This is a genomic window from Antrihabitans stalagmiti (assembly GCF_016482825.1).
Classification (GTDB): Bacteria; Actinomycetota; Actinomycetes; order Mycobacteriales; family Mycobacteriaceae; genus Antrihabitans; species Antrihabitans stalagmiti.
Genome location: NZ_JAEMNV010000003.1, coordinates 453,070 through 506,827 on the forward strand (window position 1 = coordinate 453,070; position 53,758 = coordinate 506,827).

The window sequence follows — 53,758 nt, forward strand, 5'->3', positions numbered from 1 at the left end:
TGACCTTGACACTGTGACAAGGTTTTCAATAGTCGACGAAGGAGGTGGTTGTCGTGAACACAACCAACCACGGCGGGCACACTGCCCGCCTCGTCCAAGCATTGGTCGCCGCCGACCCATCGGTCCGGCTGCGAGCAGCACTCGCTGCGGGTACCCACCCCGATCCGCAGCTCGTCGACACCCTGGTGGATCGGTGTGCCGTGGAACCGGACTTCTTCGTCCGCGACATGCTGACCTGGGCGCTATGCCGCCTGCCAGCGGAGATCGCGGTGCCGACGCTGATGGACGAGCTCGGGTCCGGCGTGGTCCAGGCACGCAGTCAGTCGTTGCACACGCTGTCCAAAATCGGCGATCGGCAGGCTTGGTCTGCGGTGACAGCCCTGGTGCACGACGCGCATGACGAAGTCGCTCGAAGCGCATGGCGAGCGGCTGTGGTGCTCGTACCTGCCGGTGAGGAGGCTGCGCTCGCAGCCGAGCTGGCGACCGAACTCGGCCGTGGTGACCGCGAGGTGCAGCTGAGTCTCAGCCGTGCGCTGGTGGGTCTGGACGAAGCGGTGTTGCCTGTCCTCGACTCGGCGACGAGGAGTTCGAGCCCTCGCGTGCGTGCCCACGCGGATGCGACGAAACGCCTCTGGGACGACCCGGAAGGTGGATTCGTTCTCTCGCTCGAGGTGGCGAAACGCGCGAGCGTCGGCGTTTCGGACGACTGAAGTTTCGGACGAGTGAGGGAGGGAGACGGCATGTTGATCGGCGAGGTCTCGCGGCGTTGCGGCGTCAGCACCCGGATGTTGCGGCACTACGACACTCTTGGGCTGGTGCAGCCGACGGGCCGTACGTCGGGAGGCTATCGCGAGTATTCCGCCGACGACATCCGTCGCCTCTTTCACGTCGAGAGCCTGAGGACCTTGGGGCTTTCGTTGCACGAGGCCAAACGAGCCATGGACGAGCCCGATTTTGCACCGGCTGAACTGGTGGGTGACCTTATGCGACACACCCGCCGGCGGATCGCTGCCGAACAGGAGTTGCTGACGACCCTCGAGCGCATCGACGCTACCTCACCAGCGGAGTGGGACGATGTCCTGCGCATCGTCACGCTCTTGCGCGGGCTGGAGTCGGAGTCCGCAGGGCGCAGGCAACAGGCGATCCTCTCGCAGGACGGGAATGCGGCGCTGCCTGTCGAGGCGCTGGTCGATGCGCTCCTTGCAGAGGACAACCTGAACGTGGCAGGTGCGTTGCAGTGGTCGCTGTCGCGGGCTGACGGTATCGGGCTCGGGCGCCTTGCCGACGGTCTCGCTTCGCCCGACGTCGACGTCCGGCGTAGGGCGACCGTGGCAATAGCGGAAGTCCATACGGCCGAGGCGTCGACGCATTTGTTGCGAGCCCTCGACGACTCGGACACGACGGTCCGGGCGCGCGCGGCCCTGGCTCTCGGCTCACGTGGAGATACAACGTCGACGTCCGCCCTGCTCGGCATGATCATCGATGGGCAGCGCGACGTCGAGGCCGCCGAGGTACTCGGCATTCTGGCGGTGCAAGCGTCGGCAGCCGACGGGATTGTCGAGGCCATGACGCGCGAGCTCGCTGTGTCCGTCGACGCACCGGCTCGGCTGCGAATCACGCAGGCGCTCGCTGAGATTCCGGGTCCGGCTGCACAGCGCGCTCTCGTCGACCTGACCGCTGACGATGATCGAACGATCGCGGCTACGGCGGCAGCGATCCTGAACTTTGCGGACCGCAGGCGACGTCAACGTCGATTGTCGGACGGATAGTTCGCACTCCGCACGAACGTCACTTCGTCGATATCGCGTGGCCGGTCGTCTTCGTCGATGAAGCCGACGCGGACCGAGCGGTGGTCGTCGATGGTTTCGCGATCGATCGTCGCTCCTGTGGGCGGCGGGCAGTAGCCGTCGCCCCACTGCTGAAGTGCTGCGAGCACAATCTTCAGCTGGAACCCGGCTGGCGTTGGGTGATAGCTGTTGCGGGGTCGCGCGCCGGCTTCCCTGTACTGGCGCTTCTCCAGAATTCCGCCTTCGACCAGGGTGTTCAGCCGGTCGGCGAGGATGTTGGGAGCGATGCCCAAGGCCCGTTCGAAGTCTGCGTACTTCTCGACGCCGCCGAGCAGGGCCTCTCGCAGGATGAGAAAGCGCCACCGGTCACCGACCAGGTCGACGGTCCGCGCTATCGAGCAGTACGCGTTGTCGATCCGTTGCCGCGGGGGTTCGGTGCTGCTCACCTACGCAATCCTACGCTGTCTAGCGAATCAGTAGCCAGGGTCGTGAAGTCGATGTACTCTAGCTATCGAATCGCAAGTCAGACTCCGAGAGAAGGCAGCACAATGAGCACATCGATCAAGGGCGCGGTAGTCGCCATCACGGGAGCCAATGGCGGCCTGGGACAGGAATTTGTGGCGCAGGCGCTCGAACGTGGAGCGACCAAGGTGTACGCGACGGCTCGGTCACCACGTGAATGGGACGATCCGCGTGTGGTGGCGTTGCCGCTCGACGTCACCGATCAACAGTCGATCGATGCCGTGGCACTCGCCGCCGCCGACGCGACGCTGGTCATAAACAATGCGGGCATCGGCTTGGCAAACAACTCACTGACGACGGGGTCGAGCGCCGATATTCGGCAGATGTTCGACACCAACTTCTTCGGCGCGATCGAGGTCGCGCGCGCGTTCGCGCCCATCCTCGGCGCCAATGGTGGGGGAGCGCTCATCGATGTGCACTCCGTGCTGAGTTGGGTCGGCGTCGGCGGTAGTTACAGCGCCGCGAAAGCAGCGTTCTGGTCGGCGACCAACTCGTTCCGGATCGAGTTGGCACCGCAGGGCACCCACGTCCTCGGGCTGCACATGGGATGGGTCGACACCCCGATGGCCGCAGCTGTCGATGTGCCCAAACTGGATCCCGCAGACGTTGTGCGAGCCGGATACGACGGTCTCGAATCCGGTGTCTACGAGGTAGTAGTCGACGACTTCACCGCGCAGGTCAAGCAGCTGCTGTCCGGCTCGATCGAAGACCTGTACACGGACTTGCCCCGCCGCTGACCCGGCTTCACTCCCTGACCTGGGGTTTCGCCCGCCGAGGTCCTGGGAACCCTCGTCACGTGATGTGGTCGGCGTCACTTTCCGCGTGACGTTCGAAGGCAGGGCATTTGACCGAACGAGGTCCAGTAGTAGACGAGCAGACCGTCGATCCAGGCGGCCTGCTCGCGGACATCGCGTCGGGCAGGAAAGACTCGTTTGCCCAGTTCTACGACCTCACCGCGGACCGTGTGTACGGGACCGCCCTGAAAGTTCTGCGTGACCCGGGGTTCGCGCAAGACACCACGCAAGAAGTGTTTCTGCAGGTGTGGCGCGACGCGCACCGATACGACCCGGCACAGGGCAGTGCGTGGAGTTGGGTCGCGATGCTTGCCCACAGGCGAGCGGTCGATCGGGTTCGCACGGAAAGTTCGGCGTCGCAACGTGATCGCCTGCATGCCGCGCGCGGTCACACGGGCGTCTTCGATCACGTCAGCGAGGACGCACTCGACCGCATCGAGAGGGACGAGGTCCGCGACAAGATGGCCCGGCTCAGCGGTCCGCAGCGTGAGGCGATCGAATTGGCCTACTTCGGCGGCTGCACCTATCGCGAAGTGTCCGAAGCCCTCGGAGTGGCGCTCCCGACCGTCAAGTCTCGCATTCGGGAAGGGCTGATCCGCATGCGCGGTCAGCGGGTCTGAGCGTCACGGACGTCCTCGGCCACACGTTCCAGCCGGTCGCGGTAGTCGGGCCACCACGTCTCGTCGGCGCCGGGTAGGTTGTCGTTGCCCAACATGAAACCTGCTGTGCCGTCTATCAATTCACGGACGATGTCCGCATGCCCGATGTGCCGATTCGTCTCGGCCAGCATATGGACCAGAATGCGATGCAGGGTGACGTCACGGTGCTCGGGTAGCCAATGTTCGACACAGCCTGCGGTATCGACCGTCGACGCCTCGATCGTCGCATCGGAATGCGCGCAGACCTGTCGGTAGAGGTCGATGATCTCCGATCGCGATTCGTCAGCGGTCGCCCAGAAGTCGACGTTGGGTTCCTCGGAGGTGAGCCAGCCCGGCAACGGTTCGAACGGTCGGCCGAAAGTGTCGCCGAAGTAACCGAGCTCGCACCCGATCAGATGCTTGACGAGACCGAGCAGATTGGTCCCGGTAGGGGTAAGAGGGCGCCGAATGTCGTACTCGGACAAACCGTTCAGAACACCTCCACGAACGGGCACTCAGTGCTCATTTTTTGGCGAAACTGAGCACTGTGAGCCCGTTCGCGTCAGCTGATCGGTTGCGGATCCTCGCACATCGACGACTGCCGATGTCGGCGGTACCGTTGTCCTTCGGAGTTACCGTGACGAGTCCGGCAACCCTTCTCGCTGCGTCGTCGATCGCAACCAACGTTTTGTGACCTGGAGTCGCGAGTGCGGGCGCGGGTCCGGTGCCAGGGGTGACCCGTAGTTCCCGGGAATGCTCGGGTTCGTTCATCACATTGCCCTGTGGCCACCCGAGCCACCGCTGAGCTTCGGGATCGCTGGCTGCCCCGGCCGCGGCGAATTGTTCGCGCATCGTGGGTGTTCGAACAAAGAAGTGCTCGGTCTTGAGCGCGTGGCCGCCGCCGTCGCACACTTGCTTGGTGGCGAGGCGTCCTCTCGCGTGAGCCGCCTGACGTCCATTGTCCCCGTTCGTAGGTGTGCGCCTACTTTAGATGATCGGTCAGCACACCCTGCTCGCCGAAGAGTTCGGTGCGCCACGAGTCGAGGAGTGCGGTGGCATCGACGTCGTCGGGGTGAAAGCCGTTGTGGTTGTAGGCGCGTAGGTGTTCGACGACGACGCGTGCGAGGAACGGCGAATGTCGCAGTGCCGCAATGCTTCGCACCAAGCGTCTCGGGTTGTAGGTCGCGCGATCGCCGAGGAGCGAAATCGCCGTGAAGATGATGACGATGGGGAAGAACAGCGCGTTGACGAGGTACATCGTGAAGATCCGCAGACGTTCGCTTCCGCCCGTGTGCCGGTACACGTCGAAGGCGACCGACTTGTGCTCGGACTCCTCGAGCGCGTGCCACAGCAGCATCGAACGAACCTCGGTCTCGCCGAGCAGTTCCTGCGCCTCCGGACTGGTCAGCAGCCGTTCGGCGACGGTGGCCGTGTAGTGCTCCAGCGCGGCTGTGACTGCAAGCTGGAAGCGCTTCGGCACGATGCGATCGGTGCGGATCAGCAGATTGTGCGCGAATCGATCGACAAGCCTTGTCGGGTAACCCATTTCACGAAGACGATCGTTGAGCGCTCGATGTTCGCGACCGTGCGTCACCTCCTGCCCGATGAAGCCGCGTACCTGCTTCTTCAGTTCTGGATCGGTGATCTTGTCCTGGTAGTGCTTCACGGACCGAATGAAGAAATCTTCACCCTCGGGGAACATGGCCGACAGCACGGCAACGGCGTGACTCATCACCAGGTCGCCCTGGACGTAGTGCCGATCGAGTCCGCCCGTTGGATACGAGAAGGCGATTCGACGTGTCTTCACGGCGCGCTGAGGTATGGGCTGAGCACTCATTGTGATCTCCTGTTATCGGGCGGATGGAAAAAGGAACTGAGCAGGGACGATCCCTGCGCGCCTGCAATCGCAAATTTGATGAGTTCGCGCACGGCGGACTGCCGACCGCGAGCATCCCCGTCGATGATCGAGTGCACGCGTAGGCCCGTGTAGAGGGCTTCGACGCCGCTGATGATGTCGTCGATGAACGGCATGTTTGCCAGGTCGGGGAAGTATTCCGTGACGACGGAGCGGGTCATGTCGTTGAGCTGCTTGGGGATTGCTGCTACTTCCTCGCGCAGCTCGTCGTCCGTGCGTGCCGCCACGGTCAACTCCAGCAACGCAGCGAAATTGCGGTCGTCGTACAGCGACCACAGCACGTCCAATGCTTCGGGTGCGGTCCGCCTCGACGGTGGCAGCGCTCCGAAACGGCGGCGAAACTCCTCGGCCCGCTGGCCGATCAGGTGCTCGGCCAAGGCTGCCACCAGATCGGACTTTGTCGGAAAGTGATGCGCCAGAGCACCCCTCGACACTTCGGCCTGGCGCACCACGTCGTTGGTCGACAGCCCCGCGTACCCGGATTCGCACAGGCAGTCGACCGCCGCGTCGAGCAGCCGGTTTCGCATTGCGTCGACGCGTTGTTTCTGAGTCATCCGGATCGGAGAGCGCACAGCCCGACGCTATAGCGAAACGTACCTACAGGCAAGACTGCCGGTAGTAACAGTTAGTTTTCCTTTGGCGTCAGCGATCGAACGCGATATCCAGCTCGTCGGTTTCGGGGATCGATTGGCAGGCAAGGCGTACGCCTCGGTCGAGTTCGTACTGGTCCAGCGTGTCGTTCACGAGCATCGTCACCACACCCGAACGCAAGGAGTAGGCGCAGCCGCCGCAGTTCCCTTCACGACAGACGTAGGGCGCGTCCAGGTCGTTGTCGAGCAGAACATCGAGCAGTACCTGATCTCGCGGCCAGTTCAGTGTGTGTACCTCGCCCTCGAGGTCGACGGTGACCACGGCTCCGGAATTCGACGGCGCAGTCGGTGTGGCGGTGCGTGTCGCGAACGCGTCGGTGTTCAGCGAGACGAAAACTTCCTTGTGAATCATGTCCGGGGAAGCGCCGGCGGACGACAGTGCCTGTCCCGCAACCTCCATAAACGGCGCTGGTCCACAGATGAACGCTCGTTGCCCCGCAACGTCGCCGAAGAGTTTGCGCAGCGACTCGTCGGTGGGAAGTCCCGAGGTTGATTCGAGCCAGTGCTGGACCGACAGGCGTGTTGGATGTGCTGTGGTGAGCGCTCGCAGTTGGTCGGCGAAGATGACCGATTCCTCGTCGCGGTTGGCGTAGACCAAGTGAATTGTGTTGGTGTGCTCCGCAAGTGCGGTCTGCAGGATCGACATGATCGGCGTTATGCCACTTCCGGCGGCGACGAGGACGAAGTCGTCTGCCCAGTCGGTCGGAGTGAACATCCCGCCGGGACGGAGTGAGTCCAGACGCATTCCAGAAGTTGCGTTGTCGCACAACCAGTTCGAACCGCGTCCACCGTCGACACGCTTGACCGTGACCTGCAACTGGCGACCGGCGGACGGCGTGCTCGACAGCGAGTAGCAGCGCGACACCGAATCGTCGCCATGGGGGATGCGCAGGGTCAGGAACTGACCGGGGGTGTAGGCGAACGCCTCTTCGCTGCCGCTTGGGACATCGAAGACGATGGAGACTGCGTCGGACGTCTCCTCGATCACTTTGACTATTTCGAGCGAGTGCGCTGACGAGCGGGCGTCGTTGGCCTTCGTTGCGGTCATGGTCAAAGTGTGGCTGATAAATGAGCCATTGACAAATGGCACATACATGGGTGACCCTGTTAAGCATGACGAACGCAGGGTCAACGACGACCCAAATTCGGCCGGTACCGGTATCGGCTTCAATCCCGTCCAGGCTCGCGGCGATGGTGACATCCGTGACGCTACGGCCGCTGACCAGCGCATTGCCGCTCAACGCGCGCGGCGTGTGGGCATCACGGCAGCTGATCGCAGGGTTTATGTCCACCCTCGGACCGCCGCTGCGGGGGACGAAAGTAGTCCAGGTTCGATCCGGCGCGGTCCGTGGCGAATGGGTCGCAGCACCTGGCGTCGAATTCGGTGACAGAGCGGTCTACTACATCCACGGCAGCGGCTACGTAATCTGCTCGGCCCGCACCCACCGCGGGCTCGCGTCCAGACTCTCGCGCGCCACCGGATTGCCCGTCTTCCTCACCGACTACCGCCTCGCGCCCGAACATCCGTTTCCCGCGGCTGCCGACGACATCGAAGCCGGCTACCGCTGGTTGCTCGAACGTGGCTTCCTGGCAAGCGATCTCGTTGTCGCAGGCGATTCCGCAGGCGGACATCTCGCACTCGACTTGATGATCGAGAACGTACGGACCGCGACCCCGCAACCTGCTGCGTGCGTTATGTTCTCGCCGCTCGTCGACCTTTCATTCCGCTTGTCGGCGGATCAGGAACGCGTCCGCCCCGATCCGATGATCACAGCGCAGGGCGCACGTGAACTTGTCGCCCTCTACACCGCCGGACACGATGCCGAACACACCCGCTTGACGCTGAAACTACCTGCTGGAAGCAATCTTCCGCCGATCCTCGTACAGGCAGGTGAGGTGGAGATGTTGAGTGCCGACGCCAGGTACCTGCAGCAGACCGTGCGGGCGGCCGGCGGTAGTTGCGACCTCGAAATCTGGCCGGGCCAGATGCACGTCTTCCAAGCGCTGTCGCTCCTCGTTCCGGAAGCCAACCACGCCGTCGCACGGGCAGCGCACTTCATCACCACGTCGCTCGAACAGACGGCGACACTGACAGAAAGGCGGGTCAGCTGATGCTGGGACTCGACACCATGCTTGCCCCGTTCACTCGTAACGGTCGCTCGCACAAGGCGAAAGCCGTCGTCACCGGTGCAGGAAGCGGCATCGGCCGTGCCTTCGCGCTCGAACTCGCAGCTCGTGGCGGCGAAGTCATCTGCGCCGACATAGACAAGGAGCGCGCTGAGGAAACCGTTCGCATCATCGAACGGGTCTACGGCACAACGGCGCACGCGTTCTTCTGCGACGTCGGCCGCCGTGAGGACGTGGAAAGCCTTGCGTTGCATGCGGAACTGATCTTCAAAGGACCGCCGAGCCTGGTGATCAACAACGCCGGTGTCGGCATCGGTGGAAAGCCGGTCGGCAGTATCGGTCTCGACGATTGGAAGTGGGCACTCGACATCAACCTCTGGGGTGTCGTGTACGGCTGCGAGTTGTTCACACCCCAACTTCGTGCCGCCGGTCGAGGCGGAATCATCAACGTCGCCTCCGCCGCCGGATTTGCCGCAGCACCATCGATGGCCGCATACAACGTGTCCAAGGCGGCAGTGATGTCGCTGTCGGAAACGATGGCCGCCGAGCTCAGCGGGACCGGCGTCAACGTCACCGTGTTGTGCCCGACGTTCGTCAAGACGAACGTCGCGAAGGACGGCCGCATCACCGCCAAGTCGTCGCAACTCGCGGACACGCTGATGCGACTGACCGGCTTCTCGCCCGAGAGCGTCGCCAAGACAACTCTCGACGCCCATGACAAAGGCAAGCTCTACGTACTCCCGCAGCTCGACGCCAACCTCGTCTGGCATCTCAAGCGGCATTTCCCCGCGCAGTACGCGTATGGCATCGGAATGCTCAATCGCATTCTCCCCCAAGAAGACACGGCGGCCGCACCGGCGCCGAGCTCCACTCAGAAGACAGGAGTCTGACCATGGCTATGGACCTCGAAAAAATGCTGCAGATGATCAAAGACAAGCAGTGGGCACTTGCCGACATCGACTGGGACGGACCAGGGGCGGACACCATCAGCCCCGAAATGCACGCGAAGTTGAAGCCGTTCATGGCGGATCTGATGTGGATCGAAAACGTCGGTGCGCGTGGCTTCGCGGCAATGGCAAAGAAGGCGCCGAACGACACCCTCAAGAGCATCTACGAGCACTTCCACGCTGAAGAGCAGAAGCATGCCAATGCGGAACTCGCCCTGATGCGGCGCTGGGGCATGCTCGACGGCGACAAGATTCCCGAGCCGAACATCAACGTCAAGATCGTCATCGACTGGCTCGATCGTTATGCCGACGGAATGTCGCTCTCGTTCCTCGGCACGGTCATCCCGATGCTCGAGGTGGCCCTCGATGGCGCACTGATCAAGTTCATCACCGACGAAGTTCCCGACCCCGTCGCGCAGCAGGTGTTCAAGCGGATCAACAACGACGAATCACGCCATTTGGCAGTCGGTTTCGAGGTAATGGATCTGCTTGGTCATGCCACGGCTCGCAAACTTGCCATCGACCTGGTCGGCGGCTGGCTCAACCCGTCGCTGATCATCGGCGCGCTGAGCTATGTCCCGCTGTTGAACAAGATGCGCGACAACATCGTTGCCATGGGCGTCGACGAGGAGCGCCTCTACGGCGCGATGAATCGCTTCAAGGCTGCAGGCGAACGCGGTGACTTCGCCAAGCGGCTGCCGATGTACCAGATCATCAAGTACCACGGCTCCATGGTCATCAACCGCAAGCACCCGTACCACCTCCTTGCCGACACACTGGTCAAGGTGACGGCGCACGTGCCGGAACGCTTCATTCATTCCGATCCCAAGTGGGCGCAGGAACTGACCTACGAGCCTGTCGCATGAGTAAGGTCGCGCCACTGGACGTGGCAATCATCGGCGGCGGATTCGCCGGCATCGGCACTGCAATTCGGTTGAAACAGAAGGGAATCACCGACTTCGCGATCTTCGAACGCGACACTCGCGTCGGTGGCACCTGGCGAGACAACACCTACCCGGGAGCGGCGTGCGACATCCCGTCGCGGCTCTACTCCTACAGTTTCGCCCCCAACCCCGACTGGTCGCACACCTACTCCGGCAGCGCCGAGATCCTCGGTTACGTCGAGTCGATGGTCGAAGAGTTCGGTCTGCGCAATCACTTTCGGTTCGCGCACACTGTCACGAACCTGCAGTTCGACGAGGAAGCCGGTCTCTGGACCGTGACCTTCGAGGGTCGCAAACCCAAGGTTTTCGCCCGCTCCGTCGTTGTGGCGTCGGGGCCGTTGGCGAACGCCAGCCTGCCGAACATCAAAGGAATCGATACCTACGAGGGCCATAAGGTCCACAGCGCGAAGTGGGATCACGACTACGACTTCACAGGCAAGAAGGTCGCCGTCGTCGGCACCGGTGCAAGTGCAGTGCAGATCGTTCCCGAATTGGTGAAGCAGGCCGAGTCGGTAAAGGTGTTCCAGCGCACTGCCGGTTGGGTGCTGCCCCGCGTGAACCGGCGTACCAACAGCGTGTCCAAGATGCTCTATCGCCAATTCCCGGTCACGGAATCCCTTGCGCGGCAAGCATGGTTCTGGGGACACGAATCGGTGGCCCTCGGTGTCGTGTGGAACACCCCGCTGACGCGCGTCGTCGAAACCGTCGGCAAAGCGCATCTTCGTGCGCAGGTGAAGGATCCGTGGTTGCGGCGTCAGCTCACCCCTGACTTTCGCGCAGGTTGCAAGCGGTTGCTGATGACAAGCGACTACTACCCGGCCTTGCAGAAGGACAACTGCAAACTGATCACCTGGCCGATTGCGACGTTGTCTCCCAAAGGCATTCGGACAGTCGAAGGCATCGAGCACCAGTTCGACTGCATCGTGTTCGCGACCGGTTTCGACGTGTCGAAGACAGGCACTCCGATTCCGATCGTCGGCCGGCACGGCCGGGTGCTGTCGGACGAGTGGAGCAAGGGCGCCTACGCCTACAAGAGCGTCGCGGTGTCGGGTTACCCGAATCTGTATCTGACCTTCGGACCGAACTCGGGTCCGGGACACAGCTCCGCCCTTGTGTACATGGAGGCGCAGATCGACTACATCACCGATGCGGTCCGCACCGTTCTCGACAAGAACCTCACGATGCTCGACGTGCGGCGCGACGTCCAGGACCGCTACAACGCCGACATCCAACGGCGTCTCGAATCGACGACGTGGAACTCCGGTTGCCAGAGTTGGTACCTCACCGAGGACGGCTTCAACGCCACGATGTTCCCCGGCTTCGCCACGCAGTACGCGAACCAGCTGCGCAAGCTCGACCTGAGCGACTTCGTGCTGGCGAAGGATTCGACGAAGGCCGGCAGGCGCCCGAGTGACAGGGCCGCTGTGAGCTGATGGCCGTCGGTCGGGTAGCGCCCGTGCCAGCTGTACTCACCCGTGCGGGGGCACGGGCGCTACGCCTCGTCGGCTATTCCATATCAGCCGCCATAGGTGACCCGACCGAATTCCGTATCGACGAACTCGCCCGCGCAGCAGGCACAACGACGAGAAACGTACGCGCCTATCAGGAGCGTGGACTGCTGCCACCGCCGACCAGGCATCGCGGCAGGGCATCCATCTACGACCGAACCCATCTCGAGCGGCTGAAGATCATCGATTCGCTGTTGCAGCGGAAGTTCACCTCCGCTCACATCGGGGGGATCATCTCCTGCTTGGAATCGGGCCGAGACCTCAGTGAGGTACTCGGTTTCGAACCCGCCACAGGCGAGGACTCCGACGACGGCACCATTCGAATTCCACTCGATCTCGTCGACAATTTTCTCGGCGTCGGCGGTTCGCAGATGATCGACAAACTCGTCGGACTCGGGCTCGCCACCGCGAACTCCGACGCGTCGACGGTCACGTTCACCGAACCCCGTCTGCTCGACATCTTCACCGATCTGAATCGCTACGGCCTGCAGCTGCGCGAACTGGTCGAGCTGTACGAATCGGTCGCGGCGGCGGTCGGTGGTATTGCACGGTTGATGGTCGATGCGGCGAAAGGCCGTGTTGCCGTTGGTCTCTCGGCCGATCCGCGCGAACCTACCGATGAGGACCGTTCGGCGATCCTCGACCACATGCGTGCACTCGGCGTCGCTGCCGTCAATACCAGTCTGCATGCCGCACTCGACGACCTCATCGACGACGCGATGGCCGACGGCCAGCCCGCCGCTGCGCTCAGGCGGGCGTGATGTCCGCCGTCGCGTTGAGTGGAATCATCGACTGGCATGAGCTCACCGGCTGGTCGACTTTCACGATCGAGCTTGTCACCATCCCGATCTTCTCCGCCGTCGCAGGTCTCATCACCAACTGGACCGGCGTGTGGATGCTGTTCGCACCGGTGAAGTTCGCCGGCTTCCGGGTTCCGGGACTTGCGGCGATCTACCCGTGGTTTCCGAGGAGGGTCCAGATTCTGCCGATCTTCGCAGCGGGCGGACGGTTCGGCTTCCAAGGATTCATCCCCGCTCGAAGTGAGAAGATGGCGTCGATGGTGGTCGACAAAGCCATCTCGCGGATCGGCGGCCCAAGCGACTTCTTCCGCCAACTCGAACCTGTCGCGATCGCGAATCAATTCGCCTCGATCATCGCCTCGGACCTGAGGTCGACCGTGGACACGGTGATCCAGCATGCCTACCCCGATCTGTGGGACGACCTGCCGCCACGAGTCCGCGAAGTCGTCTACGCGCGCGTCGCCGAGGAACTACCCGAACTCGCGAACCGGGCGTTCTACGAGATCGGCGAACACGTCGACGAACTGCTGAACGTCAAGACGATGATCATCGAATGTCTCGCCGCACGACCGGAGTTGTTGAAAGACGTCGTGCACGGCATCGGCGCACCAGAGCTTAGGTTTATGGTCCGCAGCGGCCTGCTGGGGTTCCCGTTCGGCATCCTGCTGGCGCTGTACCTGCATGTCCACCACAGCATCCCGGTCGTCGGCGTGCTCCCCAACTGGCTGGTGATCTTGTGCGGTGCGGCGATGATCGGCGTGACGGTCAACGTCATCGCAGTGCGTGTCGTGTTCACCCCGGCCGTTGCCAAGCCCTGGTACCTGTGTCCGTGGCGGCAGGCCAGGTTCGCTCGTCGGCAGGAGGCCGCGGCAACCGATTTCGGCCACGCGATCGCCCATCAGGTCATCACGATGCCGGTCATCGTCGGGCACCTGATCGACGGACCGAACGGTGACAAGACCAAGAAGCTGCTCAATCGAGTTCTTGCCGAAGAGATCGACCGCATCCTCGGCCGGATGAAGCCGCTCGTGAGTGTTGCGGTCGGGGCTCGACGAATGAAAGCTATACGGCGCGGTTCGACGAGCACGGCGATCGCAGTGGTACCGGAGTTGGCGACCGATCCCGAGTTCAACCGGGTGCAGGCGCAGAAGCTCGACCTGCTGTGCGCGCAGAAACTGCGCGAGCTACCGCCGGAAGACTTCGTAGAACTGCTTTATTGTGCTGTCGAGCAGGATGCGTGGTTGCTGTATCTGCACGGCGCCGTGCTCGGCATTGCCGTCGGCTGCGTGCATCTGCTGATCTTCGGGGCTTAGTCGCGCAGCCTGTCAGGGAATCACGATGCAGAAGGGTCCGATCGGAATTCCTCGCCCGATGGTGACCTCGACGTTGCTGAAGGACGATCCGTCACCGATGGATGCCGTGACCCAGAATCGACCGTTCTGGCGCGGTGTCCATGTCGTCTCGACTCGATTGTTGACAGGGAACGCGTTGATCGCGCCGAACGAAGCCAATCCGGTCGACTGGAAGAAAACCTGGTCGCCGTTGTCGGTCGTCGCGGTGAGTTTGTAGGTGCAGCCTGCGCCGTAGACATTCGACGATCCGGTGCTCAGGCCAGGTTCGATGTTGATGCTGGTGACGCCTGCCGAGGCAGTCGGCGCGGAAAGCACCATGGTGAGCGCTGCAGTTCCGAGTACAGCGGTGGCAGCTGCCAACCGTGATCCCTGTCGTTTACGGTTCATGGTTCTCCCTGACTCGGACGTGAAGCTGTTACTAGAGTGAAAAAAGTTACTGGAGTGACAGAATGCCACTCTCCAGCTACCTGGCAAAGTCATTCTGCCTGACGTAGGTCATTGTGACTCAATCGAAATTCGCGACGTTCTCGCTAGGCTCGGACTGATGTTGATCTGGATCAACGGCGCGTTCGGTGCAGGAAAGACGCATACCGCGTTCGAATTGCAACGGCGCGTGCCGAATTCGCACGTCGCAGATCCTGAGCTCATCGGGTTTGCCATCCACCGAATGCTGCCGGCGACCGCTCGGGTCGACTTTCAGAATCGACCGCAATGGCGAGCGGCAGTCGCGTCGACGCTGGCAGATGCGGTTGCGGCACACGACGGTCCGGTCATCGTTCCCATGACCCTGGTGAACCCTGACTATTTCGACGAGATCATGACGGGACTCGTCGCCGCAGGGGTCGAGGTGAGGCACTTCGCGCTCGTCGCAACGCCGGAAACGCTGCGCAAACGACTGCGGACTCGGGTCGGGTACGTGATCGGTCGTGTGGTGGGTCGGGACGAAACCTGGGCGATGGCACAGATCGATCGCTGCGTCGCGGCGCTTGCCGACGATCGGTTTGCAGAGCACGTCGCAACCGACGACCGCTGTATAGACGACGTCGTGGAAGACATAGCTGGACGCGTCGGTCTCGCCCTCGACGAGCCGCGGCTCGGTGCGGTCCGCTACCAGGTGCGCCGAGCGGCGGTCGGTCTGGCGCACATCAGATTCTGAGTCGGGTGAGACAAATACGGTTGTCCGAATCCGTGGAGCACAGCCATGATCAGAAGATGCCGAGCGACGAATACAGCTTCAGCGACGACCCTGCGCGGATCGATCGGCACGCGATCAGCGCCTTCCTGATGGCCCACGCCTACTGGGCGACCTGGCGGACTCATGAGGACATTTCTGCAGCCATCGACGGGTCGTGGCGGGTTATCGGCTGCTACGACCGTGGCGGCGAGCTTGTCGGCTTTGCCCGCGCGATCTCCGACGGCGTCAATTTCGGCTACCTCGCGGATGTGTTCGTTTTGCCAGCTCATCGCGGTAACGGACTCGGTGTGCAGCTGGTCACCGAGATGATCGAGAACGGTCCGGGCAGGACGTTTCGCTGGATGCTGCATACGGCCGACGCCCACGACCTCTATCGCAAATTCGGCTTCGGAGAACCGAATTCGTCGCTGCTGGAGCGAGCCAGCACGCGCGGTTAGGTGTGGGGTTCGTCGCCGTTCTTGTGACCGCGGCGGGCGGCGTTGTCGAAGATGCCGAGAAGCTCGCACGGCCCGCCCTCCGAGCCGATAGCGTGCGGGAGCATCGTGGGAAACTCGGCGGCCTGGTTCGTTTCGATCCGGAAGCGCTGATTGCCCAGCATCAGGATGGCGGTACCGGACAGGACGACGAGCCACTCGTGCCCGGTGTGTGCACGCATTCGTGCGGGGTTGTCCGGCGGCGGATTGGTAAGGCGCTGCCGCACGACCATGATGCCGGGTTGTGCCTTGATCGGCCAGCGCAGCATGGCGTTGGCCGCGTCGATGATCGGATTGGCGATCACGTCGTCGGTGGCCGTCTCGACAAGCTGATCGAGCGAGGTGTCGAGCGCCCGAGCGAGGGTGACAAGTTGGTCGAGAGCCAGGCGGCGCTGGCCGTTCTCGATGCGGCTGAGCGTGGACTGGCTGACGTGTGCGCGGGCGGCGAGTTCGTCGAGGGACAAGCCTTGCGCCACCCTCAAGGCGCGGATGCGTTTGCGTACGAGGCTGTCCAACTCACCGTTGTCTTGCGTCATACGCAACACCCTATGCCTCTTAGGCAATGCCCGGCTATGGTCGATTCATCGCCTCGAACACTGAGGTAGTGAGAAGAAGGAGACAACATGAGTGCAACAACCAGCACCGACGCAAACGACAAGCCCCTTGACGCCATTGTGATCGGTGGCGGTGCGGCCGGACTAAACGGTGCTCTGATGCTCGCGCGCTCACGTCGGTCGGTGGTTGTGATCGACAGCGGCACACCGCGAAACGCGCCCGCCGCGGGTATTCACGGACTGCTCGGCCAGGACGGAACTCCGCCGGCCGTGTTCCTGGAACGGGGCCGCGCCGAAGTACGCGGCTACGGCGGCACGATCGTGACAGGTGAGGTTGTGCACGCTGCACCGGCCGAGGCGTCCGCCGACGGAGACCTGCGCTTCACCGTCACCCTTGCCGACGGAACCACGCTGATCACGCGGCGCATCCTGGTCGCCACAGGTCTGCGCGACGTACTGCCCGACATTCCAGGATTGGCCGAACACTGGGGGCGCAGTGTCGTGCACTGCCCCTACTGCCATGGCTGGGAAGTGCGTGACGAGCCGATCGGTGTTCTTGCGGTGGGTCCCGCGTCGGTGCACCATGCGATGCTGTTCCGGCAACTGACCGACGACCTGGTCTACTTCACCCGCGACACCGAACTCGACGACGACACACGCGCACGGTTCGCTGCGCGCAACATTCGGATCGTCGACGGGCCGGTCGATCGGGTTGTTGCGGCGGCCGGTGGCGGAATCGCCGGAGTGCAGTCGGCGGACGGGCAAATTGTGCCGCGTCGTGTAATTGCCGTTGCCACAACGATGCTCGCGCGGACCGACGGCATCGAGGCATTGAACCTGCCGATGCAGGACCATCCCATGGGGATGGGCAACCACTTCGTCACCGGCATGGCAGGTACGACGTCGGTCCCTGGCGTCTGGGTCGCGGGCAACGCCACAGACCTGTCAGCTCAGGTCGGTGCCTCGGCCGCTGCAGGTGCATTGGCGGGCGCGCACATCAATGCCGATCTGGTGAATGCAGACACACAGGCAGCCATGACGCTCACCGCCCATTCGTGACGTTTGGGACGGGATCCCGTCCCAAAATCCCGATCGTGGGTGCTCAGCGTCCGGGCTCTGGCTATGGATCTGCACGATTGTGGGTAAGGAATGTCGAGAACCCGACAGCGGCTGCGTCCCAGCAGTGAACACGGCCAGAATGGGCCGTACCGCAGCAAGGAGAACACGATGGCCAAGTACCTACTTCTCAAGCACTACCGCGGCGCACCGACGCCGGTCAACGACGTGCCGATGGATCAGTGGACGCAGGAGGAAATCTCGGCCCACATGCAATACATGGAAGATTTCGCCGATCGGCTCCGTGGCACCGGCGAATTCGTCGACTCGCAGGCACTCTCGGATCAGGGCACGTTCGTTCGCTACGACGGCGAGGGCCGCGCACCCGTCACCGACGGTCCGTTCGCGGAGACGAAGGATCTGATCGCCGGGTTCATGGTGATCGACGTCGAAAACTACGAGCGCGCACTGGAATTGGCAGGCGAGCTGTCCGCTGCGCCAGGCGCAGGTGGGAAGCCGATTCACGAATGGCTCGAAATCCGTCCGTTTATGGGCGCACCAAGCACTGTCACGGAGTGACGACGACCCATGGATGAGGCTCTACTACGGACCCTCACTCCGGCTGTGATCGGCATCCTCGTCCGGCGCGGAGCAGATTTCGCGGCGGCCGAGGATGCCGTGCAGGACGCGTTGGTCGAGGCCGTGCGCGTCTGGCCGGACGATCCGCCGCGGGACCCGAAGGCCTGGTTGATCGCGGTCGGGTGGCGAAAATTTCTCGACGCCACCCGAGCTGCCACATCGCGCCAGCGGCGTGAGGAACTTGTCGAGCTCGAGCCGGAACCTGGCCCGACCGAGACGGTGGACGACACCCTCGCGTTGTACTTCCTCTGTGCGCACCCGTCTTTGACGCAGGCGTCGGCGGTCGCGCTGATGCTGCGTGCGGTCGGCGGTCTGACCACTAAACAGATCGCGCAGGCCTACCTCGTCCCCGAGGCGACCATGGCTCAACGCATCAGCCGAGCAAAGAAGACCGTCTCGGGAGTCCGGTTCGACCAACCGGGCGACGTCACGACCGTGGTTCGCGTGCTGTACCTCGTTTTCAACGAAGGCTACAGCGGCAGTGTGGATCTCGCGGCCGAGGCGATCCGGCTGACGCGGCAGGTCGCTGCACTGACCAAGCACGAGGAGGTCGAGGGTCTGCTTGCCTTGATGCTGCTGCATCACGCGCGTCGGCCTGCGCGAACTCGCGCCGACGGCAGCCTCGTATCCCTCGCCGAGCAGGACCGCAGCCTGTGGGACACCGCCCTGATCGCCGAAGGCGTCGACGTGCTGCAGGCGGCTCTTGCTCGGGATCGACTGGGGGAGTTTCAGTCTCAGGCGGCGATCGCTGCGTTGCACGCCGATGCGCGATCGGCCGAGGAGACCGACTGGGTGCAGATCGTCGAGTGGTACGACGAGTTGCTGCGGTTCAGCGACAGCCCTGTGGTCCGGCTCAATCGCGCAGTTGCCGTCGGTGAGGCTGATGGTCCGCGTGCGGGTTTGGCCGCATTGGCCGATCTCGATTCCGGCCTGCCTCGCTACACCGCCGTCGAGGCGTACTTGCGTGAGCGTGATGGTGACGCTGCGACCGCGGCCCGGCTTTATGCCGAGGCTGCGAGATCGGCGTCGAATCTCCCCGAACGAGACCACCTCACCCGGCAGGCCGCGAGGCTGAACGCGTCGCTGCGATAACGCTGCAAATCAGGCTTCGACAGCCGCGCCGCAGATCTCGCAGACCTCGAATTGCCGACGCTTCCACCGCGCAAGTGGGATGAAGAAGACGGTGAACTGCTTGTACTCCTTCATGCGCGCCCACTGCGTGGTGTTGTGGCAACGCGGGCAGGTCCGGGTCTCGCCTGGGCCGAGTTGCTTGCGTTTGGTGCCGAAGCCGAAGAGTAGAAACACAACACCAGCGTACGGACGAGGCCGAGTGCCCCTTTCGGTGCGCGAATTCTATGATTATTTATGCAGATCGCCATCGTTCTCTATCCGGGCATGACGGCCTTGGACGTCGTCGGACCGTACGAAGTGCTGCGCGCGATGAAAGGCGCGGAGATCCGCTTCGTCTGGCACGAGGTGGGCCCGATCGTGACCGACAGTGGAGTGCTTGTCCTCGGCGCCACACACTCGTTCGCGGACACGCTGACCCCGGACATCGTGCTGGTCGGCGGGTCCGCAACGGACACGATGACCGCTGCCGCAGATGCGAGGCTGTTGGATTGGCTCCGCGGCGTGCACCGCACCACCACCTGGACACTGTCGGTATGCAGCGGGTCGGCGATCCTCGCTGCAGCCGGGATTCTCGACGGTCGACCTGCAACCAGCCATTGGGCGGCGCTGCCGATCCTTCGGACGTTCGGTGCGAAACCTGTTGGCAGCCAACGAATTGTGCAAGACGGCAAGATCGTCACCGCTGCAGGCGTTTCGGCTGGGATCGACTTGGCACTGTGGCTCGTTGGCGAGATCGAGGGCCAGGCTCGCGCCGAGGCGATACAGCTGCTCATCGAGTACGACCCGCAGCCGCCGTTCGACAGCGGACACCTCAGCAAGGCGTCACCGAAGACCAAGGCGCTGGCCGCAAAGGTTGCCGCGGGAATGGTGACGCCGAGCGACGTCGGCGGCGAGGCCGTCGCTACCGCGAAAGTGGCGTGGGACGGCGCGCTTCGCAAGATCGGGCGCTTGCGATCGTGATGCGCTGAACGTCGGCCAAGGCCCGATTTACGATCCGGCCGAGGTGGGTATACCCGATCGATGAAAGTCATTGCGTATGCGGGCCTGCCGCGTTGTCCGCGCAGGACCGCACCCCTGTGACGTGCGACCGCCTCCCCGCCTCGCTTGTGCCGACCGGTTCGTCTCTTGCCGCGCTGGCAGCAACGGTCGGTGCGCGGTACCGCGATGTCGCGGTCACGATCACCGGGGCCAGCGACGATTCGCGCAGCGTCGAACCCGGTGACCTCTACATCGCGCTACCGGGCGATCACGTGCACGGACTCGACTTCGAGGCAGACGCCTTCGCGCGCGGCGCTGCCGCCGTTCTCAGCGACCGACCGTCGACACTGCTGCCGACGATCGCGTCGAGGACCCACGTCGGTGGGCCGGTCCGGTGAGTTCGGAAATCTATGGAATGCCGTCGACCGCGCTCGAGGTGTTCGGCGTGACCGGTACCAACGGCAAGACAAGTACGACCTATCTCCTCGACGCGGCGCTGACGGCCGCGGGTGAGACCATCGGGACGATCACCGGAATTTCCATCTCAGGACCGGCCGGATGTATCCCGGCATTGCGCACCACCCCTGAGGCCGCGCCGCTCCAGAAAACCCTTGCATCCTTCCGAGACGCCGGGGCAACGGTTGCCGCGATGGAAGTGTCGTCGCACGCGGTCACCCACCGGAGAGTCGACGGAACACGTTTTGCTGCAATGGCATTCACCAACCTCGGCCGGGATCATCTGGACTTCCACGGGTCGATGGACTTGTACTTCGCCGCCAAAGCCGCGCTGTTCACCCCCGAGCGAACCGCCGTGGCGGCCATCGGCATCGATGACGACTACGGCCGACTGCTTGTCGCCACCACCCAGGTGCCGTCCTGGACGTGGTCCACCGTGGACCCGACCGCCGACATCGTCGGCGAAGGAATCGACTGCGGGGATTCCGGAACGACGTTCACAGCGCGCACGCCGATGGGCAGCTACGACGTCAGGCTGCCACTGCTGGGCCCGCATCAGGTCCGCAATGCTCTGGCCGCGATGACGTTGCTTGCCGCGACCGGCCGCGACCTCGGTGCTGCGGTCACCGGATTCGACAGTGTGGCAGGTGTACCGGGTCGATTGGAACGAATAGATGTCGGTCAGCCTTTCCTCGCTCTGGTCGACTACATGCACAACACGGCTGGCCAACGTCAGTTGCTGCCGTATCTGCGGACGCTGACTGCGGGACGTCTGATCGTGGTCGTCGGCGCGACCGGTGACCGAGACCCTGGCAAACGATTCCCGCTCGGGAGGACGGCGGCCGCGCTGGCGGATGTCGTCATCGTCAGTGACGAGAGCCCGTGTTCGGAGGATCCAGCCGATATCCGTGCGGCGGTGGCCGCCGGAGCGTTGGCGGCGCAGCAGGCGAAGGTCGTCGTCGAACCCGACCGTCGCACGGCATTCGATCTGGCAGTCGGGTTTGCCGAGCCCGGCGACGTGGTCGTCGTGACCGGTCGTGGGTGCGACCCCGTGCAGTTGTACGGCGGTGACGTGCGGACTTTCGACGATCGCACCGAACTGCGATCGGCCCTGCGCGGCAGGATGTGAGCTCGTCCGCCAACTAGTCACCCGATACAAGGGCGACGTCCCTGTGTCCGATTTGCCGTATTCTCGGAGAGAACTCCATCTAAGCAACAGAAAGCAGGTCATGAAGCGCGCAAAGCGCCACCGAAGACCCGTCCCGCCCAATGCCGGTTCCGGTGAACATGTGCGTGTGGTGATACCGCCGTGGTGACTGCGCTGACCGTCCTTGCCGGCATCGGTGTCGTATTCGCGATCACCGTCCTGACGGGATACTTCGTCGCCCAAGAGTTCGCGTACATGGCAGTCGACCGGTCCCGCCTGAAGGCTCGCGCCGACGCCGGTGACACAGCCTCTGCCCGTGCACTTGCCGTCACACGTCGAACTTCGTTTATGCTTTCCGGCGCTCAACTCGGCATCACCGTCACCGGACTTCTCGTCGGCTACGTCGCCGAACCGTTGATCGGTCGTGGGCTCGGGGAGTTGCTCGGCGGTGTCGGAATTCCAACCGCGGTCGGTATCGGAATCGGGGCCGTGCTTGCGATCCTGTTCTCGACGTTCGTGCAGATGGTGTTCGGTGAGCTGTTTCCGAAAAACCTTGCGATCGCTCGGCCTGAACCTGTCGCTCGCCGCCTTGCCTTCTCCACCACCCTCTACCTGCGATTGTTCGGCTGGCTGATCTGGTTGTTCGATCAGGCGTCGAATCAGTTGCTGCGGGTGTTGCGGATCGAGCCCGTCCACGACGTCGAACATTCCGCGAACCCGCGCGACCTTGCGCACATCGTTGCCGAGTCCCGCCACAACGGTGAATTGCCTCGCGATCTCTCGATACTGCTCGACCGCATTCTCGACTTCCCGACCCGCACCGCCGAACACGCGATGATTCCGAGGCCACGGGTCGACACCGTCGGCGTCGGCGAATCGGTGACCGCGGTACTCGCCAGGATGGGGGCCGGGCACACCAGGTACCCCGTAGTCGGCGACACCGTCGACGACCTCCTCGGCGTGATACACCTGCACGATCTGCTGGCCGACGATGTCCATGGCACGGTCGAATCACATACCCGCACAGCAGTTGTCGTCCCCTCGACGCTTCCGCTACCCGAGGTGCTCGGACGGCTGGTCGAAGCCGGCGACGAGCTAGCCCTCGTCGTCGACGAGTACGGCGGTTTCGCTGGCATGGTCACGATCGAAGACATGGCGGAGGAGTTGGTCGGCGAACTCGCCGACGAGCACGACCCCGCGGTCGTCACCGGAGTTGTTCGTGCCGAAGGCGGTTGGCTGATTCCCGGCGACTTGCATATCGACGAGGTCGAACGCATCCTCGACCATCGTTTGCCTGCAGGCGGTTACGAAACGTTGGCCGGTCTGGTCATAGCCGAGTTCGGCGGTCTTCCGGAGGTCGGCGACACCGTCACCGTGTCGCTGCCGCCGGACGCAGCCGACTTGATCTCCGACGAGGAGCCGACCGTTCGGGTCGCAGCGATGCAGGTGCGCGGTGTCGAAAAGCATGTTCCGGCATCGGTTTTCGTCACGGTGAGCGGTCGAGCCGACGATGTTGCGGAGGCTGCACATGGATAACCCGTGGGTCGTCGTACTGATTACGGTCGGTTTGATCGGCGCGAGCGCGTTTTTCGTCGCGGTGGAGTTCGCGCTGATCGCGGCGCGCCGACACCGCCTCGAAGACGCAGCCGCGAGCAGCCGCGCGGCGCGTGCGGCGTTGCGGAGTGCATCGGAACTGTCGGTCCTGCTCGCAGGCTCTCAGCTCGGTATCACCGTATGTACGCTTGCGTTGGGCGCGATAAGCAAACCGGCAGTGCATCATTGGCTGACCCCGCTGCTGGAGGGGTGGGGCGCCGTCACCTGGCTCGCCGATGTCGGCGGCTTCGTTCTCGCCCTGATCATCATCACGTTCCTGCACCTGGTTGTCGGCGAGATGGCACCGAAATCCTGGGCGATCGCGCATCCGGAGAAGTCGGCGACAATGCTCGCAATTCCGATGCGGGGATTTATGTGGGCCGCTCGGCCGTTGCTGAATCAGCTGAACCGAATGGCCAACTGGTGTTTGGTGAAGGTCGGGGTCGAACCTGTCGATCAGCTCGCGACCGGGCAAGACCCACAATCGTTGCGGCAACTGGTCGAGCATTCCGCGACTGCTGGTGTCCTCGACGAGGGTTACCGTCGACGACTCGTCGACGCGCTCGAGCTGGAAACGCTCACCGTTGCCGACATGCTCCGCGAACGCGTCACCCCTGCCGGCGTCGAGGCAGGCGCTGGGACTGCCGAGATCCGTGCCGTCGGTCGTAGCAGCGGGCACCTTCGTCTGCTTGTCACAGGGGTCGACGGTGTCGAGGGTGTGGTGCACGTGCGCGACACCTTGCTGGCCGATCCGTCGACGACCGCCCGCGACCTGATGCGAACGGTATTGATCCTCGAGCCGGAGACCTCCGTCTCGGACGCATTACGGAACATTCGCGATGCGCGCAGCCATCTTGCGGTCGTCCAGGACCACAACCAGCACGTGCTCGGCGTCGTCACTCTCACGGACATCCTCGAACGGCTTATGCCCGATACATCGACGTGGAGTCGAATCGGCTAGCAGTGTCGATCGAACCGGAAGGCGCGAGAAGGCTGTTACGTAAGCATCGTGCGAGTGCACATCGCAGCAACAGCCTGCTCGACGCCGTCAGTTACCGAACCTGTTTGCGAGCGTCTTGCCCAGACCCGAAACGATCTGACTGCCGCGCTGCTGCTCGCCCTGCTGAGCTGCAAGAACGACAACTGCACCGGTCAGGACCGGGATGACCCACTGGATGACGCGAAGCTGCTTCTGTGCAGACTGTGCGCCTTCGGGAGTGCCTGGTGCCGGTTCGGTGGCACCGGCCGCCGGGATGCGGCCTGCGCTTGCGACTTTGGATCCCAGGTAACCGGAGTACGCGGTCGCTCCAGCTGCGGCGAGGGTAACCGCGGTCTTGATAGTGGTGTTGGCTTTGACGCCCTCTTGGTTGGCTACGCGTCCACGGTTGGCAGCGATCAATCCGAGCCCACCGATGCCGTGCATGCCGATTGCAACTGCGCTGATCGGCGCCCATCGAGCCCAACCGTCGGCAGCGATCCGCGCTCGATCGTTGGGGTCTTTGACGTCACTTGCCGCACCGTTGAGGCCGGTGGCACCCATCAGCGATCCGCCGAACCAAGCTGCAGCGCCGACGTCGTGCATGGAGCGAACAAGGGTGTTGCGTGTAGTCATCGTGACTCCTTCGACTCGTCGCTTCTAACGCGAGCCGTGTTGTGCGCCGTGCCCGACGTTGTGCGCCGGATAGCGTCGGAATGGTGCTCGAATGAGCTGCCCTGCAATCGGTCGACATACCTGTGCGCCGGAGGCAGAACTATCGCTGATTGGCCTAGCCCGACTGTGTTCTCAAGCGGGGGCGACCTTGTGCTGAATACCCAGCGAGGTCGCCTTCAAACGATGTGGCGAGTGATGTCAGCGACCCATCCGCAGCTACGACGAACACCCTCGAAGCGTGCCGTCCAGCGCACGTTGGAACCTTTCGCGATCCATTCGACGAGCGGCGTGTTCGCTGCGGTCGAGATACCTCGATCGCGACGAACGGAAGCTTTCGAGGCACAACCGTGGCAGCATTCGAAGAATGGCTAACGAGGCTGCCCGGACCGACCTGCGGGCCGAGATGGCTGCGTTGGCACGTGAGATGCAGCGCGAGCACTCCAGCGTGGAGCAAACACTGCAGGCGATCACACACACCGCAATCGAGAAGGTCGCGGGCGCTACACACGCCGGCGTCACCCTGGTTGTCGGCCGCCGAAAGGTCGAATCTCGGGCAGCCACCTCCGCGCTACCGCGCGAGCTCGACGAACTCCAGGAGCGACTCGGCGAAGGTCCGTGCCTACAAGCTGCCTGGGAACACGAGACGGTGCACGCCCCCGACATGGAACACGAGAGCCGGTGGCCACGATTCGCCTCGGCCGCGTTCGCACGCGGCATCGGCGCCATGATGTCCTTCGAGCTTTTCACCGACCACGACAATCGGTGTGGCAATCGGCCCTTGCGACCCGCGACATCATCGGCCAAGCCAAAGGCATGATCATGGAGCGCTACAACGTCGACGCGGTGCGAGCGTTCAACCTGCTCGCCCGGCTGTCACAAGATGCCAACATCAAGGTGGAAGTCATTGCGCGCCAACTCGTCGAATGTGAGCATCCCCTGCCTTGAGGCTAAGGTTCGGTCGATGCAGCACCACTTTCAGTCGATGCAGGCCCGATGCATTTGGCGGTATCGGTTTCCATGAAGCCAAACCGGGTAGACGGATTCAGGGGTGGCCTCATCAACCGGTTGATTTGGTTGTCAAGATTCCGCAGGTCCAGAAAAGCGGCCTGCGGAATCGGGTGGGACCGTTGATTTCCGTCGTCGAAGTCGCAGCAGCGATAGGGCACGACTAACCGGCTCTCGACACGACACTGCGCCAGTGTGGGAAGGTCGACCAATGATGCGCCAACGCCGGATCCGAAGTGTCGTCCTTTCGTTTGTGATGGGTCTCGTATGCACGCTTGGCCTCGTGGTCGTCGGCGGCGCCGGACCTGCCGCAGCCGAGGTTCGACCGACCATCGTGCTGGTTCACGGTGCGTTCGCCGATCCGTCCGGCTTCGACGATGTGGCGCAGATACTGCGAGACCGCGGCTACGAGGTCGTCGTACCCGTCAATCCGTTGCGCGGACCGGCCAACGACTCCGCAGCGATCGAGAAGGTGCTCGCAGACATCTCCGGTCCGATCGTTCTCGTCGGGCACTCCTACGGCGGCGAAGTCATCAGCAACGTGAACAATCCGAGCGTGCAGGCGCTCGTCTTCATCTCCGCGATTGCGACCGACCTCAACGAGCCCGCGGCCTTGCTGCTCGATCCCATCCGCTTCCCGATCACGTTGCTCGTTCCGCCGGTGGTGCTGCCGAAGGTCGTGGCGGATCCGACATTCCCCGGCGGTACCAACGTCGACCTCGTCATAACCCGCGAACTCTTCCGTCCGATCTTCGCTGCCGATGTGAGCGAAGCGAAGGCAGCGGAGATGGCGGAGCGGCAGCGGAGTTTCGCGGTGGCCGCGAACCTGGAACTCTCGGGTGCGCCGTCCTGGCGGACTACACCGAGCTGGTACTTGGTCACCACAGAGGACAGGGTGGTTCCGGCGTCGTCGCAACGCTTCCAAGCAGCGCGAATGGGTGCCTCGGTTCGTGAGGTCGCCTCGTCGCACGCATCCTTCGTCGCACAACCGCAGGCGACGGCCGATATCATCTTGGACGCGGTCGCGGGGACTCGCTGACCCGTATGAACGGAGACGATCGAATGGCAGTTCGGAACGCACCGGACCGGCACAGGTTCGAGATTCTCGTCGGAGACGACGTCGCTGGTTTCACCGAGTACATCGACGAGGGTGGTCAGCGGATCTTCTTTCACACCGAGGTCGACGACCGTTTTGCCGGACAAGGTTTGGCGAGTGTGCTCGTGACGGCGGCGCTGAACGAAACACGCACCGCCGGTAAGCGGATCGTGCCGATCTGCCCATACGTTGCGTCATATCTGAAGAAGCACAACGACTTCGACGATATTGCCGACGAGGTGACGCCCGCTGCCATGCGTGCGGTCAAGGCATTCAAGAAAGCATCGAGCGCATAGGTTTGCAGGCGCGGAGGGGCGATTCAGCCTGAACAGCTATGCACTCGACGCGACAGGTCAGTCCCGTGGCGGCAGTGGCAACGGCAGGGCGGGCAGGCCGTCGATGCTGACGCCGTTGTGGTCCTTGCTCTCGCAGTAGGCAGCGAACTCCTCGTCGGATTTGCGGCCGAAGTAGTCCGTGTGCAGCGTCCGCTCCTCGCGGTAGTCCATAAACGGCACGGCGAATCCGCACGTGTCACTGATGAGTTTTGCGGTGACTACGATGACCGCTCGCAGGCCTGGCGCGTCTGCATCGCCGAATCTGCTGACCAACTCGGGGAAGCGTGGGTCGTCGCGGAAGACGGGCACACCCGTCCCGTGGACCCGCACAATATTGGGCGGGCCTGTGAATGCACACCACATCAACGTGATTCGGCCGTTTTCCCGTAGGTGGGCAATCGTCTCCGCGTGACTCCCACCGAAGTCGAGGTAGGCGACGGTCCGGTCGTCGAGCACTCGGAGCGAACCCGCGCGGCCCTTGGGCGAGATGTTGACGTGCCCGTCCTCGGCCAGGGGTGCGGTGCCGGTGAAGAACAGTGGCTGCTCCTCGATGAACGCCCGCAACCTGCCGTCGATCCGTTCGTAGGTCTTCCCCATGCCCGCATTATTGCGCTCGAGAGCAACCGACGGCAGGTACGCAGCGTTTGTGCATCGATTGCCCGGGTATGCCGAACGTAGGTACGTACACCAACAGGCCTGGAAGGTCGTCGTTATGTCGGAGAAGTCGTTCACCGCACGCGCGTCAGCGGGGGAAGAGCACGTCGAGATCGATGGGCAGGATGAGCTGCGGTACAAGATCACGACACCTGACAGTGCGGGTGACGCTGAGCTGACTCCGGAACGGCTCTACGCCGCCGCTGTCGCATCGTGCTTGCAGCAGACCTTGAAGATCACAGCTGCGACCGGCGACTTCGACCTCACCGACGCAACAGCGACCGCGCAGGTCACGCTCGAACACGATCTTCGCGAGGGCTACCGCCTGAGCGTCACCGCTGGTTTCGACCTGCCGAACCTCGACGACGAGGTACGCGACGGGCTTATCGCCCGCACCCTCGAAGCGTGCCCGCTCACCAACCCGCCCTCCGTCGTCCTCGAAGAGCAGCCGCAACCTGCTTGACGGGTTGCCCTGAGCGCTACGCGGACTTCAGCAGAAGTGCTTCGGCACGATTCGGCTCGCTGCGGTAACGCGACTGCTTGCCGTCGATCCCCATCAGTTTCCAGATTCGCTTGGAAACGGGGTTCATCAGGCCGGCCTTCTCGGCGAGCATCCGGACGTCCGCGAAGTAGTTCCGCAGAGTCTGCTGCGATTTCGGGTGATCCCAGAACAACTCGCTCTTTACGGACTTCGGGATGTCGAAGGTTTCCCAGAACTGCGGCGGAGGGACGGCGATGAAGTCGCACAGCACCCGCATCACGATCGGGAATGCGATCGACAGCGCAAGCCGGTTGGCGGTGTTCAGTTCCTTGATGTGGTGCTCGAGGAACTCGTGGGCAAACGAGATGTGGCGGGCTTCCTCGGCTACGTGAATACGCATGACGTTGGCCATGATCGGGTGAATCTCTTCGCCGGAGCGCAGGATCGACTTCTGAATGTGATCGATCGGCTCCTCACCCGCGAGTACTCCCACGAAGAACACGAGAGGCATAAGCCGCCCGGCGATCGGGAAGAGCGGCGCGAACGCCTTCATGTACGGCGAACCGCCGGGCACATTCATGCCGACGCGGTTCACCATCTCCTGGAACATGAGGGTGTGGTTGCCCTCTTCGATGATCTCGTGAGTGCAGTAGCGGAACTCGGGCGAGCCGTTGGGCAGCGTCTGGATGTAGTTCAACATCCCGTTGATCAGGATCTGCTCGAACTGCAAGCCGACCTTTGCGACGTTGGCCTGGCGCCACATGCCGATCGCGATCTGCTTCTCTTTCGGCAGCGAGCGGTACCAATCGCCGTTGGTCAGCGGGTCGGCGGACTCGGGCAGGATCCAACGCTCGTCGTTGGCGAAGACAGCCAGCTCGGGCGAGTTCCAGTCGATGTCGACGTAGGGGTCGAAACGCTTGTGTACCGAACCTTCGGACAGTTGGTGCAGCTTCTCGACGTATTTGGCGAAGTCGCCGTCGGTGTTTTCGTCGACGGACTCGATCGTCACAGACATCGTTCAACTCCCTTGTTGACTATTGCTTGTTGATGACAGCACCGTGGCCGAGGTTGTCGGTCCGCTTGCGCGAAGTTGACAATCAGACGGTTTTGTCAAATTAATGTATCGGTGGGTCACATGCATGTCAACCGCGGCGACAGGGCGTCAGCGGCAGGCGGTTGGGCCAGGGAATGTCCCGAACTGATTCAACGTTCAACCAAACATGGAGAAATTCGGGTTCCTGTCTTTCGGAAACTACGGCCCCGGTCGGGGATCGAAGGTCGTCGATGCGCATGCGTCTCTGCACCAAGCGATCGACCTGTCCGTCCGCGCCGACGAACTCGGCGTCAACGGCGCCTATTTCCGAGTGCATCACTTCGCCAGGCAGCAGTCCGCCCCGATGACGTTGCTGGCAGCTATCGCGGCTCGGACCAAGCACATCGAGGTCGGCACCGGAGTGATCGACCTGCGCTACGAGAACCCGCTGTATCTGGCGGAGGAGGCTGCGTCGCTCGACATCATCGCCGATCAGCGAATCGCCCTCGGGATGAGTCGTGGATCGCCGGAAACCGTGACCCGAGGTTACGAATCGTTCGGCTACACCGGTAGCAAAGATCCCAGAGGCGCCGACATCGCTCGGGTAAAGTTCGACCAGTTCATCGCGGCGATCGACGGCGAAGGTATCGCAGCCGGCGACCCGCGAATGACCGGCTCCGATCGTCCGCAGCCCATCCGCCCGCTGTCGCCAGGTCTGAAGAACCGCATCTGGTGGGGCTCCGCGACGCGCGACAGCGCTGAATGGGCAGGCCGTCAAGGTGTGAACCTGATGTCGTCGACGCTGCTGACCGAGGATGCCGGCATCCCGTTCGCCGACCTCCAGGCCGAACAAATCGACCGCTTCCGCGCAGCATGGGACGAGGCCGGACATCCAGGCAAGCCACGAGTGTCCGTCAGCCGCAGCGTCTTTCCGTTGATCAACGATCTCGACCGCGCATACTTCGGGTCCACCGACTCCGATCAGGTCGGCGTGATCGACGGTTACCGATCCACTTTCGGCAAAACCTACGCCGCCGAGCCCGACGTGCTGATCGAGCAACTGCGCGCCGACGCAGCCGTCATGTCGGCCGACACGCTGATGTTGACGATCCCGGTGGCACTTGGTGTCGACTTCAACGCGCACATTCTCGAGTCGTTCGCCACCCATGTTGCCCCGGCGCTCGGGTGGAATCCCGCGGACCGTCAGTCTCCGGTGGGGGCGGCAAGCGTCATCGCGTAGGCGGCGGCACTGGCGAACAGAGCAGTGGTGTGCTCGGCCACTTGATCGGCGGACATGTCGATCTCGTTGTCGAGCCATCGCCGCAACACGTCCGACATTCCGCTGACCATCATGGTTGCCGTCAACTGCATGGTGGGCAGCGCAGAGTCCCGGATCGGGAACAGATTGCGCACCTTGTCGATGAGAAGGTTCGTCATACGGGAAATGGTGTCGTTGCGCAGCGCCCGCAGAATCGGTTCGGCACCGGACTCGACGAAGATGATCCGCGCGAGAATCCGATCGTTGTCGACCAGGCGAATCAACGCGTCGATCGGAGCCCGTGTCAGCACGCCGAAATCGTCGACACCCGACTGCATCGCGCCGACGAGGGTCGCTTCCAGCGTGGCGAACACTTCGTCGGCAACCCCGCGCAAGAGGGCGTCGCGGTCCTGAAACTGCTCGTAGAAGTACCGCGACGTGAGGCCGGCTTCTCTGCACACCGCCGTCACTGTCGTGTCCGCTGCGCCGCGCGTGCCCAGAAGTGTCACCGCTGCCACGAGCAACTGCGCGCGGCGTTGACGACCGCGCTCGCTAGCGGTCATTCCACCGTAGACACGTGCCGAACTCACGCGCTACAGTCTGACATGTCATCTGACCATGGCCTTAGTCAGATGGAACCGTCAACGGAGACGCCCATGACAAGTTCCACCGCTCCAGCCACGCAGCCGATCAAGGCGCGCCGAGTTCGATTCGACTATCCGACCGGTGCGCACCGCCAGCACTACGTCGACAACGACCTGGTGCTGAGCCACCTGGTCGCGGCGCTTTCGGCGATGTTTCCTGAGGGCGAAGACTTCTTCATCCGCTCGGTTCGCAACTATCGGGACCAGATAACGGACGACGAATTGCGCGAGGCCATAAAGGGATTCATCGCCCAGGAGGCCACGCACCGGCACCAGCATCGCCAGCTCAACGAACGCTTACAGGAGATGGGTTACCCGACAGCGCGCGTGGATCGCCACGTAGGTCAGTTGCTGAGTCTGGTCGAGCGGGTCCTTCCGCAAAGCTGGTCCTTGGCGGCCACAGCAGCGCTCGAGCATTACACCGCAACATTTGCCGAGATCCTGCTCACCGATGAGCGTGCGCAGAAGTTGGTCGGCGACGACACCGAGGTGCGCCCGATGTTGCTGTGGCACGCGCTCGAAGAGTCCGAGCACAAGGCGGTGGCCTTCGACGTCTACCGCCAGACCATCGACAGCGAAACGCTGCGTGTCGGCATCATGTACCTGGCGTCGGCGATCTTCTGGACCGAGGTCGTCGTACAGACCGGTCGCTCGCTCGTCTCCGATCCCGCGTCCTACAATCCGATTCGTTTATTGAAGAGCCTCAACAACATTCGCAAGTCCCCGTTCTTCAGCTGGGACGCGGTCACTCGCTACAACACCTACAACCGACCGGGCTTCCACCCCGACGACTGGGATTCACGCGACGTTCTCGCCCGCTGGTCTGCCGAACTCTTCGAGGCAGACGGTGCGCAACGCTCAACCGGAAAGCTTTAGGCAGGTTGTTCGGCGCGTAGCCGGGCGATCTCGGCCTCGAGTTCCTGATTCCGACGTTGCAACTGTGCGATCTCGTCGTTCAGAGGTTCGCGAGCCAGGCGCAGCGACTCGGCCATACGTTCGGCACTGTATTTGACCGGAATGTTCTTGATGCAGTTGCGATCCAGCGCTTCGACGTCGATCCGGAACGCACGTTCGCAGCGAGTGCGGACGACGCCGTCGCCGATGGTGAGCATGCGGTCGATGAACTCGGGATCGTCTGTGCGCTCGACGATCTCGGCGCGGCCGAACACCTTCACCCGGGTGCGGGTCGGGTAGTCGACGAAGAACAGCGCGACCCGATTGTCGTGATCGAGGTTGCCGAGAGTGACGAACTGCTGGTTTCCCGAATAATCGCCGAGCGCGATCGTCGACGGGTCGAGTACGTGGACGAATCCCTTTGGGCCGCCTCGGTGTTGGACGTAGGGCCAGCCCGATGGGGTCACGGTCGCGATGAAGAGTGAGTCGGTTGCACGGATGAGCGCTATCGTCTGCCCATCCAGATCCTGGCGTTCACCCGAATTATCGCTGTCTGCCATCTGGTGGCCGTACCAATTGATGCTTCCCGTCGCGCGCTGGCGCTCCGCGCTGGCCTCGGAGAACGCGATCGCCCCGTAGCGAGTGGTGTCGTTCGTTCGCACGAGGACCACCCTAAGCCGTGGTGAGGACCGACCTGGGTGAGCTAGGTCGCATTTGGGCCCTCAGCGTTTTCGCCCGGGTTGCGCGGGTATTCGACTTTTGTACCGATACCCAACGGAGGGAAGAGCATGACTGACTCGAACAGCGGACCAGCAGAAGCAGTCAAGGGCGTCGTCGAAGGCGTCAAGGGCAAGGTCAAGGAAGCGGTCGGTGCGGTCACCGGTCAAGACGATCTGACTCGCGAGGGCCAGGCACAGCAGGACAAGGCCGAGAACCAGCGCGAAGCTGCCAAGAAGGAAGCCGAAGCAGAGGCCGCTCGCGCAGCTGCCAAGGTCGACGAAGAGCGCCAGCGCGCGAATCAGTAGTCGAATAGCTTGATACGACGAGGAGCGACCCAGAAGTTGGGTCGCTCCTCTTCTTTGCCCTGAGCATGCGGAGCGAAGGCGACATCCGTCCCGCATGGCGGTACCGGTGCCACATTCGCTCAGAGGGTTTGCGTGGCTGCGAGCTAGGTCAGCGCCGACAAGCCCGGCCCATCGAGATCTCGCAGCGCGATCGTGCGTCCGGAGATGGCCAGGAGTAGCGACAGTGCGGGACCGCTGACCTCAGGTCCGTCACCGATCGATACGTCGGCGTCAGTGGCCCGCAACCTGATCGAAGCGACGAGTTGTTTTGCGCCACCGAAGGATACGGGTGTGCGCGCCTGGTACCGCAGCGACCTGACAACCGCCTCTGCTGAGTAATTGCGCGTGATCCCGAGTGGCCTACGGATGTCTTCACCGTGGACCACCTCTTCGACCAGTCTGCTGTCGAGCGGTGCGGGCGGCGTCGACGTGAGTGTGGCCACCTGCCGAAGCCGCGCCAGTGTTTCGCGGGGAGTGGAACCGCGTTCGCGTTCGACACCTTGGGCGGTCTGGCGATCGAAGTCGAACCGCGCCCGGACCATTGCACGCACGATTCCGAGTCGGGTGGTCTTTGCGTTGGCCACCAGATGGGCGGCGACGTCATGCACCGTCCAGTCGCCGCACAGTGACGGCCGGTCCCATAGATCGTCGGTGAGGTTGGCAAGGTCGTCGATCAGTGCCGCGCGCTCCGCGTGCACCAGTGGCCAAACTTCGCTCATGAAAAGAGCCTTACAGGCTTGCCTCGATCGGTCGGCTGCAGGGTCGGAAAGGAAGCCCGGTTGGGTCCGCGAACGGGCTGCCAGTGCCACATTTCGGGTCGGAACTGGACACTGAGAGCCCGTTCGCGGGGGATTCTGCTGGGCAGGTTCGACTGGGGTTCCTCCGGCGCTTCCGCCATCGGCACCGATGCCGGAGTGGCGATTGTCGTCGACGTGTTGTCCTTCACTACGACGTTGTCGGTTGCTGCCGATCGGGGCATAGAGGTGTTGCCGTATCGGTGGAACGACGACTCGGCGGCTCAGTACGCGGCCGACCATCAAGCGGTCCTTGCTGTCGGTCGGAACGAAGCGGTGGGAGACGCGGTGAGCCTGTCGCCCGCCACCGTCCGATCGGCCCAAGGATTGGAGCGCCTGGTGCTGCCGTCACCGAACGGATCCTCGATCGCGCATTCGCTGGCCGCGACTTCAGGCGTGTGCATCGGCGCCGCGTTGCGCAATGCGTCGGCAGTCGCCGAATGGATCTCCGACAACCACCGTGACGGAACCGCATTGTCGGTTATCGCGGCGGGTGAGCGCTGGCCCGATGGGACGCTCCGCCCTGCTGTCGAGGATCTGCTGGGTGCTGGTGCGATCCTTGCGGAGTTGGTCGCTCGGCGACCGGATCTGGCGCTGTCCCCGGAGGCTGAGATCGCAGCTGCGGCATGGCATTCGGTGTCCGATCGGTTGGCGGCGGTGTTGGCGCAGTGCGCATCCGGGCGGGAATTCCTTGCCGCGGGCTACGCATCCGACGTCGCGGTTGCCGCAGAGGTGAACGAGAGCAGATCGGTGCCGGTGCTCGACGGGCATCGGTTCGTCGATCGAGGCAGTTAGCAAGAAGCGCGCTGCCGCGGTAGTGGTGTGGACACGCCGTCGAAGACCTATTGCAGGTCGCAATCCGCAACGACCTCGCTCGCTGATTGCGGACTTCACACGTCCGATCAGGCATGTGAGGTCGGTAATGCATTGGCGACGTTGAGATTTCGTCGGCAGAAAGTGCACGGCCGCTGTGGTGGGGATCGCGGCGTACATAAGCCGGCCTAGAGTTATGTGAGTGAAACCGGTGTGATTCGCGATCCTCGAGGAACCTCTCTTCAAGGCCCCCGCCCCGGCGCAGGCGTGGTTGGCTGGGACCTGGCTCTCCTCGCCCTGGCCAGGCTGGTGTCCGATGGTGAGACTGCCAACCACGAGGGGAATCAAGGAGTCACCCGAGGGGCGCGAGTTCATCCGGCGTAGCGCCGCGGCATGGGGACATGCTCACTTGGCGAGCCGGAGCAGGTCGCGGCCACCACCGAGTTTTACGCACCCAGCATTTCGTCCCAGGCAGATAAGGAATGTACGCAATGAAGTACACCAACTCGGTCGAGATCGCGCTGCCGCTGGAGAGGGTGGCCCTGCTGCTCGCAGACCCAGCACAGCTACCGAAGTGGCTACGGGGCATGGTGCTGCACGAGCCGCTGAGAGGGATACACGGGGAGCTCGGCACCACGTCGCGGGTCGTGATGCAGTCCGGGAAGCGGAGTATCGAATGCATCGAAACGATCACCCGCCGAGAGCCTGCAGACCTACACGGGATCCCTAAAGGGACCGTCGTTCACTTCGACCGCGAGATCGTGGGCGCGGGTATGTGGAGCGTCGTCCGCGATCGGCTGACCGCAGCAAACCCGGAGACGACGCTCTGGGAGTGCGAGAGCGAATACCGGTTCAGTGGTCTGCTGATGCGGCTGATGGGACTTCTGATGCCCAGCGCCTTCCGCAAGCAGTCGCAACAGCACATGCAGGACTTCACGGCGTTCGCCGAACAGGGGAAGGACGTCCGCGACACGAACAAGTGATCGTCACGGCGCTTCAGGAATCACCGATTCGCTTGCGCCGGCGCGTCGGATCGGCATCCAGGTTGTGGTGGGTGTTCCATCCAGGAAGTCGCGCACGAGGCGCGTGCACAGTTCAGGCTTCTCGTGCAACAACAGGTGCGACGTTTCGGGCACGATCGCCAGTTGCGCATTGGGAATCGACCGGTACAGCTCGAGTGTGTGCTCGAGGGTCACGATGTCGTCGTCGGCGGCCATGACCAGCGTCGGACACGCAACGGTCGCCAGGTCTGCCGCGGGAATCGGCGGGTCGTCGTTGGCGGACCGCGCCACTTTCGCCATGACGACTGGAAAGTGGTCGGCCCCATCCGGGGACACCTCCGCGTAGGCGGCGACCAGAACCGGCGGCGGTGGGGCGTCCGCGCTTGGCTTCAGAATGGCGCCGTTTTGGTCGAAGGCACCGCTGATCAGGACCAACCGGTCGACCAGATCAGGTCGGCGTATCGCGACGACCAGTGCGACGACGGCACCTGCGCTGTAGCCGACCAACCGGACGGGTCCGTCGACGATCCGCTCGATGAAGGCCGCCGAGTCCTCGGCCAGCAGATCCATCGTTATGGGACCGGGCTGGTCGGCGGTGTGGCCGTGGCCGCGGCGTTCGGGGAGCAAGAGCCGGTAGTCGGCGGCCAGCGCGTCGAGGTTGCCGTCGAAGTCTCGGCTGTCGGTCAGACCACCGTGCAGCAGTACGACCGGCGCACCTGCCCCGCCGTCCTCGTACCAGGTGCTGATTCCGTTGACGTCGATGTAGTCGGCCATGTGTTGTCGGTCCTCTCGTATCGGGTGGGTACACCAGTGATACGAGTCGGCTGCCGAAAACTAATCGGTCGTGACGAGAACCGGCGGGAGATCGAAGAGTGCGAACAGCCGGTCGGGGTCGAGATAGGTCGTTGTCTCGGTGATCGTCGCGTCGACGATGGTGAAGACCACGAGGGCGAACGGTCGCAGGCTGCCGTCCGGTCCGGTCGGTAGGTACTGACCGAACGCCGGCGCACCGTTGGCGGTTGTGGGAAGAAGCCTGGCGCCGCTGCAGAAGTCGCCGCCGGCAAGTAGCGAGCTGCGAATGTCGGCGCGGCCGCGCAGCCACCACAGGTACGGCGGCATGGAGGTCGTCGCATCCTCGTGCAGCAACGCAACGAGAGCTTCGACGTCATAGCGTTCGAACGCGGAGCAGTAGCGGGCCAGCAGTTCCTGCTGCGTCGAGTCCATCGGTTGTGCGTCGCCGAGTGGTTCCGATGCAAGGGTCGACCGCGCACGTTGCAACGCGCTGGTGACCGACGCCGTTGTGGTGTCGAGCAGCCGCGCAACTTCGTCTGCCTTCCAGCACAACACATCCCGAAAGATCAGAACGGCGCGCTGTCGGGCGGGCAGGCGTTGTAGCGCTGCGACGAACGCGAGGCGAATCGAGCTGCGAAGCAACGCCACATCGGCCGGATCGCCAGCTGGCACCGCTCGATGGTCGGGGATCGGCAGTACCCACGCATGTTCCGGGAGCGGCGCTCCCACGTCGGGTCCCGGGCGTGACGGCGCCGCCAGATCCATTGCTCTTGCCCGCCGTTGGCGGCCTCGTGCGGTGTCGATGCAGATGTTGGTGGCAATGCGATACAGCCACGGCCGCACATCGCCGCGAGCAGGATCGAAGCGATCGATACTGCGCAGGGCGTTTACGAACGTCTCCTGCACGGCGTCCTCGGCATCGAAGGGCGACGCCAGCATCCGGTAGCAGTAGCCCGTCAACTCGACGCGGTACTGCTCCAGATCGTGCTCGGGTCCGGCCGCACTCATGCCGCGACAATATCGGGCTCGCCGGACTGCCTCGCCAGCGATCCGAGGCGTCGGCCCGGGTTCTGGAACACTCGAGTGATGTCGAATCGAAAGGGACTCGTCGCGCGACTGCGGCGATTCACAGACCGCACTGCAAGCGTCGACCTCACGCGGTACACAAAACTGTTGCCTGCGATCGGCGAGCGCGAGGCGGACCTCCGCACACTGTCCGACGAGGAGATCGGTGCCGCCGCGGACCGCTTGCGGAAGTCGGTCGACGACAAGGCGTGGTTGCCGGACATGTGTGCGCTCGGACGCGAGGCCGCCGACCGCGCGCTCGGCGAACGACCTTTCGACGTTCAACTGTTGGGTGCAATGGGCATGCTCTCGGGCAACGTCGTGCAGATGGCGACCGGTGAGGGCAAGACGCTCGTCGGTGCGATCGCGGCAGCCGGTTATGCGTTGCGCGGCAACCACGTTCACGTTGTCTCGGTCAACGACTACCTCGCTCGACGCGATGCCGAATGGATGCGTCCGGTCTACGACCTGCTCGGCGTCACCGTCGGCTTCGTCGAGGAGTCGAGTACCAACGACGAGCGGCGCGCCGCATACGAGTGCGAGGTGACGTACGGCGCTGTCAGCGAAATCGGGTTCGACGTGCTGCGTGACCGTCTCGTGGTTGTCCCCGGTGACCAGGTGGCACCACACCGGGAGGTCGCGATCATCGACGAGGCCGACTCGGTGCTCGTCGACGAGGCGCGAGTTCCGCTGGTGCTGGCGGGGTCGGTGGATCCTGGGGTCACACATGTCGAGATCGCCAACATCGTTCGACGGCTTCGTCCAAAGCAGCACTACGAGGTCGACCCCGGCCGCAACGTCTGGTTGACCCCACTTGGGGAGGCCGAAGTCGAGCGGGCGCTCGGCGGGATCGACCTCTACGACGATTCCGGCTCGGACCGCCTTGCCTCGGTCAACCTCGCGCTGCACGCAGAAGCGTTGCTCACCCGCGACGTCGACTACCTGGTCCGCAACGGAGCCGTGCAGCTGATCAATCAGTCGCGCGGGCGAGTTGCCGTGCTCCAGCGCTGGCCCGACGGGCTGCAAGCTGCGGTGGAGGCGAAGGAACAGCTGGCGCCCTCCGACAGCGGGGAGATCCTGGATTCGAGCACGGTGCAGGCGCTGATCTCGCGCTACCCGACGGTCGCTGGAATGACGGGAACCGCTGTCGCCGTTGCCGATACGCTGCGTGAGTTCTACGAGCTCGAGGTCGCGGTCATTCCGACGGATCAGGAGAACATCCGAATCGACGAGCCCGACCGCATTTTCACAACCGCGGAAGCGAAGCTGACCGCGATCGTCGCCGAGATCGAAAAGGTGCACGCCGACGGCCGCCCGATTCTGATCGGTACGCAGGACGTCGCCGAATCCGACGCGCTCGCAGAGCTTTTGGTGCAAGCCGGACTGACGTGTGCAGTGCTCAACGCGCGCAACGACGCAGAGGAAGCGAAGATCATCGCCGAAGCCGGAGCGCCTGGTGCGATCACCGTCTCCACCCAGATGGCAGGTCGCGGCACCGACATCAAACTCGGCGGTCACACAGGTACTGGCCCGACCTACGACGACGTCGTCGAGCGTGGCGGTCTGTATGTGATCGGCACCGCGAGATACCAGAGCAGCCGGCTCGACGATCAGCTGCGTGGACGAGCGGGCAGGCAGGGCGACCCGGGCGGCAGTGTTTTCTTCGCAAGCCTCGAAGACGAGGTTGTGCTGATGGGAGAGCCGAATGTCCCCAAAGGGGTTGTCGCCGAGGACGATGGCGAGGTCACCGATCGGCGAGTGCCACCGCACGTCGACCACGCGCAGCGAGTCCTCGAAGGCGTCAATCTGGAGATCCATCGCAATACATGGCGCTACACGCGGCTGATCGAGCGGCAGCGCGACGACATCCTCCGATTCCGCGACGGTGTGCTCAGCGGTGACGCCGCCGCCGAGTTGATGCGGGCGCAGGCTGCGGACCACTACGCCGAGCTCGAGAATGGACTCGCCGACGATTCGTTGGAACAGGTCTGCCGCGAGATTCTGCTGTTCCAAATCGACCGACTGTGGGCAGATCACCTCGCCTTCCTCGCCGACGTCCGAGACAGCATTCACCTGCGTGCCCTCGGCAAGGAGACGCCGATCGACGAGTTCCACCGTGCCGCGATACCCGAGTTCCACAAGATCATCGACGAAGCGAAATTACAAGCGGTGCAGACCTTCTCCGATCTGATGGTTGTCGACGGAAAGGTCGATCTGGAGGCTGCGGGAGTGCTGAGGCCGTCCGCGACGTGGACGTACATGGTCCACGACAATCCCTTCGACGCGAGTGTCGGACACGTGCTGGAGGGGATGCGAAGCGATTTGCGCAAACGATTCGGTCGACGGTGAAGGCTGGCGATTGCCACGATCAGCGGACTGGGATCGAAGTAGGCGAGTCGCTCGACTACTTTGCCGTCACGCAGCGTGATTCGGTCTAACAGGGTTTGCCTCGCCCTACGCTGGCGGAAATCGGTCATCGTCACCGACGGTGTCGAGGTATTAGGCCCGATTTAGGGCACAACGGGTTCGAGCGCACGTCGACTCCGCATCGGTGGTTGGGTCCGATGCGGAGTCGGTGTTCGGTTGTTGTGCTCAGGCAGCCATGGGACTGGCTCGGCCGTGGGCGGGGATGGGTTGTCGGCGTGGGTCGATCCCGGCGGGTGGGATGAACCAGGGGTGGCGGTCGGTGCCCATCACCACATCCCAGTCGGTGTGGTGCATCAGCCGATGGTGGAATCGGCACAGCAGCACGAGGTTGTCGAGATCGGTGGGTCCACCGTCGACCCAATGGTGCACATGATGTGCGTCGCACCAGGATTCGGGTCGACCGCAGCCGGGGAAGGCGCACCCGTGATCGCGGGCAGCGACGACTTTGCGGAGCCGTTTCGACACCACCCGGGTGGTGCGACCCAGGTCGACGGGGCAGCCGTCCTCGTCCAACACGATGGTGGTGCGCACGCAGTCGCAGGCAAGACGTCGGGTGGAGCGCACGGTCAGTGGACCCATCCACGGCATCCAGCCGGTCTCGGTGTTCTCGAACAACTGCCGGTAGGCAAGGCGGTCGGGTTGCGGCTGTTCCGGGTCGGACAGGTCAGCAGCATTCGGTGCGCATGTGTCGGTGTGGTGATCGATGAGGTCGGCGGCGTTGATGTGCACCGACAGGTGTGGACGGTCTCCACCTTCGGTGGGTCCGGTGGCGGAGTCGAGGTAGCGCCGCAGAATTTCGGCGAATGCGTCGGCGCGGCGTTGCGCGGCACTGCGCGCGTCTCGGTCTCCGGTGGCGGCGTTCGGGTGCGGTGCCGCGAGCGGGGAGAGTGCGGCGAGCAGCATTTCCGCGGTTTCGGCGTCGACGTCACCTTTGATCGCCATGCGACCGTTGAGGCTGGTGGAGGCGTAGAACTCGTTGCGGTCGACATCTTCGGCGGCAGGAACGTGGTCGGTGTCGAAGATGTGCTCGAGTCGGGCGATGGCCCGACGGACGTCGCGGGTGTCGCCGCCGGCGGCGGTGTCGATCAGGTAGTCCCGCGAGGCGGCGGCAGCTTCTTCGGGCATGCCGGTCGGGGGACGTTCCAGGAACGCGATGATCAGGACGGCGTCGTCGCCGCTGATGCGGCCGGCGTGATAGGCGGCGGCGACGCCTGCGTCGGTGGTCAGGGCGGCGGCGAGTTTGGCGGTGCGGATCGCCGAGCGTAGTGAGGTGCTGGTGGTGAGGTTGTTGAGCCAGGCTGCGGCTCCGTTGGCGCCGCGTCCTTGCGGGATGGCGCGTTCGACAGCTTCGGTGAGCAGCCGAATTCGTATCGATTCCAAGGTGTGGATCGAGGCCGACAGTGCGGGGACGAGGTTTGCGAGTTCGGTGTCGGTGAATCGCATGGCTCGATCGGGTTGTGCCCGTCGATCGTGTCGAGTAGTTCCCCCAGCCCCATAACCCAATTTTAGTTAGAACACCCGTTCGAGTCCAGCAAAATCAGGAACTATTCCCCGCGCTCAGCGACCTATACAGCAGCCGCGATCCTAGTCGCCTATTCATCCCGTCTCTGGGTTGATCTGGCTGAGGAAGTTGCGGGGTCGCGTCGCGATTGCTCACGCTGAGTCGATGGGTGAGCGAACTCGCGTTGTCACCTGGCTCCGGAATAGGTATCTGTCGTATATGCCCCTTTTTCCCGCGGCCGACCTCGTGACCCCGGCGGAGTGAGCGCGTGACCGACTGGGTGTTCGCCTTCATCGACCGTTTGAGTGCGCCGGGGGTTGGGCTGCTGATCCTGCTCGAAAACCTGATCCCGCCGATCCCGTCGGAGGTCGTCCTGCCCCTGGCGGGGTTTCGTGCACGTACGGGTGACGTCAACGTCTGGCTCCTCTGGCCTGCAGCGACAGCGGGTTCCGTCGTGGGTGCCCTGCTGCTTTACGGGCTGGGAGCATGGCTGGGTTACGACCGGCTAGTACGGCTCGCTGCCCGCCCGTGGTTCGTTTTTGCCAGTCGGGGCGACATTATCCGCGGTCACGACCTGTTCGACCGGCACGGACGCAAGGTCGTCCTGCTGGCCCGCTGCGTCCCTTTTCTACGCAGCATCGTCTCGATCCCGGCAGGCGTCCTGGGGATGCCGTTGCCGACTTTCGTAGTCCTCACCACAATCGGCAGTGGCATTTGGAACGCGGCGTTCATCTGGATCGGCTGGCTACTCGGCGAGAACTGGGCTGTAGTGCAGGACTGGACCGGACCCGTCAGCAAGGTTGTGAGTGTCCTCGTCGTGATCGGATTGGTCGTGCTGATCGTTCGTAAGAGGCGCAGTGGTCGCGTATCTGTTCCAGTGAAGGTCGATAGCTACTAATGTCTGTAGTACTACGGATACTAGTAGATTGAACGGTGGGGTCATGGTCACTTCGGTTCACTTCGCGGATGTGGGGTTCAGGGCGGTCCAGGAGCTTCTTCGAGAACCGACCACCGCTCCCGGACTACGGCGATCCACGCTGGCGGTCGTGCTTCCGCTGACCGGGCGGCCCAAGTCGATTCATAACGCCAATCGCATCGGTCTTGTTGCGGACTGGGACAGCGACGACGCAATCACCGAATTTCTCGCCACACACCCCGTCGCTCACAGGCTCGCGTCGGGTTGGCACATTCGGTTGGAGCCGATTCGCGTCGCTGGAAACTGGCCTGATCTGCCGGCGGTTTCACCTGATGCGCCGCGCAATGACGACGGTCCGGTTGCAGCGCTCACCCTCGCCCGAACCAAGGAGTCGGAGTTGGTCCGGTTCAACAGGCTCGGTGGCGATGCGGAGGATCATGTCCCAACAGTTCCAGGGTCGATCTGGGCGACGGCGCTGATCAATCCGCCGTTCTACGCGACCTTCTCGCTCTGGCGCGACCAATCGGCTCTGACGGAATTTGCCCACCGTCGAGGCGCGCATCGTGTGGCAATCGATGAGGACAAGGCGAAGCCGATGCTCACCGAGCACGGGTCGCTGCGGTTTCGTCCCTACGCCTGCAGCGGTGCCATCACGGGCCGAAATCCGATACCCGAGTTCGCTATCTGCCCGGAGTAGCGAACTCGAACAACGCCTGTACTGCGAACTGTCAGCCGACGTGTCGATCCCCGCCGAGTTGTGCGTTGATCGCCTCGACGGCGGTCGCAGTGCCGTCTTCGGCTTGTAGTTGCAGCGACACGGCCCGCGCACGATCGCGGTAGCTGGGATCGGAGACCGCGGTACGGATTGCATCGGCGAGCCACTCGGTCGTGAGGTCTTTGCGTTTGATCGTGCTCGCAGCCACGCCGAGGTCGCAGAGGCGTTTGGCCCAGAAAGGTTGATCCATGATGCCAACCACCGGAATCGTCGGCACACCTGCGCGGAGTCCGGCGGCAGTAGTTCCCGCGCCGCAATGATGCACGGCGGCGGCGACGCGTTCGAACAGCCATTCATGCGGGACGTCGTCGACGGTGATCATGTTGTCGCCACCGCCGTGCAACCTCGCCCAACCGGAATGCACCACGGCGCGGACGCCTGCCGCGTCGACTGCGTTTGCAATGAGGTCGCTCAGTTCCTCGCTCTTCCTCGTCGCGGTACTGCCGAAGCCGATGTAGACGGGAGCCTCGCCGGCGTCGAGGAATTTCACCAGGTCGGCGGGTGGCTGCCAGTCCGATGGCAGTGCTGGCCACCAGTACCCGGTGATCTCGATACCGGGACGCCAGTCCGCTGGACGCGGCACCACATGACGGCTGAATCCATGCAGGATCGGCCATTCGGTGTCGCGGCGATCGCGGTAGTCGGCCAGTTTCACAGACCGTAGGCCGAGGTCCGTGCGGAGAGCGTTGATCTGCGGCAGGTAGATCTTCTCGCCGAGTCCACCCAGTTTCCACAGCGTCCGGTTGCCCATTCGCCCCAGTGATCGTGTCCCGAGCGCAGCAGGTGGGAACTCGCCGGTCGCGGCCATCGGTTGCAGACCTAGCGCCGCGCTCGGAACGTCCATTGCCTCGGCGACGTGGTAGCCGAACAGCGTCGAGACCGGCCCGGCAAGCAACAGCAGGTCGGCGCCTTCGGCCGCTTTCGCGATTGCCGGACCCACACCGTCGAGCTGCTCGACCATCTCCCGCATAGCTGCCTTCGACGGCTTCATCCTGTCGCCGTCGATCAGGCCCTGGGCGAAGTCCGAGGCCCGCGTCGCTTCCTCTGGATCGGTAGGCAGCCAACGGGATTCGAGTCCAGCGGCGGTGACCAGCGGGGCCTGCGCCTCGGTGGTGGCAACCGCCACCCGATGGCCCGACTTTTGCAGGCCGACACCGAGTCCCGTAAGTGGGGCAACGTCTCCGCGCGTTCCGTAGGCGACGATTACGATCGTGCTCATGTAGTCCTCCTGGTTGCAAGGTCGAAGATGGTGACCAGTTCCTCGCCGTAGCCGAGGACGTCGTAGTCGAGGTCGCGCGCGAGTTCGGAGACCGCACCGTCGAGGGCGGCCCGGAGCGCATTTCGCATGAATACCGAAGGCAGTGGCCGAAATTCGCCGGAACGGACCCCTGCGTCGAAGATCGCGAGCGGATCCAGCAGCGCCAGCTCGCCCTGCGGCGGATCTGCCTGGACCGACTCGGCGGCGACCTGGTCGAAGCGGCGACCATCGGCGCTGCGGTAGCCGCCGACGATCTCGAACATCGCGACGCTGCGGAGCCGATGTTCATGCAGGACAGCGACATTGGCTCGGATGTAGGCCGACAGTTTGCCTGCCGCGGTCGACTCGGCCGTCAGGAGTGGCGCCATCGTCACCGCTGCGGTCGTCATGACGTCTTCGACGATCGCGGCGATCAGCGCATCCTTCGTCTTGAAATGATACAGCACAACGCTTTTCGCCACGTTGATCCGCTCGGCGATCTTTGCGATCGAGACCTGCGGGTAGCCGAGTTCGGCGATCAACGCGACGGCGGCGTCGACGATTTGCGCGCGCCGCGCCGCCTCGATAAATGTTAGACCGCTTGGATTATTATTCGACCGCATGGTCGAATCATAGGACAGGTGGACAGTTTGCGCCAGTGCGATGGTGTTTGTGTATCCGCTCAGGTGCGCCGGGCGAGCGCTGCGGCCACCTCGGCGGCCGCGCGGTTGCCCGATTCGATAGCACCCTCGAAGTAGCCGGCGTGGTGTTCGGCGGTCTCGGTACCCGCCCAATGGATGTCACCGACCGGCGTTGCGTCCACGGGAAGAAATCCTTCGGTTGTTCCAGGCTCCGGCAGTGCCAAGTAGCCGCCGCCGACGAATTCGTCTTGATGCCAGGCCTTCTCATGCCAGCTCACCGGTTCCAGCACCTCGGACCCGACGTAGTCGGTGAGCGCCCCGAGCAGGGCCGCCCGACGCTCGGCAGGGTCGAGACGGTCGAGTGCACGAGCTTCCGGGCCTGCCACCAGAATGCACAGGTGGCCCGGCCCCTCCGGTGGGCTGGTGTCGAACACCGCGCGTCCCGGTGCGTCGAGCACGAGAAACTCACCGCTGCAACGGTTCCGCCAGAACGGGGTGTTGTAGACCGCGATCGCTTTGTATACCGAACCCATGTAGGTGTTGTGCGCGAGCGCATCTCGGCGGGCGGACAGCGGAGGGACGAAAGAGATTCGACGCCGCGTCGGCGGCGGAACCGTGATGATGACCTTCGCTGCCCGCACTCGACCTGCCACCGTGTCCACCGTGATTTCGCCGTTGCTCTGGGTGATCGAGGTGACTCGATGACCTGCCCGCACCCGGTCGCCGAGTTCGGCAGCGAGGCCGTCGACGAGAGCGCCGACGCCCTCGGCGAGTAACGCTTCCTGTGCGCCGCCGGTGGTGGCGAGTATCGTGCGCAGTCCGCCCTGCTGGCGGATCATTTTCGTCATCGCCAGAATCGTGTACCGATCGGGATCGGCGGTCCAGGAGATGAGTGCGGCAACCTCCAGCAGTCGACGCGGCGTGCGTCCGGGGACCCTACGCAAGGCATCGGCGAGTGTGACGGCATTCCACCGGGTCGGTCCGCCTAGGTGGGAGAGTGCCTCGACGCCGACAAGGATCGCGCCGAAGGCCAGCATCGACGGCGACCAGAGCGGAAGCCGCCGTCGGCCGTCGATCGCGGTAGGCAATCCCTCCGAGTGCATGGTGAATTTCTGCACGCCGAGTTCGGCGGCGAGTGCGGTGACGCGATGGTGATCGTGGCCGATCCACTGCCCGCCCAGGTCGACTCGTGACCCCAATGGGGTGGTTTCGCTGAAGGCTCGTCCGCCCAATCGGTCGGCGGCCTCGAGTATCACCACGTCGATGCCTTGACGCCGCAGTTCGCGGGCTGCGATCAAGCCGGACAGTCCGGCCCCGATCACTGCCACAGTCGTGGCGATATCCGCATCGGCCGCCCGGGCCGTCTGTGCTGGTTCCTGCCGCATCCTCGACTCCATTCCGTGAGCGACTTCGCAAATGTATGTCGGACGTCCGTCCAAGATTATTAGGCCACACGTTGCTTCGGCTCGTAAAGGCCTCGATCCGAGAAATACGCCACTCGGTCGGACGTCCGACACGGCACTAGTGTCTGTACTGCCGAAGTCTGGGGCACCGAGGAGGTCTGCATGGGCTACGTCAAGGCTGTGGAGCGCAGAGAACAAATCGTCGAAGCGGCGATCCGAGTGCTCAGCTCGGTTGGCGTGCCGAACACAACGCTGCGCGCGATTGCGGTCGAAGCAGGCGTGCCACTGGGCACGTTGCACTACGTATTTCCGTCCAAGGACGAGATGTTGCGTGCAGTGATCGCCGCACTGATCGACGAGGTGCTGGTTGCGGTGAAGTCCGGCCTGGAACTCGATCGCGGTCTGGCGCACGCACTCCGGCACGGTGTCTTTCGCTTCTGGGACACCCTCGTGGAGGGCGGCGTCGGAGTGCAGGTCATGCAGTACGAGTTGGCGATGTACTCGGTGCGTAGCGAGGGCTCCGGGGGTCTGGCGCAGCTGCAGTTCGAGCGTTATACCGCGCTGGTCAGCGAATTCTGCGAGCAAGCCGCGAATGCGGCGAACGAGAGCTGCGCTGTCGACTTCGGCACCCTCGGCAGGCTCTCGCTCGCCGTGCTCGACGGCGTGATCGTGCAGTACGTGACCAATCCCGACTCCGTGCGTGCGCGTCGTGACCTCGAGCGTGCGATCGAGATGGTCGTCAAGTATGCCGATCCGCAGCCCGTCGGCGACGGTCGTGCATAGTCGACTCGACGAGCCGCGGAGACGTTATCCGCGTAGAACGCCGCGTCGGCTGCTCATCGGGGTTGCCCACTGCTCGCCATGGACGCTCCGACTGCCGGTGCTCCGGCGGTGTCGGTGACTTCGAATAGGCCGAGCTCGATTGCGGCAGTGTGCAATTCGCTCAGTCCGAACGCTGCGACCGGGCCGCGCACGCCTGGAGTCAGCGGGTGGTCGGTGGCGTGTGCGGCGCCGTAGCCGAGTAGTCGCCCGGTCATGGTGTAAGGGTCGGGTCCGGCGAGCGATACCTGCTCGACGATGCGGCCGGCGCCGTCGCGGGCGATCGCGGTAACCAACGAGGTTCCCGACCGGGTTGGGGTTCGGTCGGCGCCGGGTAGATGTTGCGCGATCGAGTCGAGCAACCGGCGCGTGAGGGCGGTATCGATGACCGGTGACAAGGCGGTCGACACGATCTGGACCGGCAGCGACCAGCCGTTGAACCAGCCCATACATACATCGACCGACTCCAACTCGGGGAACAGTTCAGGAAGCCCGAAGTGTTCGGAACCGCCGATGGTGATGCCCGCGCGGGCGATGTCACGAAACCGGAAGCGGTGTAACCGTTGTCCGCTCATTTCGGTCATCAGACTCGACCCGGATCCGTTCGGCCGGTAGGCAAATGCGGGTTCGGCGATCACGCCGACAAGGGAGGCACGGGTCGCGCCGGTGGTCAGTTCGATGGTGTCTCGCAGCGTGGCGCGTCGGTCGAAGTCGTTGGTTCCGGGGAGCAGGAAGTATCCGATTTCGACGCGGCGGGCTCTACCGGCGGCGCGCGTGACGGCGAGCGCACCCGCGAGGTTGCCCGGCAGGAAGTCGTAACCGAACGCCGGCACCAGCGTGGCTCCGGATGTCGTTGCGGCGGTGCGAAGTTCGTCGAAGACCCAGCGAATGAAGGGAGGTTCGCCGGTCGAGTCCAAGTACACCGCACCCGCGTCGGCGGCGGCTCGCGCGACCCCGCGCCCCCAGCGCTGGAACGGTCCGACAGTGGACACGACAACGTCGTCGCTACCGATCAATGTAGTGATCGCCTCGTCGTCGCGGACATCGGCCTGGAGCATTGGCAGTTGGGTGCCGAGCGATTCGGCGACCGCGGCGAGGCGCGTGGTGGAGCGGCCGACCAGTGTCGGGGTCTGTCCGCGCCCGATGAGGTCGGACACGACCTGGCGGCCGGTGAAACCGGTGGCACCGAGCACAAGGATGCGTCGAGAAGTGGGGGTCATCGGAAATAGCCTATCGTCGTCGGGAGTGTGCGGTCGGCCTGCGTATCAGTGCCGCTTCGGTTGCGGAAGCCCTTGTGCTCGAGCGTGTTCGACCTGTTTGCGGCGGTCGGCCAGCGCTGCAGGGGAGTAGTGACGCTTCCAGCTGGTGTTGCCGTAGCGCAGCCGCAGAGTGAGGTAGGTACCGAACAGTTCGCCGGTGAGCGCACGCGGCACCGCACGCCAGATCAGGCGATGTACGCCGACACTGACTCGGTCCGCCGGGGTCGGTTCGATGTCGATCAAGTGCCGAAGTCGTGGCTCCATCACAATGAACGAACTGGTAAGAAGCACATTGCGGACCGGCCAGTAGATCGTGTTCCACACCGCCTGCGGTATCCACGGTGCGGTGGCCGGCCGCGGCAAATTGACCGGCAGATTCGCGATGAATCGACCTGTGCCGGTGTCCAGAGCTTTCGGGATCCACTGTTTCTCCCAGTACTCGAGAAACTCGCCATAGGTGTCGGGCAGCCCTCGAACGCCGATCAGATCACCGAGTTGCAACGTCCCGATATAGGCGTCGTCGAGGAATTCCTGCGATTGCGGCCCATGCAGAATCTCGTAGGCATCGATGACCGGCTTCAATATCCCGGCCCAGGTCCAGGCCCACAGCTCCTTGTTCCAGGCGTGATACCGGGTGCCGTCGTCGAGGGTGCCCTCTACGAATCGGTGCAGTTCGCCGATCGTTTTCGCGATCAGTTCTCGCTCCTCGTCGTCAGCGAAAAGCAGTCCGGCAACCAGATCCATGGTGTCCACCAGCCGATTCACGGCTGTCCCGAACCGCACGTTGTCCCGAACGGCGACACCGGCCACCGGGTCGTGATCGTCGACGCCCTTGCTGCTGCCTTCGTTGAGCACCACATAGGTCAGGATCGGCAGCATCGCATAAAACGCCGTCCCGTCACTGAGCACTGTGTGGGCAGCGGACCCGCGCCGCGTGCGATCTCCGTATTGCAGCAGCCGCTCGTTTGCGCTGGTGAGAGTCTTTTTGGTCGCCGGCTTCATTGCTGACTGAGGATTCATTCCGTCACTGTAGCTGTTGCCTTCGGTTACTCGCAAGGCTGACTGATCGTTCAGTCCCCGTTTTGCAGCAGTTAGGATTCGGTATGCGCACAACCGAAAAACCGCGTAAGAGCGCCAACGGCGCAGGCAGTACCGACGACGACCTCACCCAGCGGCGCCGCAAAGAGATCGCCGACGGCGCATGCGTGGTGTTCGATCAGCGTGGCTACGCGAACACGCGCATCGCCGATATCTCCGACCATCTCGGCGTCGGGCAGGGCACCATCTACCGGTACTTCACCGGAAAAGAAGATCTGATGGACCACATCGTCGGCCACGCGGTACGTCGAATACTGGCGGCGATGCGCGAAGATGGCGTCGGCGATTCGCCGGTACGGACGGCTGCACAGTTCGTCGACCAGATCACCGCCGTCGCGCACCGACTACTCGACATGGCCGCTCGCGAAAGTGTCCTTGTCCGCGTCCTACTTGTCCAAGCGCAGGCCGCCCGGCCCGACGCGATCGACGACCTCACCGACCAACTCGCCGTGACGACAGCCGGATACCTGGCCAATGGGGTCGAAAGTGGCTATCTGCGAGAGGATTTGGACACCGCGGCGGTAGCCGATGCGATGGTCGGCATCACCATGCCTGCGATGCGTCGAGTTTTGCGAGACCAACTCGACGACGCCGGTAGGGAAGCGACCGCCCGGACGATCGGCCGGCTCATCGCGTACGGCGCGGTTGAGCCCGAATTCGCCAGCTAGCACTGCGATCCACCTTCGGTGACTGCGCGGCGGTAGCCGAAGCAGACGAGATAGAGCATGACAAGCGCCCTCGTAACACCCTCGTCCTCCAGCGACGTGGTGTGAGAAGTTGGCCTGTGGCAGTCACGACCGAGGGGGCAAATCCCCTATGCCACGAGAATCCCTGCTGGAGCGGATGTTCCGAAGCTCGTCGCCACACTCGCTCTCACCGCTTTGCGTAGCGTGCCACCATCGTGAGAGCTGCTTCGTCCACTACTCGGAATGTCTCCGCTTCGGATAGCGACCAGTTGCCGTGAACCAGGCGAGGCCAGAAGACGACGGTGGCGATCATGCCGAGAAACTGCGCTGCCGCCACGTCCGGATCGGCGATGTCGGCGGTTCCCGCAGCGTTCTCCGCGCCGAAGTAGCGCATCAGCGCCGCCAGTACTGGCAGCGTGCCGAAATCGAAAGTCCGCTCGCGCAGTTCCGGGAACTTCGGCGACTCGGCGATGACGGCCCGGATCAAGTCCGCCATGCGCGGGCGCGTCAGCAACTCTGCGTAGGCGAGGCCGAGGGCAACCAAGCCTGCGCGAAAGTCTCCGGACGGCGGTTCTTCGAGCTCTCTGTCAGGTGTGTCACCCGCTGCGAGCACCGTTGCTTCGAAAAGTTCCGCCTTGGTCGGAAACTGCTTGAAGAGCGTCGCTTTGGAGACCTCTGCGGTCGCGGCAACCCGCGCCAGAGATGTTCGGTCGTAACCGAGTTCGAGGAACAGGTCCGTTGCGGCGGCGAGAATGGCTGCACGGTTCGTTGTAGAAACCGACCGATGATACGCAGAGAGTTCGCGTGACATGCACCCAGTATTGCATAGAGGTGAGTCGCTTGACTCACCTCTGACGGCTTGCTAGTTTGCAAGTGATGAGTCACCCGACTCTCCTCGCGAAAGGGAGTCGACCATGGCCAAGCTGATCTACTCGATGATCACCTCACTCGACGGCTACGCCGAGGCGGCGGAGGGAGATCTCGGCACGGGCGCCGAGGACGAGGAGGTACACACCTTCATCGGCGACGTCTTCCGTCACGTAGGCACGTTCCTGTACGGCCGGCGGATGTACGAGACGATGGTGTTCTGGGAAACGGTGCACACGAAACCCGATGTGCCGCCGCACATCCTGCAGTACGCCGACGACTGGAAGGCCGCGGAGAAGGTCGTGTACTCCACGACACTCGAGTCGGTGTCGAGCGCAAAGACCAGGATCGAGCGGACCTTCGACCCGGACGTAGTGCGCAAGCTCAAGGCCGATTCCGATCACGACCTCAGCATCGACGGCCCGAACCTGGCGGCGCAGGCGATCGCTGCCGGGTTGGTGGACGAGTACCACCTCTTTATGACGACGAGCGTGGTCGGTGGCGGCAAGCGATTCTTTCCCGACGGCGTTCGCCTCGATCTGGACCTGGTCGAGCAGCGGGCATTCGACAGCGGACTCATCTACGCGCGCTACCAAACTCGCTAGCTGCAATGATCACGTGATGCGTTGCTTCCGGTTAGTGCCCGTTCTCGTTGCCGCGTCTCTCGCCCTGACGGGGTGTGCGCAGGACTCGCCCCAGGAGCCTGCGCCGGTGATCGTGTCCTTCGACGACGGGTGGGGTCAGATCTTCGTCGCCAACGTCGACGGCAGCGGCCTGCGGCAGATCACCCCGACCGTGGCCGACGACATGTCCGACGGTCGATACGGAAACTTCGCCGCGGTATCACCGGACGGCAAGCAGTTGGCCTACACCCGCGGCGGCAAATTCATCGACCTAGTGGATCTCGAATCGGGCGATGTAAGGACCGTGCACGAAGGTGGCTATCAGCCGACCTTCTCGCCGGACGGGTCCTCCATCGCGTTCACGAGCGGTGACGACATCAGCATCATGAACATCGACGGTTCCGACGTGCGGGTCATCGCTCCGGAGGGATCGGGAGCGAGGTTCTCGCCGGACGGGTCGCGGATAATCTGCAACGTGGCCGGGTACCTTGTCGAGACTCCGGTGGCGGGCGGAGAGTCGAAGGTGGTTCTGCGGGACCAGTTCTGGAACGCGGATCCCGCGTACTCTCCTGACGGTTCCACGCTGGTGTTCTCTAGCAATCGCGGCGGCAACAATGGCTCCGAGATCTACTCGATGCCGGCCGGCGGCGGAGAGATCACCCGGCTGACCGAGACCTATGCGGTGCATCCGCAGTTCACCCCAGACGGTTCCCGCATCCTCTATACGAGAGCAACGACGCAGTCGGGTGAGCTGGTTGTCGACATATCGACCTCGAACCGCGCGGAACTCGCTTCGATGAATCCCGACGGCTCCGATCAGAAACGGTTCACGCCTCGTTCGATTACGGCCCAATATCCGAGCGTCGGAGGGGGTGGTCGCGTCTCATAGCTGGGTAGTTGGAGGCGTTCCGCCTGGCCATCACCCTCAAAAACGTCCCCGCGGGGACGTCACCTTTCTCGAAGCGTCCCCGCGGGGACGCTTTGGCGATCAGTGCCTTCGCTTCCGATCGCCGCGTACCAGATGTGGGTGCCGCATTCGTGACGGAATCGAGTTCCCGCCTCAGCTGTGTGGAAGTGGTCCGCATCTGACGTCGAAGCGCTCGCGAATGGTGTCGAGCGTCTGCCGATGGTGTTCGCGGTCAGCGTGGTGTGTGCGCATGAAGTGAAGGGTCGCAAGCATTCTGCGTGGCAGCGGGTACCAGCGGTCGAGGTCGAGCCCGCATTGTAGGAACACTTTCATGGGGACCGCGTCGAAGATGAGGCTGATGTTGTACTGACCGAGCGCGGCGGCTGTCCACATGAGCGCTTCTTTGGACTTGCCGGCCAATGCTTCGCCGTCGAGTTCGTAGAGGGGTGTCTCGCGGAGTTTGTCGAGAAACATCAGATGTGTCATGAAATAAATCCAGAGGGTGGTTTGCCGATGCCGGCCTCACCCTCCACCACCAATCCGGCAGGACCGCGGACTGCGCAGTCAAGGAAGTCGGTGACTGCTCGGGACTCGACCGCTCGGCTCATCGCAGTCCTCCCTGAGCCCATCAGGCGCCGCTCACGCGTCGATTCGAATCGACAGTAGCGCTGGCAGCGAGTGAGAGAAGCCGATCTTCGAAGACGAGTCAGCGGATGGCTCGACAGCCCGTTCCTGGGCGTTATCGTGACCTCGCTCGCCGATTGCGGACGTCACATGCCTGATCAGGCATGTGAAGTCGGTAATGCATTGGCG

General features: G+C 63.5%; 62 protein-coding genes. 37 read left to right on the forward strand and 25 right to left on the reverse strand.

Features of this window, described 5'->3' with window-relative positions; genetic code table 11:
* Positions 1-44 precede the first annotated feature (44 nt).
* Both JGU71_RS10765 and JGU71_RS10770 read left to right on the forward strand, forming a co-directional pair.
* Positions 45-710 carry a HEAT repeat domain-containing protein gene (locus JGU71_RS10765; RefSeq protein ID WP_199704076.1) on the forward strand — a complete coding sequence of 222 codons (666 nt, stop codon included), beginning with the start codon at positions 45-47 and terminating at the stop codon, positions 708-710.
* A gap of 30 nt (positions 711-740) precedes the next feature.
* Positions 741-1,769 (forward strand): MerR family transcriptional regulator, encoded by a 1,029-nt coding sequence (locus JGU71_RS10770; protein WP_199704077.1) that lies wholly within the window; start codon positions 741-743, stop codon positions 1,767-1,769.
* Here JGU71_RS10770 and JGU71_RS10775 read toward each other — a convergent pair.
* Positions 1,745-2,233, reverse strand: coding sequence for a winged helix-turn-helix transcriptional regulator (locus JGU71_RS10775; RefSeq protein WP_199704078.1), 489 nt, complete (start codon positions 2,231-2,233; stop codon positions 1,745-1,747). The genes JGU71_RS10770 and JGU71_RS10775 overlap by 25 nt on opposite strands.
* A 102-nt stretch (positions 2,234-2,335) precedes the next feature.
* Between JGU71_RS10775 and JGU71_RS10780 the strand changes: the two genes are divergently transcribed.
* Together JGU71_RS10780 and sigK are read left to right on the forward strand one after the other, a co-directional pair.
* Complete coding sequence (locus JGU71_RS10780; protein WP_199704079.1) at positions 2,336-3,046, forward strand: SDR family oxidoreductase; 711 nt, start codon at positions 2,336-2,338, stop codon at positions 3,044-3,046.
* A gap of 107 nt (positions 3,047-3,153) precedes the next feature.
* Positions 3,154-3,723 (forward strand): ECF RNA polymerase sigma factor SigK, encoded by a 570-nt coding sequence (gene sigK / locus JGU71_RS10785; protein WP_199704080.1) that lies wholly within the window; start codon positions 3,154-3,156, stop codon positions 3,721-3,723.
* Here sigK and JGU71_RS10790 read toward each other — a convergent pair.
* From JGU71_RS10790 to JGU71_RS10810, 5 genes are all read right to left on the reverse strand, one after another.
* Positions 3,711-4,256 (reverse strand): DinB family protein, encoded by a 546-nt coding sequence (locus tag JGU71_RS10790; RefSeq protein ID WP_199704081.1) that lies wholly within the window; start codon positions 4,254-4,256, stop codon positions 3,711-3,713. The genes sigK and JGU71_RS10790 overlap by 13 nt on opposite strands.
* Positions 4,257-4,263: 7 nt before the next feature.
* Complete coding sequence (locus tag JGU71_RS10795) at positions 4,264-4,593, reverse strand: hypothetical protein (protein ID WP_199704082.1); 330 nt, start codon at positions 4,591-4,593, stop codon at positions 4,264-4,266.
* A gap of 130 nt (positions 4,594-4,723) precedes the next feature.
* Entirely contained in the window at positions 4,724-5,578 is an 855-nt protein-coding gene (locus JGU71_RS10800; RefSeq protein ID WP_199704083.1) for a metal-dependent hydrolase, read from the reverse strand.
* Positions 5,575-6,228, reverse strand: coding sequence for a TetR/AcrR family transcriptional regulator (locus tag JGU71_RS10805; protein WP_199704084.1), 654 nt, complete (start codon positions 6,226-6,228; stop codon positions 5,575-5,577). Before JGU71_RS10805 ends, JGU71_RS10800 begins: the two co-directional genes overlap by 4 nt.
* A 70-nt stretch (positions 6,229-6,298) precedes the next feature.
* Positions 6,299-7,354: a ferredoxin--NADP reductase gene (locus JGU71_RS10810; RefSeq protein ID WP_199704085.1), complete on the reverse strand. Its 1,056-nt coding sequence runs from the start codon at positions 7,352-7,354 to the stop codon at positions 6,299-6,301.
* Between the two features lie 143 nt (positions 7,355-7,497).
* On the opposite strand from JGU71_RS10810, the gene JGU71_RS10815 reads away from it, so the two are divergent.
* The 6 genes from JGU71_RS10815 to JGU71_RS10840 are packed head-to-tail and all read left to right on the forward strand — an operon-like array spanning position 7,498 to position 13,945.
* Positions 7,498-8,418 (forward strand): alpha/beta hydrolase, encoded by a 921-nt coding sequence (locus JGU71_RS10815; RefSeq protein WP_233529016.1) that lies wholly within the window; start codon positions 7,498-7,500, stop codon positions 8,416-8,418.
* Positions 8,418-9,323, forward strand: a complete 906-nt coding sequence (locus JGU71_RS10820; RefSeq protein ID WP_199704087.1) for an SDR family NAD(P)-dependent oxidoreductase — start codon at positions 8,418-8,420, stop codon at positions 9,321-9,323. The genes JGU71_RS10815 and JGU71_RS10820 overlap by 1 nt, the downstream gene beginning before the upstream one ends.
* Positions 9,324-9,325: 2 nt before the next feature.
* Positions 9,326-10,246, forward strand: coding sequence for a ferritin family protein (locus JGU71_RS10825; RefSeq protein WP_199704088.1), 921 nt, complete (start codon positions 9,326-9,328; stop codon positions 10,244-10,246).
* Positions 10,243-11,757 carry a flavin-containing monooxygenase gene (locus JGU71_RS10830; RefSeq protein WP_199704089.1) on the forward strand — a complete coding sequence of 505 codons (1,515 nt, stop codon included), beginning with the start codon at positions 10,243-10,245 and terminating at the stop codon, positions 11,755-11,757. The genes JGU71_RS10825 and JGU71_RS10830 overlap by 4 nt, the downstream gene beginning before the upstream one ends.
* Before the next feature lie 23 nt (positions 11,758-11,780).
* A complete protein-coding gene (locus tag JGU71_RS10835; protein ID WP_199704090.1) occupies positions 11,781-12,593 on the forward strand; it encodes a MerR family transcriptional regulator in 813 nt (270 codons plus the stop codon).
* Positions 12,593-13,945: a DUF445 domain-containing protein gene (locus JGU71_RS10840; RefSeq protein ID WP_199704091.1), complete on the forward strand. Its 1,353-nt coding sequence runs from the start codon at positions 12,593-12,595 to the stop codon at positions 13,943-13,945. Before JGU71_RS10835 ends, JGU71_RS10840 begins: the two co-directional genes overlap by 1 nt.
* Positions 13,946-13,957: 12 nt before the next feature.
* Here the strand turns inward: JGU71_RS10840 and JGU71_RS10845 are convergent, their stop codons facing one another.
* Entirely contained in the window at positions 13,958-14,371 is a 414-nt protein-coding gene (locus JGU71_RS10845; protein WP_199704092.1) for a hypothetical protein, read from the reverse strand.
* A gap of 157 nt (positions 14,372-14,528) precedes the next feature.
* Between JGU71_RS10845 and JGU71_RS10850 the strand changes: the two genes are divergently transcribed.
* Positions 14,529-15,140 (forward strand): AAA family ATPase, encoded by a 612-nt coding sequence (locus tag JGU71_RS10850; protein ID WP_199704094.1) that lies wholly within the window; start codon positions 14,529-14,531, stop codon positions 15,138-15,140.
* 56 nt (positions 15,141-15,196) lie between these two features.
* On the forward strand, positions 15,197-15,616 hold the full coding sequence (locus JGU71_RS10855; protein ID WP_199704096.1) for a GNAT family N-acetyltransferase: 420 nt from the start codon (positions 15,197-15,199) through the stop codon (positions 15,614-15,616).
* Here the strand turns inward: JGU71_RS10855 and JGU71_RS10860 are convergent.
* Positions 15,613-16,188, reverse strand: a complete 576-nt coding sequence (locus JGU71_RS10860) for a helix-turn-helix domain-containing protein (RefSeq protein WP_199704098.1) — start codon at positions 16,186-16,188, stop codon at positions 15,613-15,615. The two genes, JGU71_RS10855 and JGU71_RS10860, sit on opposite strands and share 4 nt — an antisense overlap.
* An 87-nt stretch (positions 16,189-16,275) precedes the next feature.
* Here JGU71_RS10860 and JGU71_RS10865 point away from each other — a divergent pair, with 87 nt between their 5' ends.
* From JGU71_RS10865 to JGU71_RS10875, 3 genes are all read left to right on the forward strand, one after another.
* Positions 16,276-17,265 (forward strand): NAD(P)/FAD-dependent oxidoreductase, encoded by a 990-nt coding sequence (locus tag JGU71_RS10865; RefSeq protein ID WP_199704100.1) that lies wholly within the window; start codon positions 16,276-16,278, stop codon positions 17,263-17,265.
* Positions 17,266-17,433: 168 nt separating this feature from the next.
* Positions 17,434-17,841 carry a YciI family protein gene (locus JGU71_RS10870; RefSeq protein WP_199704102.1) on the forward strand — a complete coding sequence of 136 codons (408 nt, stop codon included), beginning with the start codon at positions 17,434-17,436 and terminating at the stop codon, positions 17,839-17,841.
* 9 nt (positions 17,842-17,850) lie between these two features.
* A complete protein-coding gene (locus tag JGU71_RS10875; RefSeq protein WP_199704104.1) occupies positions 17,851-18,993 on the forward strand; it encodes an RNA polymerase sigma factor in 1,143 nt (380 codons plus the stop codon).
* Between the two features lie 9 nt (positions 18,994-19,002).
* Here the strand turns inward: JGU71_RS10875 and JGU71_RS10880 are convergent, their stop codons facing one another.
* Entirely contained in the window at positions 19,003-19,206 is a 204-nt protein-coding gene (locus JGU71_RS10880; protein ID WP_199704111.1) for a zinc-ribbon domain-containing protein, read from the reverse strand.
* Positions 19,207-19,266: 60 nt separating this feature from the next.
* Here JGU71_RS10880 and JGU71_RS10885 point away from each other — a divergent pair, with 60 nt between their 5' ends.
* The 5 genes from JGU71_RS10885 to JGU71_RS10900 all read left to right on the forward strand — a co-directional run bounded on the left by JGU71_RS10885 (position 19,267) and on the right by JGU71_RS10900 (position 24,167).
* On the forward strand, positions 19,267-19,992 hold the full coding sequence (locus tag JGU71_RS10885; RefSeq protein ID WP_199704114.1) for a DJ-1/PfpI family protein: 726 nt from the start codon (positions 19,267-19,269) through the stop codon (positions 19,990-19,992).
* A gap of 116 nt (positions 19,993-20,108) precedes the next feature.
* The gene (locus tag JGU71_RS30390) at positions 20,109-20,408 is read left to right on the forward strand and encodes a Mur ligase domain-containing protein (RefSeq protein ID WP_307829587.1); all 300 of its coding nucleotides are present in this window, start codon (positions 20,109-20,111) and stop codon (positions 20,406-20,408) included.
* On the forward strand, positions 20,405-21,595 hold the full coding sequence (locus tag JGU71_RS10890) for a Mur ligase family protein (protein ID WP_307829588.1): 1,191 nt from the start codon (positions 20,405-20,407) through the stop codon (positions 21,593-21,595). The genes JGU71_RS30390 and JGU71_RS10890 overlap by 4 nt, the downstream gene beginning before the upstream one ends.
* 180 nt (positions 21,596-21,775) lie before the next feature.
* Positions 21,776-23,149, forward strand: a complete 1,374-nt coding sequence (locus tag JGU71_RS10895) for a hemolysin family protein (protein ID WP_199704116.1) — start codon at positions 21,776-21,778, stop codon at positions 23,147-23,149.
* Entirely contained in the window at positions 23,142-24,167 is a 1,026-nt protein-coding gene (locus tag JGU71_RS10900) for a hemolysin family protein (protein WP_199704118.1), read from the forward strand. The genes JGU71_RS10895 and JGU71_RS10900 overlap by 8 nt, the downstream gene beginning before the upstream one ends.
* 87 nt (positions 24,168-24,254) lie before the next feature.
* Here the strand turns inward: JGU71_RS10900 and JGU71_RS10905 are convergent, their stop codons facing one another.
* Positions 24,255-24,818 (reverse strand): hypothetical protein, encoded by a 564-nt coding sequence (locus JGU71_RS10905; protein ID WP_199704119.1) that lies wholly within the window; start codon positions 24,816-24,818, stop codon positions 24,255-24,257.
* Between the two features lie 403 nt (positions 24,819-25,221).
* Between JGU71_RS10905 and JGU71_RS10910 the strand changes: the two genes are divergently transcribed.
* From JGU71_RS10910 to JGU71_RS10920, 4 genes are all read left to right on the forward strand, one after another.
* Positions 25,222-25,674, forward strand: coding sequence for a hypothetical protein (locus JGU71_RS10910; RefSeq protein ID WP_233529018.1), 453 nt, complete (start codon positions 25,222-25,224; stop codon positions 25,672-25,674).
* 2 nt (positions 25,675-25,676) lie between these two features.
* Positions 25,677-25,802: an ANTAR domain-containing protein gene (locus tag JGU71_RS29795; RefSeq protein WP_233529019.1), complete on the forward strand. Its 126-nt coding sequence runs from the start codon at positions 25,677-25,679 to the stop codon at positions 25,800-25,802.
* Between the two features lie 274 nt (positions 25,803-26,076).
* Positions 26,077-26,901, forward strand: a complete 825-nt coding sequence (locus JGU71_RS10915; RefSeq protein ID WP_199704555.1) for an alpha/beta hydrolase — start codon at positions 26,077-26,079, stop codon at positions 26,899-26,901.
* A 23-nt stretch (positions 26,902-26,924) separates the two neighbouring features.
* Positions 26,925-27,254, forward strand: coding sequence for a GNAT family N-acetyltransferase (locus JGU71_RS10920; protein ID WP_199704120.1), 330 nt, complete (start codon positions 26,925-26,927; stop codon positions 27,252-27,254).
* Between the two features lie 57 nt (positions 27,255-27,311).
* Here JGU71_RS10920 and JGU71_RS10925 read toward each other — a convergent pair whose 3' ends face one another.
* Positions 27,312-27,890, reverse strand: a complete 579-nt coding sequence (locus tag JGU71_RS10925; RefSeq protein ID WP_199704126.1) for a pyridoxamine 5'-phosphate oxidase family protein — start codon at positions 27,888-27,890, stop codon at positions 27,312-27,314.
* On the opposite strand from JGU71_RS10925, the gene JGU71_RS10930 reads away from it, so the two are divergent.
* A complete protein-coding gene (locus tag JGU71_RS10930; protein WP_199704128.1) occupies positions 27,889-28,410 on the forward strand; it encodes an OsmC family protein in 522 nt (173 codons plus the stop codon). The genes JGU71_RS10925 and JGU71_RS10930 overlap by 2 nt on opposite strands.
* Before the next feature lie 16 nt (positions 28,411-28,426).
* Here the strand turns inward: JGU71_RS10930 and JGU71_RS10935 are convergent, their stop codons facing one another.
* Positions 28,427-29,443 carry an AurF N-oxygenase family protein gene (locus tag JGU71_RS10935; RefSeq protein ID WP_199704129.1) on the reverse strand — a complete coding sequence of 339 codons (1,017 nt, stop codon included), beginning with the start codon at positions 29,441-29,443 and terminating at the stop codon, positions 28,427-28,429.
* 205 nt (positions 29,444-29,648) lie between these two features.
* On the opposite strand from JGU71_RS10935, the gene JGU71_RS10940 reads away from it, so the two are divergent.
* Complete coding sequence (locus JGU71_RS10940) at positions 29,649-30,701, forward strand: LLM class flavin-dependent oxidoreductase (RefSeq protein ID WP_199704131.1); 1,053 nt, start codon at positions 29,649-29,651, stop codon at positions 30,699-30,701.
* On the opposite strand, the gene JGU71_RS10945 is transcribed toward JGU71_RS10940, so the two are convergent.
* Entirely contained in the window at positions 30,665-31,309 is a 645-nt protein-coding gene (locus JGU71_RS10945) for a TetR/AcrR family transcriptional regulator (RefSeq protein ID WP_199704133.1), read from the reverse strand. The two genes, JGU71_RS10940 and JGU71_RS10945, sit on opposite strands and share 37 nt — an antisense overlap.
* Positions 31,310-31,375: 66 nt before the next feature.
* Here JGU71_RS10945 and JGU71_RS10950 point away from each other — a divergent pair, with 66 nt between their 5' ends.
* The gene (locus JGU71_RS10950) at positions 31,376-32,239 is read left to right on the forward strand and encodes a metal-dependent hydrolase (RefSeq protein ID WP_199704135.1); all 864 of its coding nucleotides are present in this window, start codon (positions 31,376-31,378) and stop codon (positions 32,237-32,239) included.
* Here JGU71_RS10950 and JGU71_RS10955 read toward each other — a convergent pair.
* Positions 32,236-32,919, reverse strand: coding sequence for a pyridoxamine 5'-phosphate oxidase family protein (locus JGU71_RS10955; protein WP_307829590.1), 684 nt, complete (start codon positions 32,917-32,919; stop codon positions 32,236-32,238). The two genes, JGU71_RS10950 and JGU71_RS10955, sit on opposite strands and share 4 nt — an antisense overlap.
* A 126-nt stretch (positions 32,920-33,045) precedes the next feature.
* Here JGU71_RS10955 and mbp1 point away from each other — a divergent pair, with 126 nt between their 5' ends.
* Complete coding sequence (gene mbp1 / locus JGU71_RS10960; RefSeq protein ID WP_199704137.1) at positions 33,046-33,282, forward strand: microaggregate-binding protein 1; 237 nt, start codon at positions 33,046-33,048, stop codon at positions 33,280-33,282.
* Positions 33,283-33,425: 143 nt separating this feature from the next.
* On the opposite strand, the gene JGU71_RS10965 is transcribed toward mbp1, so the two are convergent.
* Complete coding sequence (locus tag JGU71_RS10965) at positions 33,426-34,040, reverse strand: maleylpyruvate isomerase family mycothiol-dependent enzyme (protein WP_199704139.1); 615 nt, start codon at positions 34,038-34,040, stop codon at positions 33,426-33,428.
* A gap of 195 nt (positions 34,041-34,235) precedes the next feature.
* On the opposite strand from JGU71_RS10965, the gene JGU71_RS10970 reads away from it, so the two are divergent.
* Positions 34,236-34,910 (forward strand): 2-phosphosulfolactate phosphatase, encoded by a 675-nt coding sequence (locus JGU71_RS10970; protein ID WP_307829591.1) that lies wholly within the window; start codon positions 34,236-34,238, stop codon positions 34,908-34,910.
* Positions 34,911-35,419: 509 nt separating this feature from the next.
* The gene (locus JGU71_RS10975; protein ID WP_199704141.1) at positions 35,420-35,911 is read left to right on the forward strand and encodes an SRPBCC family protein; all 492 of its coding nucleotides are present in this window, start codon (positions 35,420-35,422) and stop codon (positions 35,909-35,911) included.
* Positions 35,912-35,914: 3 nt separating this feature from the next.
* On the opposite strand, the gene JGU71_RS10980 is transcribed toward JGU71_RS10975, so the two are convergent.
* Both JGU71_RS10980 and JGU71_RS10985 read right to left on the reverse strand, forming a co-directional pair.
* The gene (locus tag JGU71_RS10980; RefSeq protein WP_199704143.1) at positions 35,915-36,703 is read right to left on the reverse strand and encodes an alpha/beta fold hydrolase; all 789 of its coding nucleotides are present in this window, start codon (positions 36,701-36,703) and stop codon (positions 35,915-35,917) included.
* Between the two features lie 60 nt (positions 36,704-36,763).
* Positions 36,764-37,729 (reverse strand): RNA polymerase subunit sigma-70, encoded by a 966-nt coding sequence (locus JGU71_RS10985; protein WP_199704144.1) that lies wholly within the window; start codon positions 37,727-37,729, stop codon positions 36,764-36,766.
* 78 nt (positions 37,730-37,807) lie between these two features.
* Between JGU71_RS10985 and secA2 the strand changes: the two genes are divergently transcribed.
* A complete protein-coding gene (gene secA2, locus JGU71_RS10990; RefSeq protein WP_199704146.1) occupies positions 37,808-40,135 on the forward strand; it encodes an accessory Sec system translocase SecA2 in 2,328 nt (775 codons plus the stop codon).
* A 243-nt stretch (positions 40,136-40,378) separates the two neighbouring features.
* Here the strand turns inward: secA2 and JGU71_RS10995 are convergent, their stop codons facing one another.
* Positions 40,379-41,656: an HNH endonuclease signature motif containing protein gene (locus tag JGU71_RS10995; RefSeq protein WP_199704148.1), complete on the reverse strand. Its 1,278-nt coding sequence runs from the start codon at positions 41,654-41,656 to the stop codon at positions 40,379-40,381.
* 326 nt (positions 41,657-41,982) lie between these two features.
* Between JGU71_RS10995 and JGU71_RS11000 the strand changes: the two genes are divergently transcribed.
* The gene (locus JGU71_RS11000; RefSeq protein WP_199704150.1) at positions 41,983-42,612 is read left to right on the forward strand and encodes a DedA family protein; all 630 of its coding nucleotides are present in this window, start codon (positions 41,983-41,985) and stop codon (positions 42,610-42,612) included.
* A gap of 43 nt (positions 42,613-42,655) precedes the next feature.
* Complete coding sequence (locus tag JGU71_RS11005; protein ID WP_199704152.1) at positions 42,656-43,327, forward strand: hypothetical protein; 672 nt, start codon at positions 42,656-42,658, stop codon at positions 43,325-43,327.
* A gap of 31 nt (positions 43,328-43,358) precedes the next feature.
* On the opposite strand, the gene JGU71_RS11010 is transcribed toward JGU71_RS11005, so the two are convergent.
* From JGU71_RS11010 to JGU71_RS11020, 3 genes are read right to left on the reverse strand one after another with little or no spacing between them, the layout of a single operon-like run.
* Positions 43,359-44,624 carry a glycosyltransferase gene (locus JGU71_RS11010; protein WP_199704154.1) on the reverse strand — a complete coding sequence of 422 codons (1,266 nt, stop codon included), beginning with the start codon at positions 44,622-44,624 and terminating at the stop codon, positions 43,359-43,361.
* The gene (locus tag JGU71_RS11015; RefSeq protein ID WP_199704156.1) at positions 44,621-45,265 is read right to left on the reverse strand and encodes a TetR/AcrR family transcriptional regulator; all 645 of its coding nucleotides are present in this window, start codon (positions 45,263-45,265) and stop codon (positions 44,621-44,623) included. Before JGU71_RS11015 ends, JGU71_RS11010 begins: the two co-directional genes overlap by 4 nt.
* A gap of 59 nt (positions 45,266-45,324) precedes the next feature.
* Entirely contained in the window at positions 45,325-46,668 is a 1,344-nt protein-coding gene (locus JGU71_RS11020) for a flavin monoamine oxidase family protein (protein ID WP_233529020.1), read from the reverse strand.
* 180 nt (positions 46,669-46,848) lie between these two features.
* On the opposite strand from JGU71_RS11020, the gene JGU71_RS11025 reads away from it, so the two are divergent.
* Positions 46,849-47,469 carry a TetR/AcrR family transcriptional regulator gene (locus tag JGU71_RS11025; protein WP_199704159.1) on the forward strand — a complete coding sequence of 207 codons (621 nt, stop codon included), beginning with the start codon at positions 46,849-46,851 and terminating at the stop codon, positions 47,467-47,469.
* A 53-nt stretch (positions 47,470-47,522) separates the two neighbouring features.
* On the opposite strand, the gene JGU71_RS11030 is transcribed toward JGU71_RS11025, so the two are convergent.
* Both JGU71_RS11030 and JGU71_RS11035 read right to left on the reverse strand, forming a co-directional pair.
* Positions 47,523-48,725, reverse strand: a complete 1,203-nt coding sequence (locus tag JGU71_RS11030; RefSeq protein ID WP_199704165.1) for a saccharopine dehydrogenase NADP-binding domain-containing protein — start codon at positions 48,723-48,725, stop codon at positions 47,523-47,525.
* 45 nt (positions 48,726-48,770) lie between these two features.
* A complete protein-coding gene (locus tag JGU71_RS11035) occupies positions 48,771-49,784 on the reverse strand; it encodes an oxygenase MpaB family protein (protein ID WP_199704167.1) in 1,014 nt (337 codons plus the stop codon).
* 83 nt (positions 49,785-49,867) lie between these two features.
* On the opposite strand from JGU71_RS11035, the gene JGU71_RS11040 reads away from it, so the two are divergent.
* Positions 49,868-50,530, forward strand: coding sequence for a TetR/AcrR family transcriptional regulator (locus JGU71_RS11040; RefSeq protein ID WP_199704168.1), 663 nt, complete (start codon positions 49,868-49,870; stop codon positions 50,528-50,530).
* A gap of 205 nt (positions 50,531-50,735) precedes the next feature.
* Here the strand turns inward: JGU71_RS11040 and JGU71_RS11045 are convergent, their stop codons facing one another.
* Positions 50,736-51,359: a TetR/AcrR family transcriptional regulator gene (locus JGU71_RS11045; protein ID WP_199704169.1), complete on the reverse strand. Its 624-nt coding sequence runs from the start codon at positions 51,357-51,359 to the stop codon at positions 50,736-50,738.
* 103 nt (positions 51,360-51,462) lie between these two features.
* On the opposite strand from JGU71_RS11045, the gene JGU71_RS11050 reads away from it, so the two are divergent.
* Positions 51,463-52,020 (forward strand): dihydrofolate reductase family protein, encoded by a 558-nt coding sequence (locus JGU71_RS11050; protein WP_199704170.1) that lies wholly within the window; start codon positions 51,463-51,465, stop codon positions 52,018-52,020.
* Between the two features lie 106 nt (positions 52,021-52,126).
* Complete coding sequence (locus JGU71_RS11055) at positions 52,127-52,927, forward strand: beta-propeller domain-containing protein (RefSeq protein ID WP_307829592.1); 801 nt, start codon at positions 52,127-52,129, stop codon at positions 52,925-52,927.
* A gap of 171 nt (positions 52,928-53,098) precedes the next feature.
* Here the strand turns inward: JGU71_RS11055 and JGU71_RS11060 are convergent, their stop codons facing one another.
* A complete protein-coding gene (locus tag JGU71_RS11060) occupies positions 53,099-53,431 on the reverse strand; it encodes a hypothetical protein (RefSeq protein WP_199704172.1) in 333 nt (110 codons plus the stop codon).
* Between the last annotated feature and the right edge of the window lie 327 nt (positions 53,432-53,758).

What these genes read in the sequence shown, in the direction of transcription:
- JGU71_RS10770 (WP_199704077.1), top strand. Translation starts at nt 741, where the DNA reads ATGTTGATCGGCGAGGTCTCGCGGCGTTGCGGCGTCAGCACCCGGATG.
- JGU71_RS10780 (WP_199704079.1), top strand. Translation starts at nt 2,336, where the DNA reads ATGAGCACATCGATCAAGGGCGCGGTAGTCGCCATCACGGGAGCCAAT.
- JGU71_RS10795 (WP_199704082.1), bottom strand. Translation starts at nt 4,593, where the DNA reads ATGCGCGAACAATTCGCCGCGGCCGGGGCAGCCAGCGATCCCGAAGCT.
- JGU71_RS10800 (WP_199704083.1), bottom strand. Translation starts at nt 5,578, where the DNA reads ATGAGTGCTCAGCCCATACCTCAGCGCGCCGTGAAGACACGTCGAATC.
- JGU71_RS10810 (WP_199704085.1), bottom strand. Translation starts at nt 7,354, where the DNA reads ATGACCGCAACGAAGGCCAACGACGCCCGCTCGTCAGCGCACTCGCTC.
- JGU71_RS10815 (WP_233529016.1), top strand. Translation starts at nt 7,498, where the DNA reads ATGGTGACATCCGTGACGCTACGGCCGCTGACCAGCGCATTGCCGCTC.
- JGU71_RS10820 (WP_199704087.1), top strand. Translation starts at nt 8,418, where the DNA reads ATGCTGGGACTCGACACCATGCTTGCCCCGTTCACTCGTAACGGTCGC.
- JGU71_RS10825 (WP_199704088.1), top strand. Translation starts at nt 9,326, where the DNA reads ATGGCTATGGACCTCGAAAAAATGCTGCAGATGATCAAAGACAAGCAG.
- JGU71_RS10830 (WP_199704089.1), top strand. Translation starts at nt 10,243, where the DNA reads ATGAGTAAGGTCGCGCCACTGGACGTGGCAATCATCGGCGGCGGATTC.
- JGU71_RS10840 (WP_199704091.1), top strand. Translation starts at nt 12,593, where the DNA reads ATGTCCGCCGTCGCGTTGAGTGGAATCATCGACTGGCATGAGCTCACC.
- JGU71_RS10845 (WP_199704092.1), bottom strand. Translation starts at nt 14,371, where the DNA reads ATGAACCGTAAACGACAGGGATCACGGTTGGCAGCTGCCACCGCTGTA.
- JGU71_RS10850 (WP_199704094.1), top strand. Translation starts at nt 14,529, where the DNA reads ATGTTGATCTGGATCAACGGCGCGTTCGGTGCAGGAAAGACGCATACC.
- JGU71_RS10855 (WP_199704096.1), top strand. Translation starts at nt 15,197, where the DNA reads ATGCCGAGCGACGAATACAGCTTCAGCGACGACCCTGCGCGGATCGAT.
- JGU71_RS10860 (WP_199704098.1), bottom strand. Translation starts at nt 16,188, where the DNA reads ATGACGCAAGACAACGGTGAGTTGGACAGCCTCGTACGCAAACGCATC.
- JGU71_RS10865 (WP_199704100.1), top strand. Translation starts at nt 16,276, where the DNA reads ATGAGTGCAACAACCAGCACCGACGCAAACGACAAGCCCCTTGACGCC.
- JGU71_RS10870 (WP_199704102.1), top strand. Translation starts at nt 17,434, where the DNA reads ATGGCCAAGTACCTACTTCTCAAGCACTACCGCGGCGCACCGACGCCG.
- JGU71_RS10875 (WP_199704104.1), top strand. Translation starts at nt 17,851, where the DNA reads ATGGATGAGGCTCTACTACGGACCCTCACTCCGGCTGTGATCGGCATC.
- JGU71_RS10885 (WP_199704114.1), top strand. Translation starts at nt 19,267, where the DNA reads ATGCAGATCGCCATCGTTCTCTATCCGGGCATGACGGCCTTGGACGTC.
- JGU71_RS10900 (WP_199704118.1), top strand. Translation starts at nt 23,142, where the DNA reads ATGGATAACCCGTGGGTCGTCGTACTGATTACGGTCGGTTTGATCGGC.
- JGU71_RS10905 (WP_199704119.1), bottom strand. Translation starts at nt 24,818, where the DNA reads ATGACTACACGCAACACCCTTGTTCGCTCCATGCACGACGTCGGCGCT.
- JGU71_RS10910 (WP_233529018.1), top strand. Translation starts at nt 25,222, where the DNA reads ATGGCTAACGAGGCTGCCCGGACCGACCTGCGGGCCGAGATGGCTGCG.
- JGU71_RS29795 (WP_233529019.1), top strand. Translation starts at nt 25,677, where the DNA reads ATGGAGCGCTACAACGTCGACGCGGTGCGAGCGTTCAACCTGCTCGCC.
- JGU71_RS10915 (WP_199704555.1), top strand. Translation starts at nt 26,077, where the DNA reads ATGCGCCAACGCCGGATCCGAAGTGTCGTCCTTTCGTTTGTGATGGGT.
- JGU71_RS10920 (WP_199704120.1), top strand. Translation starts at nt 26,925, where the DNA reads ATGGCAGTTCGGAACGCACCGGACCGGCACAGGTTCGAGATTCTCGTC.
- JGU71_RS10930 (WP_199704128.1), top strand. Translation starts at nt 27,889, where the DNA reads ATGCCCGCATTATTGCGCTCGAGAGCAACCGACGGCAGGTACGCAGCG.
- JGU71_RS10925 (WP_199704126.1), bottom strand. Translation starts at nt 27,890, where the DNA reads ATGGGGAAGACCTACGAACGGATCGACGGCAGGTTGCGGGCGTTCATC.
- JGU71_RS10935 (WP_199704129.1), bottom strand. Translation starts at nt 29,443, where the DNA reads ATGTCTGTGACGATCGAGTCCGTCGACGAAAACACCGACGGCGACTTC.
- JGU71_RS10940 (WP_199704131.1), top strand. Translation starts at nt 29,649, where the DNA reads ATGGAGAAATTCGGGTTCCTGTCTTTCGGAAACTACGGCCCCGGTCGG.
- JGU71_RS10950 (WP_199704135.1), top strand. Translation starts at nt 31,376, where the DNA reads ATGACAAGTTCCACCGCTCCAGCCACGCAGCCGATCAAGGCGCGCCGA.
- mbp1 (WP_199704137.1), top strand. Translation starts at nt 33,046, where the DNA reads ATGACTGACTCGAACAGCGGACCAGCAGAAGCAGTCAAGGGCGTCGTC.
- JGU71_RS10965 (WP_199704139.1), bottom strand. Translation starts at nt 34,040, where the DNA reads ATGAGCGAAGTTTGGCCACTGGTGCACGCGGAGCGCGCGGCACTGATC.
- JGU71_RS10975 (WP_199704141.1), top strand. Translation starts at nt 35,420, where the DNA reads ATGAAGTACACCAACTCGGTCGAGATCGCGCTGCCGCTGGAGAGGGTG.
- JGU71_RS10980 (WP_199704143.1), bottom strand. Translation starts at nt 36,703, where the DNA reads ATGGCCGACTACATCGACGTCAACGGAATCAGCACCTGGTACGAGGAC.
- JGU71_RS10985 (WP_199704144.1), bottom strand. Translation starts at nt 37,729, where the DNA reads ATGAGTGCGGCCGGACCCGAGCACGATCTGGAGCAGTACCGCGTCGAG.
- secA2 (WP_199704146.1), top strand. Translation starts at nt 37,808, where the DNA reads ATGTCGAATCGAAAGGGACTCGTCGCGCGACTGCGGCGATTCACAGAC.
- JGU71_RS10995 (WP_199704148.1), bottom strand. Translation starts at nt 41,656, where the DNA reads ATGCGATTCACCGACACCGAACTCGCAAACCTCGTCCCCGCACTGTCG.
- JGU71_RS11005 (WP_199704152.1), top strand. Translation starts at nt 42,656, where the DNA reads ATGGTCACTTCGGTTCACTTCGCGGATGTGGGGTTCAGGGCGGTCCAG.
- JGU71_RS11010 (WP_199704154.1), bottom strand. Translation starts at nt 44,624, where the DNA reads ATGAGCACGATCGTAATCGTCGCCTACGGAACGCGCGGAGACGTTGCC.
- JGU71_RS11015 (WP_199704156.1), bottom strand. Translation starts at nt 45,265, where the DNA reads ATGCGGTCGAATAATAATCCAAGCGGTCTAACATTTATCGAGGCGGCG.
- JGU71_RS11020 (WP_233529020.1), bottom strand. Translation starts at nt 46,668, where the DNA reads ATGCGGCAGGAACCAGCACAGACGGCCCGGGCGGCCGATGCGGATATC.
- JGU71_RS11025 (WP_199704159.1), top strand. Translation starts at nt 46,849, where the DNA reads ATGGGCTACGTCAAGGCTGTGGAGCGCAGAGAACAAATCGTCGAAGCG.
- JGU71_RS11030 (WP_199704165.1), bottom strand. Translation starts at nt 48,725, where the DNA reads ATGACCCCCACTTCTCGACGCATCCTTGTGCTCGGTGCCACCGGTTTC.
- JGU71_RS11035 (WP_199704167.1), bottom strand. Translation starts at nt 49,784, where the DNA reads ATGAATCCTCAGTCAGCAATGAAGCCGGCGACCAAAAAGACTCTCACC.
- JGU71_RS11040 (WP_199704168.1), top strand. Translation starts at nt 49,868, where the DNA reads ATGCGCACAACCGAAAAACCGCGTAAGAGCGCCAACGGCGCAGGCAGT.
- JGU71_RS11045 (WP_199704169.1), bottom strand. Translation starts at nt 51,359, where the DNA reads ATGTCACGCGAACTCTCTGCGTATCATCGGTCGGTTTCTACAACGAAC.
- JGU71_RS11050 (WP_199704170.1), top strand. Translation starts at nt 51,463, where the DNA reads ATGGCCAAGCTGATCTACTCGATGATCACCTCACTCGACGGCTACGCC.
- JGU71_RS11060 (WP_199704172.1), bottom strand. Translation starts at nt 53,431, where the DNA reads ATGACACATCTGATGTTTCTCGACAAACTCCGCGAGACACCCCTCTAC.